This is a genomic window from Rodentibacter haemolyticus, assembly GCF_015356115.1.
Classification (GTDB): Bacteria; Pseudomonadota; Gammaproteobacteria; order Enterobacterales; family Pasteurellaceae; genus Rodentibacter; species Rodentibacter haemolyticus.
In genome coordinates this window covers 2,360,935-2,418,605 of the sequence record NZ_CP063056.1, presented here as the reverse complement: position 1 = coordinate 2,418,605, position 57,671 = coordinate 2,360,935, and the positions used below count along the sequence as shown (strand labels likewise).

Annotated in this window: 46 protein-coding genes, 1 other RNA gene and 1 pseudogene (2 of these 48 only partly in view); 26 read left to right on the top strand and 22 right to left on the bottom strand. The window is 40.6% G+C overall.

What is annotated here, in order from left to right; genetic code table 11:
• The 6 genes from glmM to atoD all read right to left on the bottom strand — a co-directional run.
• A protein-coding gene (gene glmM, locus IHV77_RS11470; RefSeq protein WP_194812073.1) for a phosphoglucosamine mutase crosses the window boundary here: on the bottom strand, positions 1-391 show its beginning. The gene continues 944 nt to the left of window position 1, outside the view; 391 of the gene's 1,335 nt are visible here — the first part of the coding sequence; it begins with the start codon at positions 389-391; its stop codon lies beyond the left edge, outside the window.
• A 27-nt stretch (positions 392-418) separates the two neighbouring features.
• Positions 419-1,246, bottom strand: a complete 828-nt coding sequence (gene folP, locus IHV77_RS11465) for a dihydropteroate synthase (RefSeq protein WP_194812072.1) — start codon at positions 1,244-1,246, stop codon at positions 419-421.
• A 322-nt stretch (positions 1,247-1,568) separates the two neighbouring features.
• A complete protein-coding gene (locus IHV77_RS11460; RefSeq protein WP_194812071.1) occupies positions 1,569-2,750 on the bottom strand; it encodes an acetyl-CoA C-acetyltransferase in 1,182 nt (393 codons plus the stop codon).
• A gap of 19 nt (positions 2,751-2,769) precedes the next feature.
• Positions 2,770-4,113 carry a TIGR00366 family protein gene (locus IHV77_RS11455; RefSeq protein ID WP_194812070.1) on the bottom strand — a complete coding sequence of 448 codons (1,344 nt, stop codon included), beginning with the start codon at positions 4,111-4,113 and terminating at the stop codon, positions 2,770-2,772.
• Positions 4,106-4,783 carry a 3-oxoacid CoA-transferase subunit B gene (locus IHV77_RS11450; protein ID WP_194812069.1) on the bottom strand — a complete coding sequence of 226 codons (678 nt, stop codon included), beginning with the start codon at positions 4,781-4,783 and terminating at the stop codon, positions 4,106-4,108. Before IHV77_RS11450 ends, IHV77_RS11455 begins: the two co-directional genes overlap by 8 nt.
• A 2-nt stretch (positions 4,784-4,785) precedes the next feature.
• The gene (gene atoD, locus IHV77_RS11445) at positions 4,786-5,442 is read right to left on the bottom strand and encodes an acetate CoA-transferase subunit alpha (protein ID WP_194812068.1); all 657 of its coding nucleotides are present in this window, start codon (positions 5,440-5,442) and stop codon (positions 4,786-4,788) included.
• A 188-nt stretch (positions 5,443-5,630) separates the two neighbouring features.
• On the opposite strand from atoD, the gene IHV77_RS11440 reads away from it, so the two are divergent.
• Positions 5,631-6,548, top strand: a complete 918-nt coding sequence (locus IHV77_RS11440) for a LysR family transcriptional regulator (protein WP_194812067.1) — start codon at positions 5,631-5,633, stop codon at positions 6,546-6,548.
• Positions 6,549-6,736: 188 nt separating this feature from the next.
• Here the strand turns inward: IHV77_RS11440 and ftsH are convergent, their stop codons facing one another.
• Complete coding sequence (gene ftsH / locus IHV77_RS11435; RefSeq protein WP_194813294.1) at positions 6,737-8,623, bottom strand: ATP-dependent zinc metalloprotease FtsH; 1,887 nt, start codon at positions 8,621-8,623, stop codon at positions 6,737-6,739.
• A gap of 89 nt (positions 8,624-8,712) precedes the next feature.
• The gene (rlmE, locus tag IHV77_RS11430) at positions 8,713-9,342 is read right to left on the bottom strand and encodes a 23S rRNA (uridine(2552)-2'-O)-methyltransferase RlmE (protein WP_194812066.1); all 630 of its coding nucleotides are present in this window, start codon (positions 9,340-9,342) and stop codon (positions 8,713-8,715) included.
• A gap of 153 nt (positions 9,343-9,495) precedes the next feature.
• Between rlmE and yhbY the strand changes: the two genes are divergently transcribed.
• Positions 9,496-9,795, top strand: coding sequence for a ribosome assembly RNA-binding protein YhbY (yhbY, locus tag IHV77_RS11425; RefSeq protein ID WP_194812065.1), 300 nt, complete (start codon positions 9,496-9,498; stop codon positions 9,793-9,795).
• Positions 9,796-10,115: 320 nt separating this feature from the next.
• On the opposite strand, the gene IHV77_RS11420 is transcribed toward yhbY, so the two are convergent.
• The 4 genes and pseudogenes from IHV77_RS11420 to greA all read right to left on the bottom strand — a co-directional run bounded on the left by IHV77_RS11420 (position 10,116) and on the right by greA (position 20,082).
• Entirely contained in the window at positions 10,116-12,986 is a 2,871-nt protein-coding gene (locus tag IHV77_RS11420) for an SNF2-related protein (RefSeq protein ID WP_194812064.1), read from the bottom strand.
• Between the two features lie 3 nt (positions 12,987-12,989).
• Positions 12,990-16,282, bottom strand: a pseudogene (locus IHV77_RS11415) (DEAD/DEAH box helicase family protein).
• A 152-nt stretch (positions 16,283-16,434) separates the two neighbouring features.
• Positions 16,435-19,098 carry a site-specific DNA-methyltransferase gene (locus IHV77_RS11410; RefSeq protein WP_228550061.1) on the bottom strand — a complete coding sequence of 888 codons (2,664 nt, stop codon included), beginning with the start codon at positions 19,096-19,098 and terminating at the stop codon, positions 16,435-16,437.
• Between the two features lie 507 nt (positions 19,099-19,605).
• Positions 19,606-20,082: a transcription elongation factor GreA gene (gene greA / locus IHV77_RS11405; RefSeq protein ID WP_194812063.1), complete on the bottom strand. Its 477-nt coding sequence runs from the start codon at positions 20,080-20,082 to the stop codon at positions 19,606-19,608.
• Positions 20,083-20,246: 164 nt separating this feature from the next.
• On the opposite strand from greA, the gene dacB reads away from it, so the two are divergent.
• On the top strand, positions 20,247-21,686 hold the full coding sequence (gene dacB, locus IHV77_RS11400) for a serine-type D-Ala-D-Ala carboxypeptidase (RefSeq protein ID WP_194812062.1): 1,440 nt from the start codon (positions 20,247-20,249) through the stop codon (positions 21,684-21,686).
• Positions 21,687-21,764: 78 nt separating this feature from the next.
• Here dacB and rnpB read toward each other — a convergent pair.
• Positions 21,765-22,141: RNase P RNA component class A (rnpB, locus tag IHV77_RS11395), an RNA gene on the bottom strand.
• Between the two features lie 269 nt (positions 22,142-22,410).
• Here rnpB and IHV77_RS11390 point away from each other — a divergent pair.
• The 5 genes from IHV77_RS11390 (at position 22,411) to IHV77_RS11370 (ending at position 26,632) form a co-directional block, all read left to right on the top strand.
• The gene (locus IHV77_RS11390; protein WP_194813292.1) at positions 22,411-23,346 is read left to right on the top strand and encodes a KpsF/GutQ family sugar isomerase; all 936 of its coding nucleotides are present in this window, start codon (positions 22,411-22,413) and stop codon (positions 23,344-23,346) included.
• Positions 23,347-23,355: 9 nt separating this feature from the next.
• The gene (locus tag IHV77_RS11385) at positions 23,356-23,898 is read left to right on the top strand and encodes a KdsC family phosphatase (protein WP_194812061.1); all 543 of its coding nucleotides are present in this window, start codon (positions 23,356-23,358) and stop codon (positions 23,896-23,898) included.
• 9 nt (positions 23,899-23,907) lie between these two features.
• Entirely contained in the window at positions 23,908-24,264 is a 357-nt protein-coding gene (locus tag IHV77_RS11380) for a GtrA family protein (RefSeq protein WP_194812060.1), read from the top strand.
• 126 nt (positions 24,265-24,390) lie between these two features.
• The gene (locus tag IHV77_RS11375; RefSeq protein WP_194813291.1) at positions 24,391-25,341 is read left to right on the top strand and encodes a glycosyltransferase family 2 protein; all 951 of its coding nucleotides are present in this window, start codon (positions 24,391-24,393) and stop codon (positions 25,339-25,341) included.
• A complete protein-coding gene (locus IHV77_RS11370; protein ID WP_194812059.1) occupies positions 25,334-26,632 on the top strand; it encodes a hypothetical protein in 1,299 nt (432 codons plus the stop codon). Before IHV77_RS11375 ends, IHV77_RS11370 begins: the two co-directional genes overlap by 8 nt.
• Positions 26,633-26,779: 147 nt before the next feature.
• Here the strand turns inward: IHV77_RS11370 and apbC are convergent, their stop codons facing one another.
• Positions 26,780-27,892 (bottom strand): iron-sulfur cluster carrier protein ApbC, encoded by a 1,113-nt coding sequence (apbC, locus tag IHV77_RS11365; protein WP_194812058.1) that lies wholly within the window; start codon positions 27,890-27,892, stop codon positions 26,780-26,782.
• 158 nt (positions 27,893-28,050) lie between these two features.
• Between apbC and metG the strand changes: the two genes are divergently transcribed.
• Both metG and tehB read left to right on the top strand, forming a co-directional pair.
• Complete coding sequence (gene metG, locus IHV77_RS11360; RefSeq protein ID WP_194812057.1) at positions 28,051-30,099, top strand: methionine--tRNA ligase; 2,049 nt, start codon at positions 28,051-28,053, stop codon at positions 30,097-30,099.
• A gap of 116 nt (positions 30,100-30,215) precedes the next feature.
• Positions 30,216-31,076: an SAM-dependent methyltransferase TehB gene (gene tehB, locus IHV77_RS11355; protein ID WP_194812056.1), complete on the top strand. Its 861-nt coding sequence runs from the start codon at positions 30,216-30,218 to the stop codon at positions 31,074-31,076.
• Positions 31,077-31,158: 82 nt separating this feature from the next.
• Here the strand turns inward: tehB and dapD are convergent, their stop codons facing one another.
• The gene (dapD, locus tag IHV77_RS11350; RefSeq protein ID WP_194812055.1) at positions 31,159-31,986 is read right to left on the bottom strand and encodes a 2,3,4,5-tetrahydropyridine-2,6-dicarboxylate N-succinyltransferase; all 828 of its coding nucleotides are present in this window, start codon (positions 31,984-31,986) and stop codon (positions 31,159-31,161) included.
• Between the two features lie 379 nt (positions 31,987-32,365).
• Between dapD and purR the strand changes: the two genes are divergently transcribed.
• The 3 genes from purR to metE all read left to right on the top strand — a co-directional run bounded on the left by purR (position 32,366) and on the right by metE (position 38,686).
• A complete protein-coding gene (purR, locus tag IHV77_RS11345; protein WP_194812054.1) occupies positions 32,366-33,388 on the top strand; it encodes an HTH-type transcriptional repressor PurR in 1,023 nt (340 codons plus the stop codon).
• Between the two features lie 177 nt (positions 33,389-33,565).
• Positions 33,566-36,205 carry a phosphoenolpyruvate carboxylase gene (ppc, locus tag IHV77_RS11340; RefSeq protein ID WP_194812053.1) on the top strand — a complete coding sequence of 880 codons (2,640 nt, stop codon included), beginning with the start codon at positions 33,566-33,568 and terminating at the stop codon, positions 36,203-36,205.
• 210 nt (positions 36,206-36,415) lie between these two features.
• On the top strand, positions 36,416-38,686 hold the full coding sequence (gene metE, locus IHV77_RS11335; protein ID WP_194812052.1) for a 5-methyltetrahydropteroyltriglutamate--homocysteine S-methyltransferase: 2,271 nt from the start codon (positions 36,416-36,418) through the stop codon (positions 38,684-38,686).
• Positions 38,687-38,776: 90 nt separating this feature from the next.
• Here the strand turns inward: metE and rnm are convergent, their stop codons facing one another.
• From rnm to pepN, 4 genes are all read right to left on the bottom strand, one after another.
• Positions 38,777-39,601, bottom strand: a complete 825-nt coding sequence (gene rnm, locus IHV77_RS11330; protein WP_194812051.1) for an RNase RNM — start codon at positions 39,599-39,601, stop codon at positions 38,777-38,779.
• Positions 39,601-40,620, bottom strand: a complete 1,020-nt coding sequence (gene pyrD, locus IHV77_RS11325; RefSeq protein ID WP_194812050.1) for a quinone-dependent dihydroorotate dehydrogenase — start codon at positions 40,618-40,620, stop codon at positions 39,601-39,603. Before pyrD ends, rnm begins: the two co-directional genes overlap by 1 nt.
• A 220-nt stretch (positions 40,621-40,840) precedes the next feature.
• Positions 40,841-41,902, bottom strand: a complete 1,062-nt coding sequence (locus IHV77_RS11320) for an acyl-CoA dehydrogenase family protein (RefSeq protein WP_194812049.1) — start codon at positions 41,900-41,902, stop codon at positions 40,841-40,843.
• 277 nt (positions 41,903-42,179) lie between these two features.
• Entirely contained in the window at positions 42,180-44,789 is a 2,610-nt protein-coding gene (gene pepN / locus IHV77_RS11315; protein ID WP_194812048.1) for an aminopeptidase N, read from the bottom strand.
• A 160-nt stretch (positions 44,790-44,949) separates the two neighbouring features.
• Between pepN and purE the strand changes: the two genes are divergently transcribed.
• From purE to IHV77_RS11255, 12 genes are all read left to right on the top strand, one after another.
• Positions 44,950-45,447, top strand: coding sequence for a 5-(carboxyamino)imidazole ribonucleotide mutase (gene purE / locus IHV77_RS11310; RefSeq protein WP_194812047.1), 498 nt, complete (start codon positions 44,950-44,952; stop codon positions 45,445-45,447).
• A gap of 247 nt (positions 45,448-45,694) precedes the next feature.
• Positions 45,695-46,783, top strand: a complete 1,089-nt coding sequence (gene purK / locus IHV77_RS11305; RefSeq protein WP_194812046.1) for a 5-(carboxyamino)imidazole ribonucleotide synthase — start codon at positions 45,695-45,697, stop codon at positions 46,781-46,783.
• 139 nt (positions 46,784-46,922) lie between these two features.
• A complete protein-coding gene (locus tag IHV77_RS11300) occupies positions 46,923-48,113 on the top strand; it encodes an amino acid aminotransferase (protein WP_194812045.1) in 1,191 nt (396 codons plus the stop codon).
• Positions 48,114-48,325: 212 nt separating this feature from the next.
• A complete protein-coding gene (locus IHV77_RS11295; RefSeq protein WP_194812044.1) occupies positions 48,326-49,228 on the top strand; it encodes an urea transporter in 903 nt (300 codons plus the stop codon).
• 21 nt (positions 49,229-49,249) lie between these two features.
• Positions 49,250-49,552: an urease subunit gamma gene (ureA, locus tag IHV77_RS11290; protein ID WP_194812043.1), complete on the top strand. Its 303-nt coding sequence runs from the start codon at positions 49,250-49,252 to the stop codon at positions 49,550-49,552.
• A 74-nt stretch (positions 49,553-49,626) separates the two neighbouring features.
• Positions 49,627-49,932 (top strand): urease subunit beta, encoded by a 306-nt coding sequence (gene ureB, locus IHV77_RS11285; protein WP_194812042.1) that lies wholly within the window; start codon positions 49,627-49,629, stop codon positions 49,930-49,932.
• Positions 49,933-49,941: 9 nt separating this feature from the next.
• The gene (gene ureC, locus IHV77_RS11280) at positions 49,942-51,660 is read left to right on the top strand and encodes an urease subunit alpha (protein WP_194812041.1); all 1,719 of its coding nucleotides are present in this window, start codon (positions 49,942-49,944) and stop codon (positions 51,658-51,660) included.
• 103 nt (positions 51,661-51,763) lie between these two features.
• Complete coding sequence (locus IHV77_RS11275) at positions 51,764-52,246, top strand: pyridoxamine 5'-phosphate oxidase family protein (protein ID WP_194812040.1); 483 nt, start codon at positions 51,764-51,766, stop codon at positions 52,244-52,246.
• Between the two features lie 60 nt (positions 52,247-52,306).
• Complete coding sequence (gene ureE / locus IHV77_RS11270) at positions 52,307-52,852, top strand: urease accessory protein UreE (protein ID WP_194812039.1); 546 nt, start codon at positions 52,307-52,309, stop codon at positions 52,850-52,852.
• Positions 52,837-53,532 (top strand): urease accessory protein UreF, encoded by a 696-nt coding sequence (locus IHV77_RS11265; protein ID WP_194812038.1) that lies wholly within the window; start codon positions 52,837-52,839, stop codon positions 53,530-53,532. Before ureE ends, IHV77_RS11265 begins: the two co-directional genes overlap by 16 nt.
• A gap of 255 nt (positions 53,533-53,787) precedes the next feature.
• Positions 53,788-54,423: an urease accessory protein UreG gene (ureG, locus tag IHV77_RS11260; protein ID WP_194812037.1), complete on the top strand. Its 636-nt coding sequence runs from the start codon at positions 53,788-53,790 to the stop codon at positions 54,421-54,423.
• Entirely contained in the window at positions 54,423-55,244 is an 822-nt protein-coding gene (locus IHV77_RS11255; protein ID WP_194812036.1) for an urease accessory protein UreD, read from the top strand. The genes ureG and IHV77_RS11255 overlap by 1 nt, the downstream gene beginning before the upstream one ends.
• Before the next feature lie 29 nt (positions 55,245-55,273).
• On the opposite strand, the gene cdd is transcribed toward IHV77_RS11255, so the two are convergent.
• Positions 55,274-56,152: a cytidine deaminase gene (gene cdd, locus IHV77_RS11250; protein WP_194812035.1), complete on the bottom strand. Its 879-nt coding sequence runs from the start codon at positions 56,150-56,152 to the stop codon at positions 55,274-55,276.
• 275 nt (positions 56,153-56,427) lie between these two features.
• Between cdd and IHV77_RS11245 the strand changes: the two genes are divergently transcribed.
• On the top strand, positions 56,428-56,910 hold the full coding sequence (locus IHV77_RS11245; protein ID WP_194812034.1) for a Dps family protein: 483 nt from the start codon (positions 56,428-56,430) through the stop codon (positions 56,908-56,910).
• 45 nt (positions 56,911-56,955) lie between these two features.
• Here the strand turns inward: IHV77_RS11245 and grxB are convergent, their stop codons facing one another.
• Both grxB and recD read right to left on the bottom strand, forming a co-directional pair.
• A complete protein-coding gene (grxB, locus tag IHV77_RS11240) occupies positions 56,956-57,603 on the bottom strand; it encodes a glutaredoxin 2 (protein WP_194812033.1) in 648 nt (215 codons plus the stop codon).
• 1 nt (position 57,604) lies between these two features.
• Positions 57,605-57,671 carry the end of an exodeoxyribonuclease V subunit alpha gene (recD, locus tag IHV77_RS11235; RefSeq protein WP_194812032.1) on the bottom strand. It continues 1,874 nt past the right edge of the window, so only the last 67 of its 1,941 coding nucleotides appear in the window; its start codon lies off the right edge, out of view; its stop codon occupies positions 57,605-57,607.

Genomic DNA, 57,671 nt, shown 5'->3' with positions numbered 1-57,671 from the left:
ACTCAATGGCTTCCTCAATCTTATCGGGCAATTTTGTCCCCTGTGCAGAGAAAAATTTAATCCCGTTATCGTAATAAGGATTATGAGATGCGGAAATCACAATTCCCGCTTCAGCCCGAAAGGTACGGGTTAAATAAGCAATTGCCGGGGTCGGCATCGGGCCGGTAAATGCAGCAGATAATCCGGCTGCGGCTAAACCAGCCTCTAATGCGGATTCTAACATATAACCGGAAATGCGGGTATCTTTACCGATTAGCACGGTTTTTGAACCTTGAGAAGCTAATACTTTACCTGCCGCCCAACCTAACTTTAGTGCAAAATCAGGAGTGATCGGATAAGTTCCCACTTTTCCACGTACACCGTCCGTGCCAAAATATTTACGATTTGCCATAATAAAATTCCTTTAATTTTCGATTAATTAAGCGTTTTGCATTGCCTGCCAAATTTTAAGAACATCAGATGTTGCCGCCACATCATGTACACGCAGAATTTTTGCCCCGTTTTGAGCGGCAATTAATGCCCCGGCTGCACTACCTACAGCTCTTTCTTCAACAGGTTTATCCAACACCGCCCCAATCATTGATTTACGCGACATTCCGACAAGTACCGGATAGCCTTCTCCACAAAAAACGTTTAATTGCTGTAATAACTTGTAGTTGTGTTGAACTGTTTTACCAAAACCAAACCCCATATCCCAAATTAAGTTTTCTTTTTTCACACCAGCCGTAATACATTCTTTCGTTCGTTTATGTAAAAAATCAAACACCTCTTGGACTACATTTTCGTAATGTGGATTTGTTTGCATTGTACGTGGCTGCCCTTGCATATGCATAATACAAACCGGTAACGCTAATTCCACCGCAACTTGTAACGCACTCGGTTCTTGTAAGGCACGAATATCATTGATTAAATTCATTCCAACCTTCGCCGCTTCCCGCATAACCACAGCTTTTGAAGAATCAACGGAAATCCAACAATCAAAACGTTGACGCACTGCCTCCACTAAGGGAACAACACGCTGAAGTTCTTCCTGTTCCGATACATCATCTGCCATCGGGCGTGTGGATTCACCGCCGATATCAATAATTGTCGCACCTTCATTTAGCATTTTTTCTACTTGAAACAATGCCTTATCAAGATTAAAAAATTGTCCGCTATCAGAAAAAGAATCCGGTGTAAAATTTAAAATTCCCATAATTTGGGGCATTGCTAAATCAAGACATTTGTTATTTGCGTAAAGTTTCATAAAGTGCGGTTAATTTTTAAGGTGAATTTAAACCGGCAAATTATAACGGAATCCGATAAAGAAAAGAATAAATAAGTCAGTAAATCGGTAAGTCGCTGATGATTACCATCTACTTAAAATGAGAAATCAGGAATTAGAGTGAAATAAACGGGATTAACCGAGGGAAAGATTTGACATAAATTTGAATTTTTTCCGATTAACGTGAAAAATTTAACGTCTTTACTGATCACAAAAAGTCTCGTTTTTCTTACTAAGAAAGCCTCTGTAAAGGTGATCAAATTTCGAATTTGATCACCTATGTTAAATAATAAAAATATATCGGTTATATCTGCTCAATAACGATCGCAACACCTTGCCCACCACCAATACAAAGTGTTGCAAGCCCAAATTGCCGTTGGCGGGCAATCATATTGTATAGAAGTGAGACTAAAATTCGAGCACCACTTGCTCCGATAGGATGTCCCAGTGCAATTGCGCCACCATTTAAATTTGTTTTATCCATATCTAATTTGAGCTCTCGAGCAACCGCAAGACATTGTGCAGCAAAAGCCTCATTAGCTTCGATTAAGCCAATATCCGTAAGATTTAGGCCCGCTTTAGTAAGTGCTTTTTGTGTAGCAGGAATTGGACCTAATCCCATTAAAGCCGGCTCAACTCCCGCACTGGCATAACTGCGAATACGGGCAAGAGGCGTAATGCCGAGATCTTTTGCTTTGCCTTCACTCATCAATAATAGAGCTGCTGCACCATCATTGATACCGGAAGCGTTCCCTGCGGTTACCGTTCCTTCTTTTTTAAATGCGGGGCGCAATTTAGCCAACCCTTCTAAGGAAGTATTTGATTTAGGATATTCATCCAGCGTGATTATCGTATCACCTTTACGTGAAGATACGGTTACCGGTGTAATTTCCGCTTCAAAACGTCCCTCACTTTGCGCCTTTGTGGCTAACATTTGTGAGCGGAGTGCAAATTCATCTTGTGCTTGGCGACTAATACCATATTTTTCTGCGATATTCTCAGCTGTAATTCCCATATGATAGCCGTTCGTTGCACAGGTTAAACCGTCTTCTATCATGGTATCCCGCACATTAAAATTACCCATTTTTATTCCGGAGCGAATACGGGGATCAAGGATATAAGGGGCTTGGCTCATATTTTCCATTCCACCTGCCAAAACAATATCGGACTCACCCGCACGAATCGATTGCGCACCGAGCATTACCGCTTTTAAACCGGAACCACATACTTTATTAAGCGTAAAAGCGGGGATTTCTTGTGGAATGTTTGCTTTAAGTGCAGCTTGTCGAGCCGGATTTTGTCCAGTCCCTGCTTGCAGTACATTCCCCATCATAATTTCATTTACTAAAGCATTATCAACATCAGCACGTTTCATCACATCAGATAAAACTATTGCGCCTAAATCGACCGCACTTATACTAGATAATGCACCTTGAAAGCTACCAATTGGTGTTCGGGCAGCACTAACGATAACAACATTTTCCATAATTTGCTCCTTTATATGATTAGAAAAAATATAGACCGATGATAAAAATAGGGGCGGTGAAGATAAGTGCGGTCATACAATATCCCATAATATCTCTTACACCTAACCCGGCGATCCCCAAAGCCGGTAATGCCCAAAAAGGTTGCGCCATATTCATCCATTGCTCTCCATAAGCAATTGCCATCGTAGATTTGCCTAAATCCGCACCTAAGGCTTGAGCCGCAGGGATAACATAAGGCCCTTGAATAACCCAGTGACCTCCACCGGAAGGAACTGCAAAATTAATAAAGGCGGAGCTAAAGAATGTCCAAAGAGGAAAACTCTCTTTATTTGCAATATTGATGAAAAATTCTGTAATTAACCCTCCCAAACCGGAATGTTCCATCATAAGTTGAACACCCGCATAAAATGGAAATTGAATGAGAATTCCTGCTGTACTACGTGTTGCATTAAGGATTGCCCGCATATATGCCATTGGTGAGCCATGCAGTACGATGCCGGTTAATAAGAAAATGAAATTGACATTGTTGATCGTGAGATTAAACCCTTTTTCGCAGAAATGCATTCCGAGGTAAGAAAAACCCAATATACCTATGCTATAAGCAATCAAACGGCTTTCTTCCATTTTTTCGGCGATTGTTGCATTTTCGTCTAGTTTTTTACTAAAACTTGGGTCAGCTGCAAGCAGACTCGGATCGACCGTTTTAATTTTCCCATCTTTTGGCATCATCATTAACGTAATGAATGGCAATAAGAGAACTAATGTCACTGTAATGAATAAGTTATAGACGGAGAATAGGGTTGTAGAGGCAGGAATAATGCCCTGAGGATTATTTTCTGAAACCATTAAATGAGCAACAGGATTGCCCGGCGTTGCGGCTAACAATGGCATAGACCCGGAAAAACCACCTCCCCAAGTCATAAAACCGATATAGGCACAAGCAATTAATAAAGCGTAATCTGTGCCTTTGATGCGTCTTGCAACTTCCTTTGCAAACATAGCTCCAACAACTAAACCAAATCCCCAATTTATGATACAGGCTAATCCCCCCATAAATGTGACCAACATAACGCCTTGAGCCGGAGTATTGGCTATAGATGCCGTTTTACCAAGGAATGTTTTAATTTGCGGAGAAGTTGCGAGGGCATTTCCCGTAACTACAATTAATGCCATTTGCATACCAAAACCAAGGAGATTCCAAAAGCCATCTCCCCACATATTGACTAATTGCATCGGTTGGCTATCTGTTAATCCCAAAGCACAAATAAAGGTAACAAATGTGAGTAATACAGCAAAAATTAAAGGATCAGGAAGATATTTACTGACAACTGCCGTCATCAAACGGGAAACTCGACTAATCATTTTCTGTTATCCCTTTTGTACTAATTGCCATTTCTTTAAAATCAGGCGCAATAATAAATTCAGCTTCAGTACGCGCTTTAATCGTTTCAAGGGAAACACCCGGCGCATGTTCTTGCAAAACAAGTTTGTTATCAACAAAACTGAATACAGCCAGTTCAGTAACGATCATTTTTACCTTTTTTCTTGCCGTTAAAGGTAATGTACATTTTTTTAGAATCTTAGAATTTCCTGACTTGGCGCAATGTTCCATACCGATAATAACTTTTTTCGCACCCGTCACTAAATCCATTGCGCCTCCCATACCCGGTACCATTTTTCCCGGTACCATCCAGTTAGCCAGATTTGCATCTTGATCCACTTCAAGCCCCCCAAGTACGCAAACATCTACATGTCCGCCACGAATCAACGCAAAGGAAAAAGCACTATCAAAGAATGCGCCATCGGGCTGAATACCACAGGGTTGTCCGCCAGCATTCACAACATTTTTTTGGGGATTCTCAGGATTTATAGCGGTGAGTCCTAAAAAGCCATTTTCTGATTGCAAAGTGATATGTACATTATCAGGTACATAATTTGCTACCAAGGTTGGTAAACCAATCCCGAGATTAACCACATTTCCATCATTAAATTCCATTGCAATGCGACGAGCGATAAGTTCTTTTGCGTTCATTTTTATTCTCCTTTGGCTGTAACCAGATAATCGACTAAAGTAGCAGGTGTCATAATTTGATTCGGATCGAGTGTTCCTACCGGCAAAATTTGTTCGACTTCAGCAATAACCGTTTTTGCCGCAAGTGCCATCAAAGGATTAAAATTCCTCTCTGCACCTTGATAAATTAAATTACCGCTTTCATCGGCAAGATAGGCTTTCAAAATTGCTAAATCTGCCTGCAACGGCATTTCTAATAAGTAGTCCACGCCATTAATTTGGACTTTTTGTTTTCCTTCCTCAACGGCAGTACCAACACCTGTTGGAGTAAGCACACCGCCTAACCCGGCACCAAAAGTTCGGATACGTTCAGCAAAAGTCCCTTGTGGAACCAACTCAACTTCAATTTCTCCTGAAATCATTTTTTTTCCTGTTTCAGGATTTGTACCAATATGTGATGCAATTACCTTTTTTACACGATTATTGGTAATTAAAGGTCCAACTCCTGTGTCGATTGTGGCAGTATCACTGCAAATAAGAGTAATATCCTTAATGTGAGAATCTAAAATCGCCTGAACTAATAGTGCCGGTGTGCCAACCCCCATAAAGCCACCGGACATAATAGTCATACCATCAAATAGATGATGTTTAATTTCAGAAAGCGTAATATGTTTAGACATAATGACATCTCCAAATATTGATAAAAAGAATTTATAGAAACCTACTCATTTTGAGATAGGTAACGAGGTAAATCTAGCAATAAACCGAAAAGAAAGGAAATATCAAATTTTTAGTATGGTATAAATATAATTTATAGTCTGCTAAAATAAAGATTACGTAAAAGTGCGGTCAAAAATAGGAGAGTTTTATGGATATCAAACATCTGCGTTATTTCATTTCAATTGTTGACAACGGCTTCAATCTAAGCCGTGCCTCACAACATCTCTACATTTCACAGCCTGCCCTAAGTATTATGATAAATGAATTTGAACAACGGGAAGGGATTGCCTTATTTAAGCGTTCACAAGGAAAAATTGCAGGGCTGACTTACATAGGTGAAAACTATTATCGTGATGCCAAAGATATTTTGAAAAGATATCATGATATGCATACGAATCTACATCATATTAGTAAAGAAATTAATGGGCATATTCGTATAGGTATTCCGCCATTAATCTTATCTATGCTATTTTCTGAGGTAATACCAAGTTTAATCTTAGATAATCCTAATATTCGGTTTAGTGTTCAAGAAACAGGGGCTTTTGTTTTAAAAAGTGAATTATTGCTGGATAAAATTGATTTTGCAGTCCTGCTTTATCCTGAGAAAATTCCTAGAACATTGATTGATTCTTTTGAAATCCATGCTTCGGAACTATCAGTCTTTTTTTCACCACGACACCGTTTAGCACAAAAAGAAATATTAACTTGGCAAGATCTTAATCATGAAAAGATGGTGTTATTTGATCAATCTTTTATGATTCATCATTTATTAAAAGAAGCCTTTGAACGTTATAACATTTATCCTCAAATTATTACGCAGTCCAGCTCGTGGGATTATTTATTAAGTGCTGTAAAATCAAATTCCGAATTACTTACGATTTTGCCCCTACCTATTGCCGAACAATTCCCTTCAACAGAGTTTATTTGCCGCCGTATTGAGGAGCCAATAAAATGGAAAGTAACGCTTTGTCGTCTGAAAAAAAGTAATTATAGCCAAATAGAAGATCATATTTTAGATATGTTATTAAGAAAATTCGAGGGCGCGAAATATGCTATAAAATCATAGTTCAAATAGTCATAAAGTAGCAATGGCTTCTTGTAAACTGACGATTGTTTTATCCCCCCCTGAAAAAAGATGAAAAACCAATACATTATTTGTTATCGGTTTGATGACAAAAATATTTGATTAAATTCACCTTAAAACATAAAAAAACCTTCCCGACGAGGAAGGCTTTTATTCTATGGCTCAAAATCTTACGATTTTTCAACCGCGCTTTCCGGCTTATTCTCCGTATTATTTGAATAAGCGGCTTGCGACATTCTCGGTTCCTCCCAACCTGAAGGCGGGGTAACCGGTTCTCGGTTCATTAATTGTTTAATTTGTACTTCTTCGATTGTTTCATATTTCACTAACGCATCTTTCATTGCGTGTAAAATATCCATATTGTCGACAAGTATCTGTCTTGCACGCTCATAGTTTCGTGTAACGATCGCACGAATCTCTTCATCTATGACATGTGCGGTTTCATCCGACATATGTTTTGCTTTCGCCATGGAACGACCTAAGAACACTTCCCCTTCATCTTCAGAATAGAGAATTGGACCGAGTTTGTCGGAGAATCCCCATTGAGTCACCATATTGCGCGCAATATTGGTTGCCACTTTAATATCATTTGATGCGCCGGTAGAAATATTTTCTTCACCGTAAATCAAATCTTCGGCCAAACGCCCCGCATAAAGGGTTGAAAGTTTACTTTCCAATTGTTTTTGACTGATACTAACTTGATCACCTTCCGGCAGGAAGAAAGTGACACCCAATGCACGACCACGAGGAATAATCGTCACTTTATGTACAGGATCATGTTCAGGAACTAAATACCCTACAATTGCATGACCTGCCTCATGATAAGCGGTAGATTCTTTTTGTTTCTCCGTCATAATCATTGTGCGACGTTCAGGCCCCATATTGATTTTGTCTTTCGCTTTTTCAAACTCAAGCATCGAAACGGTACGTTTATTATTGCGGGCAGCAAATAATGCCGCTTCATTAACTAAGTTTGCTAAATCCGCTCCGGAATAACCCGGTGTTCCGCGCGCCAAGGTCATGGCATCGACATCATCAGCCAATGGCACTTTACGCATATGTACCCGTAAAATTTGCTCACGCCCCTTCACATCAGGAAGTCCGACCACAACTTGGCGGTCAAAACGCCCCGGACGCGTTAAAGCCGGGTCTAATACGTCCGGACGGTTAGTCGCAGCAATGACAATCACGCCGTCATTCCCGCCGAAGCCATCCATTTCAACAAGCATTTGGTTAAGCGTTTGTTCACGTTCGTCATGACCACCACCTAAACCGGCTCCACGTTGGCGACCTACCGCATCAATTTCATCAATAAAAATCAAACAAGGTGCATTTTTCTTCGCTTGTTCAAACATATCACGAACACGAGAAGCCCCAACCCCGACAAACATTTCCACAAAGTCAGAACCCGAAATGGTGAAAAATGGTACTTTCGCCTCGCCCGCTATCGCTTTTGCTAACAAGGTTTTACCGGTACCCGGAGGCCCTACCATCAAAATACCTTTAGGAATTTTACCGCCTAAGTTTTGGAATTTGCTTGGATCACGCAAGAAATCAACGATTTCACCCACTTCTTCTTTCGCTTCATCACAACCTGCGACATCGGCAAAAGTTACTTTGATTTGATCTTGACTTAACATTTTGGCTCGGCTTTTCCCGAAGCTCATGGCTTTACCGCCACCGCCTTGCATTTGACGCATAAAGAAGATCCACACGCCCACAAGGAATAACATTGGGAACCAAGAAATTAAAATTTGTGAAATAAAGCTACGTTTTTCAAACGGTGTACCTTCTACTTTCACTTTTTTACTCAATAAATCATCAAGTAATTTCTTGTCTTCCAATGGCGGCATCACGGTCATATATTTTGAGCCGTCATTTTTTGTTACCGTAATTTCATTGGTATCAAAACGCGCCTCCTTCACTTGACCATTGCTTACATCATAAACAAAGGTCGTGTAATCGGTTGAGTTTTCCACCGAAGAAGAATTGAAACTCTGATAAGCCGTCATCATAACAACCGCTACCACAATCCAGAGTACCAAATTTTTGACCATATCGTTCAAAGTCTAACCTGCCTTTTCTAAGTTAATAAAATTGTCACAAGATACTATATATTGTCAATGATGAAAAGCTATCAAAGCAATTAGCCTTTATAGCCTGTCGCAACAATATAAACCTCACGTGAACGCCCACGTGAAGCCTCCGGTTTACGCACTTTTACGACATTAAAAAGAGAACGGATCTCTTTTAAATATTCATCAAAGCCTTCACCTTGGAATACCTTCACCACAAAACCGCCTTTCGTTGCCAACACTTGTTTGCACATATCTAAGGCGAGCTCCACCAAATACATTGCACGTGGAATATCCACCGAAGGCATACCGCTGAAATTCGGCGCCATATCGGACATCACCACATCTACTTTATCTTCGCCTACACGTGCTAAAAGTGCATTTAGCACATTTTCATCACGAAAATCACCTTGTAAAAAATCAACACCGACAATCGGATCCATTTCTAAAATATCGCAAGCAATGACACGCCCCCTACCACCAATTTGGCTTACCACATACTGCGACCACCCCCCCGGTGCTGCACCAAGATCAACGATTGTCATACCGGGTTTGAATAATCTATCCGTTTGTTGAATTTCATCCAGTTTAAAATAAGCACGAGAACGCAATTTTTGCTTATGTGCTTTTTGCACGAACGGATCTTTAAAATGTTCGTTTAACCAACGAGAAGAACTCGCCGAACGTTTTTTCTTTCCCATAATTTCTATCTTTTGTATTATTTTTGTAGGCGTTTCGCCTATATTTGGGTACAATCTGCCGAATTCAAGACTTGTAGAGTCTAAAACACTAAAAACTTTGTTTTTTCTGACCGCTCTTTTTTATTATTCGTATTTATTTTTATAGGATTCCTTATGACAACCTTATCAACCAAACAAAAACAATTTTTAAAAGGTCTTGCACATCATCTAAACCCAGTGGTTATGCTTGGCGGTAACGGCTTAACCGAAGGGGTTCTAGCCGAAATTGAAAACGCCCTTGATCATCACGAACTGATCAAAGTAAAAATCGCAGGTGCCGATCGTGAAACAAAACAATTAATTATTGATGCCATTGTACGCGAAACCAATGCGGCTCAAGTTCAAACCATCGGTCATGTTTTGGTGCTTTATCGCCCAACAGAAGAAGCAAAAATTCAACTTCCCCGTAAGTAATCTGAAAAGTGCGGTTAAAATTCAAAGAGATTTTACGCTATTATGTGGCCGTTGCACAACGGTGTTGAAATCGGCTAAAAGCCATATTCAAATTTTATGCCTTTCCTCGCGGAAGGTATTTCTTTTCCTTTAAATTTTACCGAGGACACTGCTATTTTCACACTATATTTACTTTTTTCGACATAATAAATTTGCTCAACCATTATTTTGGGGTAGGCTATCCATTTTAACCTTCTAAACTCTATCGCAGTCTATGTTGCTGGTAGTAATTCATTTATTCTTCTAGTTACTTAAAGTAGTTTTGTGAAATTTATGCCCATTTATCGAATCTGCCAGAAAATCTCAAACACCAAACTTTCCTGCATTGTTTGATGAATTTTTCCCTTCAACTCTTTCAACAGTTGTAATTCCTGTTCGGCAATTTCATCTTGTACATCGTCTAATTCGTTACGGGCTTTGCGAAGCTGTTTGCGGAGTTTTGCTACATCTTCTTGTAACTGAATTTGTAATTCAATATCATCTGTTAACACCAATTCCTTTTCTTTGCTACGCATTGCCTCTTTAAGTTTGCTAATTAAATCTTCAGCAGCTTGCATTTGATCTTTTGCCCAAGTATTAATCCGCACACTTTCAGATTTTAACAATGCATCATTTTCCGCCTTAATGCGGGCTCTTTCCTTATCAACCTGCTCTTTCACTAAATCCGCAAAAACAAGCGGTGGTTTTCTAATAGAATTTTGCAAATCGGCTGAAAGTGAAAAGAGCTTTTGTGCAAATTCTTTATCTAACAAATTACCTTGCTCATCACATACGGTAAAAACTAACGACTCTTGACTTTCTGCATTTGACTCCACATTGATTTTATCCAAACGCAGCCAGCCAGATTTACCTTGATACTGTTCTAACAAACTGATTTTTTCAGGGAAATTGGTGTAATCAAAAACCAAAGTGGCATTTGGCGTATAAGTATTTAATGCTTCATTGATACACCATTGCCCAAGCGGTTGATTTAAGCGATATTCATAACCTTGTAACGTTGTGGTATGTGCTTTGCGTGGCAATAAATACCGCCCAATTGATACTCCACCAAGCGGTGCGTTTTCGAGTAAAAAATACCAATCTTTTTGATTAAATTGAGCTTTGCCATTTAGTGCAAATTGTGTTACGCCCCAAACCCACTGCTCCATTGCGTTTAAACGGTCTTCAGTCATCACTTTGAGCCGTTCTAGCACTGACTGGTCAAAACTTGTTACCAATACATCTTTAGTTTCTTGCACTCTCCCTTCAATTTCATCGGCAAATTGTGCTTGCAACTGATCAAATGCGGCCTGAATTTCGTTTTCCGTGCGGCAAGTCGCATAAATATTCGCAATTTGATTTTCAATATCCACGCCAGATTCAATCCGCCCCAAAACTTCATCAGAAGCACCTAACACACCTTGAAACAACTTAAATTTCTCCGTGAGTAGTTCCAAAACACGTTGATCGGCAAGATTGCGTTTGTTTAAGAAATTAATCACCACGACATCAAATTTTTGTCCATAACGATGGCAACGTCCGATCCGCTGCTCTACTCGCTGCGGATTCCACGGTAAATCATAGTTAATCAATAGTGAACAAAATTGCAGGTTTACCCCTTCGCTGGCGGCTTCGGTGGCAATCATAATTTGTGCCTTTTCTTTGAAATGCTCAATCAATGCCGAACGTTTATCCACGTCTGCCGAGCCAGTGATTTTTGCCGTATCTTGATAGCGTGCGAGCCAATCTTGATAAATCGTCACAGAATTCGGATCGTTGTTGGTGCCGCTAAACAAAACCACATTATCGGCATAGCCGTTTTGCGTTAAAAAATCAAACAGATATTTCTGCGTACGCACCGATTCAGTGAAAATAATCGCTTTTGGGCTTGCCCCAAATTTTTCCATTTCGGCAAAACCGGTTTGAAGTGCGGTCAATAAAGCGAGAATTTTGCTGTCTTGCTGCAAACCTTCCGCCAAACGGATAAAGCCCCTAATTTCGGCAATTTCAGCCGACAAAGCAGCTTGATTTAATTCATCACCAACAGAAATTTCTGTTTCTTCCGCTTCCAATTCATCGGCTTCCACATCGTCTGCGGTTAATTCTTCACCCTCCAATAATGCTTCAATTTCGCTCAATAGCTCGTCTTGATTTTGCTCTAGCTGCTGTAAATGTTGAAGCCTTGTCAAAATCGCTTTTAACGTACCAAGAACTGCTTGCGGGCTAGAAGCCAAGAGTTTTCGCAAAATCAAGGCAGTTAAATGTTTATGCCGTTTTGGCAAGGCATAACTACTTTCTTTGCGTAAAAATTCAGAGATTTGCTCATAAAGGGCAAACTCTGCTGTGGTGGGCATAAATTCTTGCGTGATGGTTTTGCGTTTAGTATAACGCACATATTCCAACACATTTTTCCGCAGCGTACGCTTAATAAAGGTTGCCATTCGGCTTTTCAATTCAGGCAAATTACCACGGCGGACAAATTCCCGTTGGAAAAATTTACGATCACCGAAAATATGTTCATCAAGCAGCGTGGATAAACCATAAAGCTCCATTAACGAATTTTGCAGTGGCGTGGCGGTTAGCAATAATTTCCGCTTGCCACTAAAGGCTTTACGTATTGCCTGCCCCATTTTATTGTCGGTTTTATAGGCATTACGCATTTTGTGAGCCTCATCAATCACGACAAAATGCCAATCAAACTGCTTGAAAATCGCCCACTCTTTGGCGGCGTATTGGTGAGATACAATCAACACCTTTCGCCCGCTCTGCTCTTTGCAAAAATTCAGTAATTTCGCACCGCTTGTCCCTTTCATAGCTTGGTTTACCACGGTTTTATCCACCACTAAAGTCGGTAAATCAAACTTTTCATACAGCTCATTCGCCCATTGTTTACGCAAAATCGCAGGGCAAACAATCAGTAAATCCCGCTTCCGCTCCGCCCACATTTGGCACAACACAAGCCCTGCTTCAATGGTTTTCCCCAAACCCACTTCATCGGCAAGCAAAACACCTTCTTGCAGTGGATTTTTCAAAGCAAACAACGCCGCATCAATTTGGTGTGGATTGAGATCCACCTTGGCATCAAACAACGATTGAGAAAGGCGGTTATCATCTGTGCGGCGGCAAATCAATTCATTGGCAAAATAACGTGCGTGATAGGGGGTGATGTTCATTTTTTATTTCATCCGTTCAAACAATTGTTCCAAATAATCTTCATTTTCCATAAAAAGAATATTCCTTTCGGCTAATTCTTCCATCGTTTTATTCATATTGGTCCACTCTTTATATTTTGTGGTTGGTAAAATAAAACTATTTAAAATCAAATTCGGGTCGTTGATTTTTTCTTGCAAAATTTTGACTTCTTGAGATAAACCGAATTTTGGATCAGTTAGATCCATTATTTTAACCCCTTTAGGGTCGATAAAATTCAGCCATTGTTTACCGCTTTGATGATCCACCACCCACAGCAAAAAATCAGGATAAAAATTACCCGCCAAGGCAAAGCCCAAACCTTTCTCTTTACGATCGGAATTTCGCATTAAATAAAGAGAACGCCCTCTTAAGTAAGCGGTCAGTTTTCCAGTATTTTCTGCATTTTGTAAATCCAGCACAAACTGCCGCTCGCTTGGAGCATTGATTGGTAAAGGCGAAAGTTTAATCGGGAAATCTTGTGTGCTTTTTTCTAAATGCAACAGAGGCGTAAATAAATGCGGTTTAAAGCAGATCATTGTTAAGCCATTGAATGGTAATTGCTTGTGTTGCTCAAAGGCTTCATCAATTTTGTGCTGTCGAATTAAATCGGATAAAACTTCCAATTTTTTCACCGCACTTTCACGGTTATATACTGCTGGATCTTCTTGCAATTCAAATTGATACTTATCCAACATTGATCCATTTTCTTCCGTAACATAAGCGGTTTCAAAAAATTGATTTTCGTAAGCGGCTTTTAAGCGGTTGTAAAACTGCTCCGTATAGATTTTTAGCAACTCAATTAAAATTTCTTGCTGCTTTGCAATATCGGCAAAAGATTGAACCGCAACAAAAGATTGTGGCGCATACAGGCAATACCAATCTTTATTTGCCGTTACAAAATCTTTCAATCCCTCAAGGCTGACCTGCAAATTCGACCAAGTGCGACTCATTTTGTATTCTTGAATGGCAAGTAAATGCTATCCCAATCAAAAAAAGCAACCGCTTGCGGATTCAGTTTTACTTCAAGGCGTTCATCATTCGGGGATTTGCGAATACCCGTTGTGCTTAACGCCTCCAACTTCGGGTAAAGATCCATCACGGCTAAAATCGGCTTAATTTTGCCCTGATATTTGCTCGGAATCCGATAAAGCTCCGCCCGCTCTTGGCGTTTAAAGCCCATTTTTTGATTATCTTTGTAACCTTCTTTTAAACGTAACGTTTTAAGCTGCACGTTTTTCGGTAAGGTTTTTGCCACCGCAAATTCCACTTGCAAGGTTTCTTCCGTATTCACGCCCTCTTCTTGCAAATATTCACGGAATTTCTGCATATAATCGGCTTTAATACCGAATACATTTAAGGTTTCCAGCTTATCCAGCCCTAAGCCTTTTGGTGGTTTAACCGTGCGTTTTAAGGAAAAATCCTCCCCTTTTAGCCGCACGCCACGCCCGAATAGCTGAATAATTTGCGAACCTTCGCCCTTGCCCATATTGAGCAAGCCCATTGTCGAAACCCGCCAGCTCGACCATCCTTCGGTAAATTTGCGTGAGCCAATCAACAAGTTAATCGAGCTTTCTTTTTGATTGATAGTGCGGAATAAGCTGTTTGAAAATTCATCTTGGCTAAAATGCAAATTGGGATATTTTTCCAGTTCTTTCATCAAGGCTGAACTATCGCCAATATTAATCACGCCAAATACTGGCGAATTTCCGACACTCAACGCCACTTCGCCCGCCTCTTTTTTAATATTGCTTAATTGCAAGGTTTGATTACTTTCCGCATTAAAGATTTTTTGCAAAATATCCAAATAAAGCCCGTCAATATTGCCTTTCCATTCGTTTAAATAATGGAAACGATGCTTAAAAATTGCATTGCCTTTGTTATCTAATAACGTGGTTTTATCCTCGACAAATTCCTCAAGCCAAATGCCAATTTGTGTGCGATTTTTCGGATTTAAGAAAAAGGAAAAGAGCTTAATCACTTGCAAAATATCACTATCATCGGTATTTACCGTATTGCCGACAAAAATCCATAATGGTTTTTCTAAATTGTAAGCGGTCAGTTTTAGTTGATTTTTTGCAAAAAGATATTGTTGTTGATAAAACGACAATAAACAAGCGGTAAAATATTTGCGTAAATTTTCCGTATTGTCATAATCTTCCGCTTTCATATTGAGAATTAAGCTCTCTTTACCGTAGCCATCTTGATAGAAAAATTTATAGGAATAATCAAATAACACACATTTGGCATAACTTTCAAAGACCGACATTTGCCGTGCCTGTTTTAATTCCTCAAAACTTAACGGAATAGATTTAACCTGTTTTGTCGGCAATTTTTCGGGCAATAATTTATTCTTTTTCTTTTGCAGTTCATATTGCATATCGGCAACGGTTTTGCGATCTTTTGCCGCCTGTCCAAAGGTGGCGGAATACTCAAACGCAAAGCCCTCCACTCCCACCAATTTTTGGCGGCGTACCAACCATTCATTGCCCGATGATCCCCGATGCCCTTCGTCCACCAGCACCAATTTATTCATTGAGGAAAAACTTTCCACCGCAACAGTGCTTTCTCCGTCTTTATCGGCAAGTTTGCTGATTTCAATCACTTGAATATCGCTAAATAAATCGCTTGTCTGAATGCCTTTATTTTTATCAAACATTACCGCCGAAAAATTGAACTGATAAAATTCGTCTAAATGCTGACGGGATAGCCCTTCATTAGGTGTAATTACAAAAACGGTTAAATCTTTTTTATTTTTCGCATAATGATAATATTGCAGAATATTAACGTGCATTAACAAGGTTTTACCGCTGCCTGCCGCATTCCAAAAAGCGATTTTATTTAAATCCTCTTTTTGATAGGGCTGAAATTCAGGGGCGTCTTTATCTAGACTTAAATGTAGGCTTAATTGTTCGTTGAGTTCGTTTAATAATTGCTCTTGATGGTTAAAATAATAATCCAGATAAATTTCACTAAATAATAGTGAAAGATATTGGAAATATTTTAAATTTAAAATATGCCCTTCGGTTTTATTGCGTTGTGCAGTAATTTTTTGCCAATGTTGCACGATATTTAAATCATAACGGCGTAAATCATCCGCAGGGATTTTATCAGTATGAAACAACTGCCATTGCAAAGCGTGGAAAAAATTGGTTTGCCCATCTTTGCCAATACCTTCATTATCGCCTAGCCGTTGTTTAAATTGAGCAAGATCTTGTTGGTTAAAGAGGGATAATACCCATTGGTTTAAAATTAAATCTTGGTGGAAAGTGCGTTTCATCATATTTTCCGTTATTTAATATTATTTGTATTATGAATATTGTAGGGACGCACTGCGTGCGTCCGTAATATTTTCTGTTTTTGGTTATTTTATGTTTTTTCGGACGCACGCAGTGCGTCCCTACCTTTATTAAATACATTGATTTAATTATTTTACTCAAACATCCTTTCCAAAAACTCGCTTTCAATCGACCGCACTTTTAAGGTTTTTACCATATCGTCATTATCGGCAAATACCGTTGGGATATTGTGATCGCCATTGATATAAATTAAATCAAATTCACTATCGCCGGCTTTAATTGCACGGCTTTCTAAATAACGGTTTAATTCGTCATAACCGATTTTTTCGCAATCCCGCCATAAAATTAAGATTTTTTCGCCATTCGACATTTTACCGACAACACTTACAATGCCTTTCTCTCGGTTGTCATCAATTTGTTCTACCCGTAAACCGATTAAATAGTTAAAGGTTTCCACTAAATCAATACGCTGTGCTTGATAGCTACCTGCGGAATGGCTAGCAATATTGAGTTTGTAATCAAACGGCTTTTGGAAATCTTGGGTATTTAACAGACTGCCACGGCTTTCTACATCGAGCATATAATGCAATAAATAATCGTCTTGTACGTTATTAGGGAAATAATCAAATGAACTTTGCCCAACCTTTTTCAGCTCAAGGTTATTTAGCGTGTCTTCATAGCTTTCTAATTTCAACACTTTGACAATTTGAGAAACGCCGCCAAAGCTGCCTGAATTATCCGCTTGTGGTTTGCCGTCTTTCCAATTTTTGGCGAAAATCACTTTTTGCACACGAGGTTTTAATACCGTGTCAAAATATTCGCCTTGTTCCACAAGGATATATTTGCGTTTGCCTTTGTCTTCTCGGTTGAGATTGATGACAGCGTGGGCGGTTGTGCCAGAGCCTGCGAAGTAATCGAGAATTACACTATTCTTAACTGAGTTTAGAACTTTCAAACTATCTTTTACTGCATAAATAGATTTTGGATATGAAAAAGAATTCACATTACCCATAATATCTTTTAATAAATTTGTTCCTTGTGCTGTTGATGAATATTCTTTTTTATCCCATATAGTTAAAGGCAGTACACCTTGTTCATTCATTCTTGATTTGATATATATTGTGTAATTTCCTTTTACATCTTTTCTAACACAAGCATCACTCTGCATTTTTAAAAATCGTTCAATACCCCATTTCCATCTTCTTTTTACATTTCTATCATCAATTGGATATACTATAACTTCATTATCTTTAGTATTTTCCAAAATACTATAATTTCCATTTTCTTTATTAAATTCCATTTTAGGAATTCTAAATGATAAATCAGACATATTTATGAAAATTGGATAATACATTGATGGAGCATCTTCCCTTACACCTCCGTGTTTTCTAAAATTAACCCATTCAAAATATCCTAAACTATCGTATTCTTTATAACGAGCAGTTTGTTCCTCTGTTCTACTTAATCTTCCAATTTGAACACTAGAATTTAATGAATGATATAATGCATATTCATGGCTAATTGAAAGTCCTGTAGTTGTAGATCTTCCTGAAGGATTATTTTTAATTGAAATACTACCTAAAAAATTATTATTAAATATCCCATCAAGTAATTGTTTAGATCTATGATATTCAAAATCATCAATTGTAAAACAATGTAATCCATCATTTTTCAAAAACCTTTTAGAAATAGAAACTCTATTTTCAATTAAACTTAACCAACTTGAATGTTTATATCCATTTTTATAAATAATTTCAGAAGCTGAAGTATTATAAGGCGGATCAATATAAATACATTTTACCTGTTCTTTATATCGTTCCTGCAATAAATTTAAGGCTTGGAAATTATCGGAATGAATCAGCAAACCATCGGTTTGTTCATCTAAGTTTTCAATTTCTTTTAATACTTTGGCTTGAAATGCGGCATCAAAAAGCGAGGTATCCACCACCAAGTGCGGTTGGTTTTCGCAAAGTTCTTTTTGATTTAAACCGCTTGCATCGAAATTAAATAAGATTTTCCATTTTTCCAGCTGTTTTGGATTTTGTAGGGCTTGTTCGATTAAGTCTTCCGATAAATGATCTAGCGTAATTAAATAATGGCAGCCTGCGACAAATTTCTTTTTCAGCCATAATTTTTTTTGAAAATCCTCTAATTGGGCTAAAAAAGCAATAATTTCTTGCCCAATGGTTTTTAAGGTTTTGATTAAATTTAAGTTTTGTTCAATGGTTGAAAATGTCGTTTCTTGCTGAATATCATCTAAATTCATTACTTCGTTTTTAATATAGAAATCCAGCTCTTGATTTAAAAATTTGCCTAAGTTTTTATGAATAAAATAATCGGTGCTATTTTTGGTGGTGTAATCTTGCAGATATTTTTTAACGAATGTACGTTGTGGATCTTTTTCCGTTGGAATTAAATCAAAAAGTTGCGAGAAATCTTGATGTTGAAAGGCAAATTTTTGTAAAAAACCGACCGCTTGATCGATATAATCCGCCTGTTTCTCTTTTTTATTTACCGCTTTATATTCAAAGCGGATAATCAATTCATCATCCAATTCTTCAATCGGTAAAATATCCGCTTGAATTTCATCTCCGTTTTCATCTAATTCAATTTTAATTTGCGGTTCGGCAAGGGCAAATAAACGGGTTTGATCACCGTCTTTGCGGTTATCTTTGGCGACATCGGCTTCAATTAAGCGGAATTGCACCTTTTTTCCGCTCGGCAAATAAAAAGCGTAATTGCTAAAATTTTCGCCCGATTTGGTGTAATACTGGTCTTTATTCGCCCAGTGCAACATCACTTCTTCACCCGCATAGGGGATAGCGTAGGTATCGCCCTTATAACGGCGTTGGCTAATAAAATCGCCGTTGTCGTAGTAGCGGGAAAAGAAGGTGTATAAATGGTTATAGACGGCAGTTTCTTGGTTGAAATCGGCAATCGCAGTTCGGATTTTATTCGGAAGTGTTTTTTCTAAAAATTGCTGAATTTCAGCGGAACGGGAATTGAGTATGCGGTAGATCCCAAAATCGAGATCCGGTTGGTTTATTTGAAAAATTTCCTTGAGTTTAGTGATAAGTTGTGCAAGTGCTGTGCTGTGCTGTGCTGTGCTGTGCTGTGCTGTGCTGTGCTGTGCTGTGCATTATGATGTTCCTTTGAAAATAAATGTCAAACAAATTTTACTAAAATCCGCACTACTTATAAATAGACAAAATCCTTGTGATAATCAAATGCACAAGGATATTCGTAAAATTTAGTTAAGCTGTCTCTGTACGAGTGCTACATAATAGCGGAATTTTTTTAATAATTAAACATAATTGACTTCAATAATTTCAAACTCAACTGCACCGCCCGGAGTTGTAATATTTACCGTATCGTCTAATTCTTTCCCAATCAAACCGCGTGCAATCGGTGAATTAACGGAAATCAAACCGGATTTAATATCCGCTTCATCATCTCCCACGATCTGATAGGTCACTTCTTCTTCCGTATCGACATTTACTAAAACCACCGTCGCACCAAAAATAACTTTTCCATTATTCGGCATTTTAGTGACATCAATAATCTGGCTATTTGCTAATTTTCCTTCAATTTCCTGAATACGCCCTTCACAGAAGCCTTGCTGCTCGCGAGCCGCATGATATTCCGCATTTTCTTTTAGATCGCCATGCTCGCGTGCTTCGGCAATCGCCTTAATAATTTCCGGACGGCGTACATTTTTTAAAAAATCTAATTCTTCTCTTAACTGTTCTGCACCGCGAACCGTCATTGGGATTTGTTTCATAGAATGTTTTCCTCAAAATTTAGTCAAAAGAAAACCACGGCAAAATCCAAGATTTTGCCGCAGTCAAATAAAATAGATTGAAATGAGAAAAATGATTTACTCTCACTTAGTCGATGGCTATTATTGTTCGTCTGAAAAAAAATAGCAACCGATAACCTGAAAATATGACAAAATTATCTTCAATTTCAACCGCACTTCGTACCCTTTTTCTTTCACTTAGTCTTTCAATTCCTGCTGTTGCAGAAGTAGATATCGTTCCTTTGACCCGCTTACTACCGGAAGGTGCAAGCGCGGGTGTTATTGCCAAAAACTTAAATCAAAATAACATCATTGCCGATTATCGTGGCGATATATTTATGCTTCCGGCAAGTACGCAAAAAGTATTCACTGCCGTTGCGGCAAAATTAGTTTTGGGAGATGAATTTAAATTTGAAACCGCCCTTTTAACGAACGGCAAAATTCAAAATAATGTATTAGACGGTAATTTGATTATACGCTTCACCGGTGATCCGAATCTCACCAGCGGTCAACTTTATGGTTTATTAGCTGAACTAAAAAAGCAAGGCATTAACAAAATTAACGGCAATTTGGTATTAGATACTTCCGTTTTCTCCAGCCATGATCGCGGTTTGGGTTGGATTTGGAATGATTTAACAATGTGCTTCAATTCCCCTCCCTCAGCCGCCAATATCGACAACAACTGTTTTTATGCGGAACTGGATGCAAATCAAACACCGGGAGAAATGGTAAAAATTAATGTACCGGCACAATTCCCTATTCAAGTGTTCGGGCAAGTTTATGTTGCAGACGCAAAAGAAGCGCCATATTGCCAGTTGGATGTCGTAGTGCACGATAACAATCGCTACCAAGTAAAAGGCTGCCTTGCACGCCAATCCAAACCTTTCGGTTTAAGTTTTGCGGTGCAAGATCCTGATGCCTATGCCGCTGCTATCGTACAACGTCAATTAAAACGCCTAGGCATTGAATTTGACGGAAAAGTTTTGCAACCACAAAAACCACAGCAAGGGCAACTAATCGCACAACATTTTTCTAAACCTTTACCTGATTTATTGAAAAAAATGATGAAAAAATCCGATAACCAAATTGCCGATGCTTTATTCCGCGCTATCGCCTACCATTATTATAAACGCCCGGCATCCTTCCAACTTGGCACTTTGGCGGTAAAATCCGTATTGCAAAAACAAGGCATTAAATTCGGTAACAGCATTTTAGCAGATGGCTCCGGGCTTTCACGCCATAACTTAGTCGCACCGAAAACAATGCTTTCCGTCTTAGAATATATTGCAAAAAACGAAGACAAATTACGCTTAATGGAAACCTTCCCTATCGCCGGTGTAGACGGCACGATTAGCGGACGCGGCGGTTTAATCAATCCCCCCTTGGTAAAAAATGTCATCGCCAAAACAGGCTCACTAAAAGGCGTTTATAACTTAGCCGGCTTTATGACCAATGCACGAGGTGAAAAAGTCGCTTTTGTTCAATTTATTAACGGCTACTCTACCGGTGATCTCGAAAGTAAAACCAAACGTGCACCGTTAGTGCAGTTTGAAAGCGGTTTGTATAATGAAATCTACAAAGATTAATGAGGAAAAATCACAATAAAAACGACCGCACTTTAATTCATTCTCAAAACGATAAAGTGCGGTCATTTCCAAAAAAGTGTTGTGAGTCGGTCGATAAGCCGAGTTCTGTCGTGGACAATCATTCCTCTAGGCGACGGATTACTCCGCCGCTCAAGCAACCTACCCGAACTCTGAACGGGCCATTCATTGAGTTCCTATTTGGTCTTGCTACGAGTGGAGTTTACCCTGCTGCCAATCGTTACCGACGGCACGGTGCGCTCTTACCGCACCCTTTCACCCTTACCGTTTACACGGCGGTCTGCTCTCTGTTGCACTGGTCGTAGGCTCACGCCTCCCGGACGTTATCCGGCACTCTGCCCTGTGTAGCTCGGACTTTCCTCTCGTTTACTTGTCCCACTAGGTCGTATTACTACGGTTAAGGGCTTCAATAAACCAGCGATTGTCTAACCGACTCGGCGCGTAGTATAGGGATTAATGAAAGTGCGGTCAAATTTTCATTCGTATTTTTCTTTTCTTTCGTTAAAATAAACGCAATTTCACGGTATTGTAGCTCTTACACAAATCATCGTAGGGTGTCGTTAGGCGAAGCCATAACGCACCAACAAATGAAATGGTGCCTTACGCAAAGCTCAACGCCCCCTCCCCAATAAATATTGGGTATAAAATTCGCTTTGTGCAACAGCGACATAATACCGAAATTTCAACCGCACTTTAGGTATAAATGATGAATTATTTACAAATCGCCCGCGATACCCTTTCTGTTGAAAGCCGCGCCTTAACACAATTAAGCCAGCGTTTAGATGAAGACTTCAACAAAGTAGTAGAACTCATTCTAGCTTGCCAAGGCCGTGTTGTTATCGGCGGCATCGGCAAATCAGGCTTAATCGGAAAGAAAATAGTCGCCACCTTGGCTTCCACCGGTACGCCAAGTTTCTTTTTACATCCCACAGAGGCCTTTCACGGTGATCTGGGTATGCTAAAGCCGATAGATATTGTGATGTTGATTTCCTACAGTGGTGAAACTGATGATGTCAACAAACTTATCCCAAGTCTTAAAAATTTCGGCAACAAAATCATTGCCGTTACCAGCAATAAAAACTCAACCCTCGCCCGCCACGCAGATTACGTGCTGGATATTACCGTTGAACGTGAAGTTTGTCCAAACAATCTTGCCCCAACCACATCAGCCCTTGTTACGCTCGCACTTGGCGATGCCCTAGCGGTTGCGTTAATCACCGCACGAAACTTCCAACCGGCAGACTTCGCTAAATTCCACCCGGGTGGCAGCCTTGGTCGCCGTTTATTGTGCAGAGTAAAAGATCAAATGCAAACCCGCTTACCAATCATTCAACCGACAACAGGCTTTACGGATTGTTTAAGTGTAATGAATGAAGGAAGAATGGGCGTTGCATTAGTGATGGAAAACCAACAACTCAAAGGCATTATCACCGATGGTGATATTCGCCGTGCCTTAGCCGCCAATGGCGCAGAAACATTAAATAAAACGGCACAAGATTTTATGACCAAATCACCAAAAACCATTCACCAAAATGAATTTTTGGCGAAAGCGGAAGACTTTATGAAATCCCAAAAAATCCATTCCCTTGTGGTCGTGAATGATGAAAATCACATTGTGGGTTTAGTGGAATTTTCAAGCTAAGGAGCAATAATGCAACAAAAACTCAAAAATATTAAATTCGTCATCACCGATGTGGACGGTGTACTGACAGACGGCTTGCTCCACTATAATGCCAATGGTGAAGCGATCAAAAGTTTTCATGTTCGCGATGGGTTAGGTATAAAAATGCTAATGGACGCCGGTATTCAAGTCGCCGTTCTCTCCGGCAGAGATTCCGATATCTTACGCCGCCGAATTGCGGATCTTGGCATTAAATTGTTTTTTCTCGGGAAACTCGAAAAAGAAACCGCCTGTTTTGACTTAATAAAACAGGCCGGCGTTACCGCAGACCAAACCGCTTATATCGGCGATGACAGTGTAGATCTCCCCGCATTTGCCGTATGCGGACTTTCTTTCGCCGTAGCAGATGCGCCCCTTTATGTAAAAAATGCGGCAGACTATGTGCTTTCTTTAGGCGGTGGAAGAGGTGCATTCCGTGAAATGTCCGATATGATTCTAACCGCACAAGAAAAATCCGCCGTATTTAACAGCGCACAGGGATTTTTAAAATCAGTGAAGAATATGGGGCAATAACGCTAAAATATGTTTTCACGATATGTTCTCGTTGGAATCTGTAATACGCTGCTCACAACAATTATCATATTTGGACTAACGGCAAGTCAGTTTAATGTGTATATTGCGAATGCGATTGGTTATGCGGCAGGGATTTTATGTAGTTTTCTACTTAACTCAATATTTACATTCTCCCGCCCGGCAAATGCAGCAAATTTTTCCCGATTTTTAGCCGTATCATTGATTTGCTATATTCTCAATATGAAGATGATCTACATTGTATTAATGATTTTCCCCTCAAGGCTCTATTTATCCCAATTACTGGGAATGATCATTTATACTATTACCGGGTTTTACTTAAATAAACATTGGGCATTAAAGAAATAAACCACTCATAAAAATTGCTGAGAATAAAAATGGACAAACAAACAAACAAACAAACAAACAAACAAACAAACAAACAAACAAACAAACAAACAAACAAACAAACAAACAAACAAACAAAGTTTAGCGATAATTATTCCTTGTTACAATGAATCTGAAGTTTTTCCTACCAGCTTAGAACAACTCCGTAAGATTTTAATTGAACTCATCGACACGAAACAAATTGCGCCCAATAGTTATTTACTCTTTGTTGATGACGGCAGTACCGATAACACTTGGGAATGTATTCAAAGTGCGGTCAAAAATTTCCCCGATTTCGTTTATGGATTAAAGCTTTCCCGTAATTGCGGGCATCAATCCGCATTGCTTGCCGGCATTCAGCAAGTAGATACCGATATATCCATTAGCATTGACGCCGATTTACAAGATGATATCCAAGCTATTCCACAAATGGTGCAGGCTTATCAGCAAGGTGCAGAAATTGTATACGGTGTCCGAGCCGAACGTCATACCGATACATTATTCAAAAGGTTTTCAGCCAAAATATTTTACAAATTAATGACCTTAATGGGCGTAGAACAAATAGAAAATCACGCTGATTTTCGTCTGCTCGGCAAACAAGCCAGAGCCGCGCTTCTACAATATTCCGAACATAATCTTTATTTGCGCGGCATTATCCCAAAACTCGGTTTTCCCAGCACCCAAGTGTATTACAAACGCATTTCACGTCAGCAAGGCGAATCCAAATATCCGCTGAAGAAAATGCTATCCCTTGCATTAGAAGGCATCACATCTTTCACCATAACCCCCTTACGCCTGATTTCAATATTAGGGCTTCTTATCTGCCTTGTAACCATATTTGTCACCTGTTACGTATTATGGGCAAAATTTAGCGGTAATGTTATCAGCGGTTGGACATCCGTTATCCTTGCTATTTTCTTTTTTGGCGGCGTTCAATTACTTAGTCTTGGCGTGATTGGTGAATATATCGGCAAGATTTATCTGGAAAGCAAAAAACGGCCGAAATATTTTATTGAACATTCAAACTTAGAAGAAAAATATGGAGATAAAAATGCATAACATCCTAAAAAATAACTTAAATTTATGGGGGATTTATACTCTCATCACTTTATTAGTGTTACTCAGTACAGGGCAACTCTCTCATATTTATGTAGAACATGACGATTGGCACTATATGACTACTTGGCTGAGTTATCTTGATACCACAGACACCCCGTTTAATCGTATGTTGATGGAAGGACGTTGGATAAATTATCTTTGGTCATTTGTCGCTCAAAAACTTTCTATTGAACAAAATTATTTTCTCTTTTTAGGATTATATAATTTATTTTGTTGGGGAATCGCCTGCCTTTTAACTTCTTCACGCTACCAACTGCTTATCGCCTTTGCACTATTTTTTATGCCCCAATTCGGGCAATTATCTTTATGGCCAGCAACACTTACTCCGATGCTTATCATTGGGATTATTATTGTCCTTATGGCGCATTATAAAATCAAAGAGTATTACTTCATCATTCCCTTTATCACATTGATGTTAAGCTATCCTCCACTTTTAGCATTTTTATTACCCATACTCGCTTATCAGTATCAAAGCCCTAAAAGTGCGGTCAAATTTGTCGCTATTTTTTGTATAAGTTACCTACTTGGCGTGTTACTTATGTATACACTAAACGGTTACTACCACAACTATTTTGGCATTAAAATTGCAGAAAGTCGTTCTCCTAATCCATTAAATTCAGGTGTTGCCTTAGAAGAAAATCTCTCTCGATTATGGAAATTTTATACAGAAAGTTTTTGGCGAAACCTCGTCCCACTCGTTTTCGCATTCTTTTTGAGTTTTTGGTTAAACTCAAAACATATTCTAAAAATAGGATTAATCGCATTATTTTTATTTATTCAGGAAAGCTCACTTATCCTCTATACCGGCGTAGATATTCCGGAACGTTCGCAAATGTGGACTTGGATTAGCTTTATTCTCATAGCGCTACCCCTATTACAACAAAGTAAATGGAAATTATGGATAGGCATTGCCTACTTAGGTTATCTTGTTTTATCAGGTGCCTATTTTTGGAGCACTCACTACATTTCTTTCCAAAAATATGCAAATTTTGAGTATTATTTATCAGGAATGACTCAGCTACACCACCGCCGTCAAATTCTTTTATGCGGACAATTTCAACGTATTGAAGGACAGCGTTACAAGGCATTACAACCAATCAGTCTCATTTTAAGCATCTACAAACGGACTGAAGTTCAACTGATTCCCGTAAGAGGAAATATATGCAAACAAACGGATCAAGTAGGATTTTACCGCTCCGGCGATTATTTAATTTATCAATTAGATTATTAGTTTTATAAGGTTTTGAAGGCTCACTACTTTTAAAAAACAAAGAAAATAAAACACAGCATCTCAAGTTGCAGTGAAAGTGCGGTTAAATTTCCCAACGTTTTTTCTATTAAAAAAGGCTGTAAACACAGCCTTTCTTCTTTTAACTTATCATTTCACTTCTCTAAACAAAATCTCGCTTGGAATCACAGAACCTTGCCAGTAAAGCTCGGTGGAAACTTTTTCTGCGAGTTGCAAGAAGGCTTGGGCGATTTCACTTTCCGGTGCGGCAATAATGGTTGGATTACCGCTATCCAGATCTTCTCGAATGCGAATGTGTAATGGCAAATGTGCCAGCACTTTTACATTATATTTTTCCGCCATTTTTTCTGCGCCGCCGGTTCCGAAAATCGCTTCGTGATGACCACAGTTGCTACAAATGTGCATTGACATATTTTCTACAATACCAAGCACCGGTACGGAAACTCGTTCAAACATAGAGATGCCTTTTACCGCATCAAGCAAGGCAATATCTTGCGGCGTTGTTACCACAATAGCGCCTGTTACCGGAATTTGTTGGGACAAGGTAAGTTGAATGTCACCGGTTCCCGGAGGCATATCAATGACCAAATAATCCAAACTATCCCACAATGTTTCATTAAGCAATTGACTTAACGCACTGCTCGCCATTGGGCCCCGCCAGATAGTCGCATTTTCTTCATCCATTAAAAAACCGATGGAATTGGCTGATAATCCGTGCGCTTTGATTGGGGTAATATGTTGATTATCCGGTGATGTCGGGCGCTGATGTGGCGCACCCAACATATGCGGAATAGAAGGGCCGTAAATATCGGCATCCAAAATCCCTACCCGTGCCCCCTGTGCTTGAAGTGCCAGAGCAAGGTTCACCGAGACACTGGATTTGCCCACGCCGCCTTTACCGGAAGTAACGGCGATAATATTTTTCACCCCTTTTACTGCCGGTTGATTATTCGCCCGTTTTAATGTGGCGATTTGATAATTCACCGCCCATTTGATTGATTTACAATCCGCCGCTTTCAATAAGTTATCGGATATCATTTGTTTAAGTAGTTCAACACCGCTATTCCAAGCGAAAGGTAACTGCAATTCAATACGCAAGGTTTCACCACCTTTTTCCACTTTTTTTAAGGTGTTGAGCGCAATCAAATCTTTTTGCAGGCTCGGATGTTGAAATTGTTGAATGACTTGTTGAATTTGATTTTGTTGTTCAGAGCTAAGGTTGTCGGAAAAATAGGTTGCCATAAGACCTTCCAATTTAAAATATTAAGTAGAGTAAATTTGTCGGGCATATTTAAACACGGAAAGTGCGGTCTGTTAAGTTAAAGTTTTTCAAACTGGAAAAAATCCCCTTTATCAGGTAAGATACGGGCAATTTTTTGTGTGATAAAAAGAGAATAACGATGTCGAACCAAGCCCGTAAAATTTTAGTAACTTGCGCTCTCCCTTATGCCAATGGCGCAATCCATTTAGGTCATATGTTAGAACACATTCAAGCGGATATTTGGGTGCGTTTTCAACGTATGCGCGGTAATAAAGTTTATTTTGTCTGTGCCGATGATGCGCACGGTACACCGATTATGTTAAACGCCGATAAATTAGGCATTACACCGGAAGAACTCATTGCCCGGGCAAAAGCCGATCACGTACGCGATTTCGCCGGATTCAATATCAGCTTTGATAACTATCATTCCACTCACAGCGAGGAAAACAAACGAATCACCGCTGAAATTTATAATAAATTAAAAACGAACGGTTTCATTAAAAGCAAAGTGATTTCTCAACTCTATGATCCGGAAAAAAATATGTTTTTACCGGATCGCTTCGTAAAAGGGACTTGTCCGAAATGTAAAGCCGAAGATCAATATGGCGATAACTGCGAAGTATGTGCTTCCACTTATAGCCCGATGGACTTGATCAATCCGCGTTCTGCCGTTTCCGGCGCTACACCGATCATTAAAGAGTCCGAGCACTTTTTCTTTGATTTGCCTGCGTTCGAAAATATGTTGCAAGAATGGACGCGTTCCGGTTCGCTACAACCGGAAATCGCGAACAAAATGCAAGAGTGGTTTGAAAGTGGTTTACAACAGTGGGATATTTCTCGTGATGCGCCATATTTCGGTTTTGAAATTCCGGATGCAAAAGACAAATTTTTCTATGTATGGTTGGATGCACCGATTGGTTATATGGCATCATTCAAAAATCTCTGCGATCGTGAAGGCATCGATTTTAATGAGTTTTGGGCTGAAGGCAGCGAGACGGAACTTTACCACTTTATCGGTAAAGATATTGTGTATTTCCACAGCCTGTTCTGGCCTGCGATGTTGGAAGGCAGCGGCTATCGCAAACCGACCAATGTATTTGCTCACGGTTATGTAACGGTGGACGGTGCGAAAATGTCAAAATCACGCGGAACATTCATTCAAGCCGATACCTATTTAAACCACATTGATCCTGAATGTTTGCGTTATTACTATGCGGCAAAAATCAACAATCGTATTGAAGATCTTGATTTCAACTTAGACGATTTTATCCAACGGGTGAACACGGATATTGTGAACAAACTCGTAAATTTGGCTTCCCGCAATGCAGGCTTTATCGCAAAACGCTTTGACGGCAAATTAGCGGATAAATTGGAAGATGAAGCTTTATTTGCTGAATTTACCTCTCAAGCGACACAAATTGCGAATTATTATGAAACTCGCGAATTTAATAAAGCAATCCGCGAAATTATGGCATTAACCGATAAAGCCAATAAATATATTGATGATAAAGCACCTTGGGTGATCGCAAAAGAAGAAGGAAAAGAGGAACAATTACAAGCGGTCTGTTCAATGGGAATCGAATTATTCCGAGTGTTAATGACATACCTCAAACCAGTTCTCCCTAAACTGGCTGAACGGGCTGAAGCCTTCTTACAAACCGAATTGCGTTGGAATAATATCGATCAACCTTTATTAGGTCACACCCTCTCACCATTTAAGGCTCTGTTTTCCCGTTTAGAGAAAAAACAGATTGATGCGGTGGTGGAAGAAACCAAAGCCTTATTCGCCAAAACGAGTGAAACGGCAGAAAAAACAGCGACAAAATCGACCGCACTTTCTCACATCGAACCTATCGCAGATACCATCACCATTGATGATTTTGCAAAACTCGATATGCGCGTAGCAAAAGTATTAAAATGCGAAGCGGTTCCTGAATCAAATAAACTTCTTCGTTTTGAATTGGATCTCGGTGATCACCACCGCCAAGTTTTCTCCGGCATTAAAGCGGCTTACGATAAGCCTGAAGAATTAGAGGGGCGTTTTGTGATTATGGTAGCAAACCTTGCGCCACGTAAAATGAAATTTGGTGTATCTGAAGGAATGATCCTTTCAGCCGGTACGGGCGGAAACGATTTATTCTTGCTTTCAGCCGATAGCGGTGTTACAGCCGGTATGCAGGTGAAATGATCAAGCGGATTGATATTTACAAAAAGCGGCTTCGGTCGCTTTTTTATTTTTTAGTTGAAAGAATGTAATTTATAACCTACTATATCACTCAACTATTTATCAATTTGGAGAACACTATGAAAAATGAATTGATCTGCTACAAACAAATGCCGATTTGGACAAAAGACAAACTACCTCAAATGTTTCAAGAGAAACACAATACAAAAGTCGGCACTTGGGGCAAGCTGAGCATTCTCAAAGGCAAACTTAAATTTTACGAATTAACGGAAGAAGGGGATGTAGTTGCCGAGCATATATTCACACCGGAAAGCGAAATTCCTTTTGTCGAACCACAGGCCTGGCACCGCGTAGAAGCCTTAACGGACGATTTAGAATGCACGCTTGGCTTTTATTGCAAAAAAGAAGATTACTTCAGTAAAAAATACAATATGACCGCAACACATTCAGAAGTAAAAGCGGCGGTTGAATCCATTAAACCTTGCAAAACGCTTGATCTCGGCTGTGGGCAAGGGCGAAATTCACTCTTTTTAAGTTTATTGGGCTTTGATGTAACCTCTTGGGATCATAACGAAAACAGCCTTACTTTCTTGAATGAAACCAAGACGAAAGAAAATCTCTCAATTTTGACCGCACTTTACGACATCAACACAGCCAACATTCAAGAAAACTACGACTTTATTCTCTCCACTGTGGTGTTTATGTTCTTAGATCCTGAACGTGTGTCAGCCATTATCAAAAATATGCAAGAACATACCAATACCGGCGGCTATAACTTAATCGTAGCGGCAATGTCCACAGATGATGTTCCCTGCCCTCTTCCGTTTTCCTTCACTTTTAAAGAAAACGAATTAAAAGCCTATTATCAAGACTGGGAGTTTATAAAATACAACGAAGAAATGGGGGAATTACACAAAACCGATGAAAACGGTAACCGCATTAAAATGAAATTTGTGACAATGTTAGCAAAAAAGAAATAATCCACTGATTTATAAAAGAAATAACCGCACTTTGTGATTTAAAGTGCGGTTATTTTATTTCGATATGATGTGGCTGTTTTAATTATTCTTCAATCGAACGCAACAATTCGTTGATCCCTACTTTGCCTAAAGTTTTCGCATCAACTTTTTTCACGATAACTGCACAGTAAAGGCTATATTTACCGCATTTTGACGGAAGGCTACCGGAAACGACAACAGAACCTGCCGGTACACGGCCATAATGAATCTCACCGGTTTCGCGATCATAAATTTTAGTGGACTGGCCGATAAATACCCCCATAGAGATCACACAACCGTCCTCAACGATCACACCTTCAACCACTTCGGAACGCGCACCGATAAAGCAATTATCACCAATGATGGTCGGATTGGCTTGTAACGGTTCTAATACGCCGCCAATGCCGACACCGCCTGACAAGTGAACATTTTTACCAATTTGCGCACAGGATCCCACTGTTGCCCAAGTATCTACCATCGTACCCTCGCCCACATACGCGCCGATGTTCACATAAGACGGCATTAACACGCAGTTTTTGGAAATGTATGCGCCTTTACGAACGGTCGCTGACGGAACAACTCGGAAACCTTCTTGCTGGAAACGTGCTTCCGTGTAATCCGCAAATTTTAGTGCCACTTTGTCGTAATATTTTGTTTCTGCACCGTCAATGATTTCATTGTCATTGATACGGAATGAAAGCAACACCGCTTTTTTTAGCCACTGATGTGTTACCCATTCATCATCAATTTTTTCTGCTACACGATATTTGCCGCTATCCAAACCCTCGATAACTTCTTCAATCGCAGCTCGGGTTTCCGCATCGACGGTTTTTGGCGTAATATCTGCGCGTTTTTCAAAGGCAGCTTCAATAATTGCTTGCAAGTTTGACATGGTACTTCCTATGTTAGTTAAGTGAATAAAACGGCGTTAGTTTTACCATATTTTTAGTGCTCAGGCAAAAAACGCCTAAAAAAATCACCGCACTTTGTTTTAAAACGGCGTAAACAAAATGCGGTGATTGAGAAAGCTACCTTACTGACTAAAAGATAGAAAGTGTTAAACCCACAATAAAAGCCATACTCAATACCACAGCAATCATTGCATAACCAAAATCGCTCATCTTTACTCCTTATAATTGACGTTAAAAACATCATCATTCTAGCAAGAAAAATAAAAAAAACGACCTTTTTTTAAAAAATATTTATTCAATATTTAACTATTTAGATGCAATCTTTATAATAGGAAAAATTTATCCAGAGAAAACCGAATTATGGCAACAATTAAAGATGTGGCAAAAATGGCGGGGGTATCCACTACCACCGTTTCCCATGTAATTAATAAAACCCGATTTGTGGCAAAAGAAACGGAAGAAGCCGTTCAATATGCCATAAAAACCTTAAAATATTCTCCAAGTGCGGTCGCCAGAAGTTTAAAAGTAAATACCACAAAGTCTATCGGCATGATCGTTACCACCAGTGAAGCGCCTTATTTTGCAGAGATCATTCATGCGGTTGAAGAACATTGCTATCGCCAAGGCTATTCCCTCTTTTTATGCAACACGCAAAATAATCCCGAAAAAATCAAAAATCACTTAGATATGTTAGCCCAAAAACGGGTGGACGGCTTGTTGGTAATGTGTTCCGAATATACTCAAACCTCCCTTGATTTACTTTCTAATTTCTCCACCGTTCCAATGGTTGTGATGGATTGGGGCCCGAATAGCAATACGGATATTATTGAAGATAACAGTTTCGCCGGCGGCTATCTTGCGACAAAACATTTGATTGATTGCGGTCATAAAAAAATAGGTATTATTGCGGGTGAACTCAGTAAAACAACGGCAAAAAATCGCTATGAGGGCTTTGAGAAAGCAATGTCGGATGCCAATCTCACAATTAATAAGAACTGGGTGATGGAAGGCTACTTTGAACCGGAAGACGGCTATGAATGTATGAATAAAATCCTTATCCAAACCGAGTTGCCAACAGCCGTATTCTGTTGTAACGATGTAATGGCGCTCGGTGCAATTTCTGCCATTACTGAAAAAGGTTTGCGCGTGCCGGACGATATTTCCGTGATTGGTTATGACAACATCCATTCCTCACGTTTTTATGCTCCGCCACTCACAACCATTCACCAATCGAAATCCAGATTAGGTGCCCAAGCGGTAAACTTGCTCTTTGAACGTATTGCGCAAAAAGACAAGGAAGATGAAGATCCTCACAAAACCCATAGCCGTATTGATATTTATCCTGAATTAGTATTAAGAAAATCCGTTAAAACCATTTTATAAAACCTCCCAAAAATTAACCGCACTTTTAAACGGAATATAGAAAGTGCGGTTAATTTTTAAAGAAAATTCATCTTTCTTGTTTTTTATCAACCTTTTCTATCATAGGGTTTGACCGTCCACCTATTTTTAGTTATATCTACGATCAGTTTTATTTAGTCTTACTTTTTAGGAGTTTGTATGACACAAGAATACGCGACTCTACGTAATAATATCAATATGTTAGGGCGTTTTCTCGGAGAAACCATTAGCGATGCTCAAGGTTCGGATATTCTCGAATTAATCGAAAATATTCGCAAGTTATCACGTGATTCACGCGCAGGTGACGATAAAGCCCGCCAAGAATTGCTCACCACCCTTGCCAATATTTCAACCGACAACATTATTCCGGTAGCACGGGCATTCAGCCAATTTTTGAATCTCACCAATATTGCCGAACAATATCAAACGATTTCTCGAGAACATTCTACAAAAGCGCCTTCCGAACGTTCTTTACATACATTATTTACCCGTTTGAAAGCAGAAAATGCCTCAAAAGAAACCGTTTATGCCACCATTAAAAAATTGTTGATTGAACTTGTTCTAACGGCACACCCAACGGAAACCACCCGCCGTTCCCTCATTCATAAACACGTTGAGATCAATAAATGCTTAAGCAAATTAGAACACAATGATCTCACCCCGAAAGAACGCGGTGTTATCGAACGTTTACTGCTCCGTTTAATTGCCGAGGCTTGGCACACTAACGAAATCCGCACTGTTCGCCCAACACCTTTTGACGAAGCGAAATGGGGATTTGCGATGTTGGAAAACAGTCTCTGGCAAGCGGTTCCGGAATTTTTGCGCCAACTGAACGAAAATGCCCGTGAATTTTTAGGCTATGATTTACCGGTTGGTTTAAAACCGGTGCGCATTTCTTCTTGGATGGGCGGAGATCGGGACGGTAACCCATTCGTGACTGCACAAATCACACGTAAAATACTCAACTTCGCACGTTGGAAAGCGGCGGATTTATTTTTAAAAGACATCGGTGAACTTGTTGATGAACTCTCTATGGTGAAATGTACGGAAGAATTTCGTGCTAAATACGGTAATCATTTAGAGCCTTATCGTGTCGTGGTGAAGGGGTTACGCACAAAACTTAATGCCACCCTCGCCTACTTTGATGATTTACTGGCAAACCGCGTACCCCGTGTTTCAGAAAATGACATTATTTTAAAAGACGAGCAACTTTGGGAGCCGCTTTACGATTGCTATCAATCCCTAATGGCGTGTGGAATGCGCATTATTGCGAACGGTTCACTCTTAGATATTTTGCATCGTATTCGCTGTTTTGGTGTCACCTTGTCACAAATGGATATTCGCCAAGAAAGTACCCGTCACACCGATGCCATTGCTGAAATCACACGCTATATCGGATTAGGCGATTATTCCCAATGGACGGAAGATGACAAACAGGCTTTCTTAATTCGTGAATTAAGCTCACGTCGCCCGCTTATTCCGCAAAATTGGACACCTTCCGCTGAAACGCAAGAAATTCTTGATACCTGCAAAGTAATTGCCCAGCAAAAACAAGGCGTGATTGCCTGCTATATCATTTCGATGGCACGTACCGCCTCTGATGTACTCGCCGTGCATTTATTATTAAAAGAAGCCGGTGTACCTTACCATATTCCTGTTGTACCTCTTTTTGAAACCTTAGATGACTTAGATGCAGCAGAAGAAGTCATGACCCAATTATTCAATGTGGGTTGGTATCGTGGTGTGATTAATAATCGCCAAATGGTGATGATCGGCTATTCGGATTCTGCTAAAGATGCCGGTATGATGGCGGCATCATGGGCGCAATATCGTGCGCAAGAAGCGTTGGTCAATTTAACGGAAAAACTTGGCATTGAATTAACCTTGTTCCACGGTCGTGGCGGCACAATCGGTAGAGGTGGTGCACCGGCTCACGCAGCACTACTTTCTCAACCGCCACGTTCATTGAAAAACGGCTTACGTGTAACGGAGCAAGGCGAAATGATCCGCTTTAAACTCGGCTTACCTGCCGTTGCGGTGGAAACCTTTGATCTCTATGCCAGCGCAATCTTGGAAGCCAATCTCTTACCGCCACCGGAACCCAAACCCGAATGGCGTGCCGTGATGGATGAACTTTCCGCCGTTTCCTGCGAAATTTATCGCGGCGTAGTGCGCGGAGACAAGGATTTCGTGCCTTATTTCCGCAGCGCAACCCCGGAACAGGAACTTTCAAAATTACCGCTCGGCTCACGCCCTGCAAAACGTAACCCGAATGGTGGCGTAGAAAGCCTTCGAGCAATTCCTTGGATCTTTGCTTGGATGCAAAACCGCTTAATGCTTCCAGCCTGGCTAGGTGCCGGCGCATCCGTTCGTCAAGTGATTGAAAACGGCAAAGGCGATATTATCCAAGAAATGTGTCAAACTTGGCCGTTCTTTTCCACCCGAATCGGTATGTTGGAGATGGTATTCAGTAAATCAGACGTATGGCTTTCTCAACAATACGATCAGCGTTTAGTGAAAAAAGAGCTTTGGTATTTAGGTGAAAACCTACGCAGCCAACTGCAAGCGGATATTCAAACCGTGCTTTCACTTTCTCATCGTAATGAGTTAATGTCCGATTTACCTTGGATCGCCGAATCCATTGCACTACGCAATATCTACACCGATCCGCTCAATCTACTGCAAGTGGAGCTACTCCACCGCTTCCGTGAAAACCCGGATCACCCGAATCCGGATATAGAGCAAGCCTTGATGATAAGTATCACCGGCATTGCCGCGGGAATGCGTAATACAGGCTAAAATACAGCCATAATAAAAGCGTTGATCTTTTTAAGACCAACGCTTTTTTATTAATTCCATTTCTTCCCCCTCCTAAAACTGAAACAAATTCATTTTAAATATTAAAATTATGAATTTGAATAATTATCAAAATTTATAGATGATATACTCGATGAATTTAGACGGCTAAACGTCTAAATAATCCTATTCAAAATACAGAGGAGATGAAACATGGCAACATTCCACCTTTTAGGTTTTCCACGTATCGGTGCAAAGCGCGAGCTAAAATTTGCTCAAGAACGTTATTGGCGTGGCGAGTTGGCAGAACAAGATTTGCTGGATTTAGCAAAAGCATTGCGTGAAAAAAACTGGAAACATCAAGCGGAAGCCAATGCGGATTATGTGGCTGTGGGTGATTTTACTTTCTACGATCACATCTTGGATTTACAAGTAGCGACAGGGGCAATTCCAAGTCGTTTTGGATTTGATAGCCAAAATTTAACATTAGATCAATATTTCCAACTGGCACGCGGCAACCAATCCCAATTTGCGATTGAAATGACCAAATGGTTTGATACCAACTATCACTACTTAGTGCCGGAATTCCAAATCAACACTGAATTTAAAGCAAACCCAACTCATTATGTGCAACAAATTCGTGAAGCGAAAGCATTAGGCTTAAACGTGAAACCGACGATTGTCGGTCCATTAACTTTCCTTTGGTTGGGAAAAGAAAAAGGGCAAGCCTTTAATCGCTTTGATTTATTGACGAAATTAATTCCTGTTTATGTCGATATTCTAAAGGCAATTGCTGCGGAAGGCGTTGAATGGATCCAAATTGATGAACCTGCCCTTGCACTAGATTTACCAACAGAATGGATTGAGGCTTACCACTGCGTCTATACCGAATTAAGCAAAGTCAATGCGAAAATTTTGCTTGCGACCTATTTCGGTTCTGTGGCAGAACACACAGACTTATTAAAAACCTTACCTGTTGACGGTTTACATTTGGATCTTGTACGTGCTCCTGAGCAAATTACCGAATTCCAAGATTATACCAAAGTGCTTTCTGTCGGCGTTATTGACGGTCGCAATATTTGGCGTGCGAATTTAAACCAAGTGCTTGATGTACTTGAACCGTTAAAAGCAGCATTGGACGAGCGTTTATGGATTGCACCGAGCTGCTCATTGCTCCATACCCCTTATGATTTATCAATAGAAACACAACTTCAAACCAATAAACCCGAACTTTATAACTGGTTAGCATTCACCTTACAAAAAGTGGAAGAATTGCGCCTGATTAAGACCGCACTTGAACAAGGTCGCCCTGCCATCCAAGCAGAATTGGCTGCCAATCTGAAAGCGGTAGAAAGTCGCGCAAATAGCACGGATATTCATCGCCCTGAAGTTGCAACACGATTAGCGAATTTACCCGCAAATGCCGATCAACGTAAATCGCCGTTTGCAGAACGTATTGCAAAACAAAATGCGTGGTTAAATCTACCACTTTTCCCAACAACCAATATCGGTTCATTCCCGCAAACCAAAGAAATTCGCTTGGCACGCGCTGCATTTAAGAAAGGCGATTTAAGTATCGAAGACTACGAAAATGCAATGAAAAAAGAGATCGAATTTGTGGTTCGCGAACAAGAAAAACTTGATCTTGACGTATTGGTACACGGCGAAGCCGAGCGTAACGATATGGTGGAATATTTCGGTGAGCTATTAGAAGGATTTGCATTCACAAAATTCGGTTGGGTACAAAGTTACGGTTCACGCTGCGTGAAACCACCTATCATTTATGGTGATGTAGTACGACCCGACCCAATGACGGTTCGTTGGTCGCAATATGCCCAAAGCCTCACCCCAAAACCGATGAAAGGAATGCTTACAGGCCCTGTTACCATTCTTCAATGGTCATTCGTGCGGAATGATATTCCACGCTCAACCGTGTGTAAACAAATCGGAGTTGCACTTTCTGACGAAGTATTAGATCTTGAAGCGGCAGGTATTAAAATCATTCAAATTGATGAACCGGCTATCCGTGAGGGCTTACCTTTAAAACGTGAGGATTGGGATAATTACTTACAATGGGCAGGCGAGGCATTCCGTTTAAGCTATATGGGTGTACAAGACGATACGCAAATTCACACACATATGTGTTATTCGGAATTTAACGACATTCTACCGGCGATTGCAGCCTTAGATGCCGATGTGATTACCATTGAAACCTCTCGTTCGGATATGGAATTACTCACTGCCTTTGCCGATTTCAATTACCCGAACGACATTGGCCCTGGTGTGTATGACATTCATAGCCCACGTGTGCCAAAAGCAGAAGAAATCGAACATTTACTTCACAAAGCACTAAAAGTTGTACCGAAAGAACGCTTATGGGTAAACCCTGATTGCGGTTTAAAAACCCGTGGTTGGTCAGAAACTATCGAGCAATTAAAAGTAATGATTGAAGTAACGAAAAAACTACGTACGGAATTTCAATAAATCTTAGTCAATTTAAAAGGGGAAATAAAATTCCCCTTTTTTCCATTCAAAACAGGCGCATCTTTTCGTTTTACCGAAAATAAGATCCTCCTAAAACAACGCCCAAACCGCTTTTACATCGTCCGGTAACGTCAAGTTTTTTCCTAATTCAACCCAACCGCAGGGAAAATGAAAATCTGATCCGACAGAGCCGACAAATTCAAATTCTCTCGCCCAACGGGCAAGCAATTGACGCTGATCTTTCGTTTGTCCGCAATCGGCGACTTCCATTCCGTCACCACCCCAATTTTTAAAATCCGTCATCAATTTACGTACCCATTTTCCTGTCATATTGTAACGTAACGGGTGGGCAATCACGGCAATACCTCCGGCACTATGAATGGTATTAATAGCGGTGGGAATATCCGTCCATTCGGCTTTTACAAATGCTGATTTCCCTTGCCCTAAATAGCGTTTAAATGCTTGCCCGTCGTTGGAAACTTTACCGGTTTGCACCAAATAGCGTGCATAATGGGCACGGGTTACTTCACCGTTCGCCAATGCCTTTGCCCCTGCATAAGCATTCGGTACACCGGCTTTCTCTAATTTTTTGCCGATTTCGACCGCTCTTTTCTCACGCAAGGCTTTTTGTTTGACTAAAAGTGCGGTCATTTCCGGGTGGGTTTTATCGAAATTCAATCCCACAATATGAATGCCACGCCCTTCCCAATCGGTCGAGATTTCCACGCCGGCAATCAATTCAATCCCTAACTCATCTGCGGTGATTTTTGCTTCATCAATGCCGACAACCGTATCGTGATCGCATAATGCCAACACATTCACACCCTGCTTCGCTGCACGTTGCACCACTTCTCTTGGGCTGAGAATGCCGTCTGAAGCAGTGCTGTGGCAATGTAAATCGTATATTTTTGTCATTATTTGATCTGTTGTACTAATTCTTTGACTAATTTTGGTCCGTGATAAATCAAGCCCGAATAAACCTGCAATAATTCCGCGCCTGCCGCTATTTTTTCTTGTGCATTTTGCACACCGTCAATACCGCCGCTGCCAATAATCGGAATTTGCCCATTCAATTCTTCATATAAACGTTTGATGATTGCCGTACTTTTGTGCTGCAACGGCTTACCGCTCAATCCGCCCTGCTGCTCCGCATTTTTTAAACCGACAACCGTATCACGAGAAATAGTGGTGTTAGTCGCAATCACTCCGTCCATTTTATGACGAACTAAACTATCGGCAATTTGCACTAATTCCGCCTCCGATAAGTCCGGCGCAATTTTCACCGCAATCGGCACATATTTATTATATTGATCTGCCAAAATCGCCTGACGAGCCTTAATGCTTTGCAATAGATCATCAAAATAATCGCCATATTGCAAACGGCGTAAATCCGGCGTATTCGGTGATGAAATATTCACCGTAATATAACCGGCATAGTTATACGCTTTATTCAAACAGAAAATATAATCGTCTTTGCCCTGTTCTAACGGCGTTTGCTTGTTTTTACCGATATTAATGCCGATCACACCGCGATAACGCGCTTTCTTTACATTTTCGACCAAATAATCAATGCCGTTATTATTAAAACCGTTTCGATTAATAATTCCTTCCGCCTCAATTAAACGGAATTGACGAGGTTTCGCATTGCCGTCCTGCGCCAAAGGCGTTACCGTTCCCACTTCCACAAAACCAAAACCAAGTGCACCAAAACCATCAATGGCATCACCGTTTTTATCTGCACCCGCCGCCAAACCGATCGGATTCGGAAAACGCACGCCCATCACAGTTTTTTCCACACCTTTAGGGGGAGAAAGTAGCGATCTCAAAAGCGGCTGAAACAAAGGATGACCGGCAAATTTTAAACATTGAATGGTGAAATTATGCGCATTTTCCGCATCCATTTGGAAAATACATTGACGGAATAATTTATACATACTCGTTTATCTCTCAGGATAGTTGACTGTAAAAAAGCGCGGTCAAAATAAACCGCACTTTGAAGATAAGATATGGCTATTCTACGGGGAAAGGCGCTGATGTGCAATTAAAGAGGAAACCTTTATCTCACTTCAAAACTTGTTCTTCAATGCGAGATAAAAGTAAATTTACCAAAGAAAAAATTTTCTATTGAATAACCGCACTTTTCTATCCCTTATTTTAGCTTTGCGATAAAACAAGGCGTAATTGCACCGCACTTGGTGTGACAATCGGTAGAAATGCCCCTTCCCGCCAACGGCGGATAAAGCTGAATCCCGTATTCTCAAGATAAGCTCTACCACCTCCGGCCTGCAATTCCAATAATAAACTTTGCGCAACGAGTTCCACGACATCAATGCGAATTTGAAATATCGCTTTAGGATTTTGACGAAACGCCCCTGTCGCTAAACCATTGAATAGACGTTGTTGTAAATCGGCAAGTGCGACTTTTTGTGTTTCCCATTCCGTTTTCAACACCGCACGGTTTGAACCAAGTGTTTTTTCCACTTCGCTTAAGCTACGTTGTGCCAAGCCGAATGCCATTCCGCATTGCAGCCCTAAAAACTCAGGACGAATTTTAGCAAGGTAAGTTTCCGCATTATCAGAAAGTATCCAATCGGGAGCTAATTCCACGTTTTCAAAACGCAATGCTGCCGTATTACTGCCCTGTAATGCAACTAATGATAGATTTTCCGATCTGGTTAAACCCAAGGCTTCGGAAGGAACGGCAATCACAATTGGTTTTTTATCGACATCGACATATTCGGCGGCAAAAACAACCACAAAGCGTTCGGCACGTAAATTGGTTAACCAAGGTAAATAGCCGTTTAAATAGCGTTTTCCTTCTTGTTCGGTAATAGAAACCTGTAATTCTTCCACTCCCGAAAGAAATTTAGTCGCATTAGATAAACCGGTACTGCCTGCAATTTCACCTGAAATTAAAGCGGCTAACCATTTTTCTTTGGCGGCTTGATTTTCACTTGCTAAAAGATTTTCAATGAGCGTACGATGTCCCCAAGCAACAAAAGCAGCCGTCAATGAATGCTCCGCTACGGCTTGAATAAGTCTGATGGTCTGTTCAATCGTACCGCCATCACCACCAAATTCGGTTGGCACGCCGCTTTTAAAAATATTATCTTGGGCTAATTGATGTAATAACACATCGGCATATAGATCCGATTGATCAAGACTGTCGGCATGCTCGTCCAACCATTGAATAAGCTGAGTTGAGAGTAAAGGCATAGTATTTCTCCTGTGTGTTTAAATTTATTTTCTCAGTTTGTTTTCTTCATCATAGCCATCCTTTTCCCCTATCTCAAAATACAAAAAATCACTTTTATATGCATATAAGTTATAAGGTGGGAAACTAATGAATTCAAAATATCGAATAAGTAATAGTATTTATTAAAACAATGGGAGACATTCTGCCAATGACTCTAGGCGAAATAAAAAATGGGGCGTAATGCCCCAAAATCTTTGTAAAATTGACCGCACTTTTGTGTGATCTTTAATGATTTTCCTATCTCAGCGCCTTATCAATTTTCTCAAATAAATCCTTGGAAAGATTTTCAACCAAGCTCAAACGTTCTAATGCGCGTTTCATTAAGGTTTGGCGTTGAGCATCATAGCGGGCAAAACGAATCAAAGGTTCGATCAAGCGTGCGGCGACTTGCGGATTACTGTCGTTTAGGCGAATCAATACATCCGTTAAAAAACGATATCCCGAGCCACTGATTTCATGAAAAGCTTTGAGATTTTGATTTGCAAAACTTCCTACCAACGAGCGTAAACGGTTCGGATTGTTGAAATTAAAACTTGGGTGATCCATAAGCAGATTTACAATTTCTAATACGTTTTCATCAGGGCGTGTCGCCTGTAAAGCAAACCATTTGTCCATCACCAAGCCGTCTTGTTGCCATTTTTGCTCAAAATCGGCGAGTAAAATATCACGGCACGGCAATGCGGCTTTTGTTGCGGCAGTCAGAGCGGCAAGCGTATCCGTCATATTGTTCGCTGCGTTGTAATGTTTATGCACCATATTATTGCCAAGCGGTGTGTAAGCCAAATAGCTCAAACAAAGGTTACGCATTGCACGCAAGGCGATATCTTGCCGTGTGACGCGATAATCCTCCAAGCGGATGTGGTTATAGGTTTTAAGCAATTGATCTTGCAACGCACCCGCAATCGTACGCAACATAAATTCACGGGCTGCCACAATGCCGTCCGGATCGATAATTTTGAAATTTTCGGCAAATTCAATATCACGAGGTAAAGTGAGAATTAGCGTTGCAAGTTCAATATCGCTTTCATAGTTTTCCAAAACTTGTGAAAGTGCGGTCAAAATTTGCGGCGAAATTTCAAATTCTTCACCTTGCTGAAAATGACTAACGTTGTGCCGTAGTTCATTAGTAAATAATGTTTGTGCGCTATCCCAACGTACAAAGGCATTTTCGGCAAATTTTAATAAGGTAAGAAGTTGTTCGGCGGTGTAATCGTAATCTAATTTTACCGGTGCAGAAAAATCCGCCAATAATGCAGGAACAGGACGACCGTAAATACCGTGAAATTCAAATACTTGATCTTTTTCCGTGATGTTCAACACACCGCTTAACGGTTCGCCATTATGCTGTAACATTTGCTTTGTGCCGTCTTGTGCATACAACGCCATTTTGAGAGGAATATGTAAATTCACTTTTTCCATTTGATCCGCTGTCGGCGGCGTAGATTGTGATACGGTGAGGCGATAAGTGTGGGTTTGCTCGTCATAAGCGTCACTAATCAGCAGTTCCGGCGTACCGGATTGGCTATACCAACGGCGGAATTGCGTTAAATCAGCCTCATTTGCTCTCTCCATCGCAGAAACAAAATCCTCACAAGTTGCCGCTTTTCCATCATTTTCCGCAATATACAACGCCATTCCTTTTTGGAAACCTTGCTCACCCAATAAAGTGTGTAGCATACGGATCACTTCCGCCCCTTTTTCATACACGGTAACGGTATAAAAATTATTCATTTCAATCACTTTTTCCGGACGGATCGGGTGCGCCATCGGGCCTGCATCTTCAGCAAATTGAGTCGTACGTAAAAACTTCACATTATTGATACGATTCACTGCACGCGACCCGGTATCTGATGAAAATTCTTGATCACGAAATACGGTTAAGCCTTCTTTTAAACTTAATTGAAACCAATCCCGACAGGTTACGCGATTGCCCGTCCAGTTGTGAAAATATTCGTGCGCAATCACACTTTCAATAGCAAGATAATCATCATCGGTTGCCGTTTGTGGGTTAGCCAATACAAATTTAGAATTAAAAATATTCAATCCTTTATTTTCCATCGCCCCCATATTGAAGAAATCGACGGCAACGATCATATAAATATCCAAATCGTATTCGAGATTAAAACGATCTTCATCCCATTTCATCGCTTTTTTCAAACTTTCCATCGCCCAACCGGCACGATCCAAATTACCATGATCCACATAAAGTTCTAGGGCAACTTCTCTCCCGCTCTTGGTGATGAATTTATCTTGTAAAAGATCAAAATCCCCTGCAACCAATGCAAATAAGTAGCTTGGTTTCGGGAAAGGATCATGCCATTCAACCCAATGGCGCCCCTCTTCCAAATCCCCTTCGGCAATACGGTTGCCATTGGAAAGTAAATACGGGTATTTGGTTTTATCCGCCGTGATTTTGGTGGTGTAACGTGCCAAAACATCAGGGCGATCCAGCATATAAGTAATTTGGCGAAATCCTTCAGCTTCGCATTGCGTGCAAATGCCTTCGCCGGACTGATATAAACCTTGCAGTGAGGTGTTTTCTGCGGGAATTAAAATCGTCACAATTTCAAGCTCAAATTCAACCGCACTTTTAACACTTAAATCCAACGTTAAGCCTTCACTATCTTGTTGGTAGGCGGTGAAAGGTTCACCGTTAAATTTAATGGAAGAAAATTGAAAACTGTGACCGTCTAAACGTAAATGTGTCGCTTCGTCATTTAAACGCTTAAATTGTGTGGTTGTCGTCACCACGGTATGTTGAGGATCTAAGCGAACGTCCAGATAAATATCCGTTACGGTAAAATCAGGTTGTTTGTAATCTTTTCTATACTTTGCCTTGGCTAACATAACTCGCCCTTTGTTTCAGGAAAAAACTGCGCTTAGGATATGATTTTACGGTGAAACTTGCAATGATATTTTCCATTAAAACAATCGAGCAAACGTTTGCTTAACTTTGCCGAATTATGCTATTCTACGCAGCGTTTTTAGTTTTATGTGAGAGCAAAAAATGTCTGCAACACAAGCCAAAATTGCCATTGTTATGGGTTCAAAAAGCGATTGGGCAACCATGCAAGAAGCAACCCAAATTTTAGATGAACTCAACGTGCCTTATCACGTTGAAGTCGTTTCTGCCCATCGTACACCGGATAAACTCTTTACTTTTGCTGAAAATGCGCAGCAAAACGGTTACAAAGTGATTATTGCCGGTGCAGGCGGAGCAGCACATTTACCGGGTATGATTGCAGCAAAAACCCTTGTACCGGTGCTTGGTGTGCCAGTGAAAAGTTCTATGTTAAGCGGTGTGGATAGCCTCTATTCTATCGTGCAAATGCCGAAAGGTATTCCGGTCGGCACATTAGCCATCGGCCCTGCCGGTGCTGCCAATGCCGGATTACTTGCGGCGCAAATTCTGGCGGCTTGGGATTACGAATTGCTTTCACGTTTGCAAACTTTCCGTGAAAAACAAACCTATATGGTTTTGGATAATCCCGATCCGCGTGTATAAAACCTTTTCAAATCTGACCGCACTTAAAAAAGTGCGGTTGTTTTTCAGTATTACGTAACAGTTGAACAAATCCTTGTAGGGTGCCGTTAGGCGAAGCCATAACGCACCAATTGAGGGTTTAATGATGAAACGGTGCGTTACGCGAAGCTTAACGCACCCTACCCCCGATAAATATTGGATATAAAATTATCTTCGTAAAACTGATACATAATACCGTTGTTTTTTCGATTATTTTATGAGAAATCCCATGCAAAAATCTTCTCTCTACCCTACCGTTTATGTTCTCGGCAATGGTCAATTAGGCAGAATGCTTCGTTATGCCGGTGCGCCTTTAGATATTTATGTTGAACCTTTAGCCTTCAATGCACCTATATTCGATTTACCGGAAAATGCGGTGATTACCGCCGAAATCGAACGTTGGGAAAAAACGCCTTTAACGGAATTACTCGGTCATCACAAAAATTTCGTCAATCAGGATATTTTTGGTTTGTTGGCCGATCGCTTAACGCAAAAATCTTTGTTAGATGAACTGACACTTTCCACATCGCCTTGGTGTTTATTGGAAGATAAAAAGCAATGGCAACAGGTATTTCAAAATGTGGGTGAAAAAGTGGTCGTAAAACGCCGTACCGGTGGTTATGACGGGCGTGGTCAATGGATCATCGACAACGAAAATAAAGAGGATATTACCGATGATTTATTTGGTGAAGTGATCGCAGAAAAATTTATTCCCTTTGATTATGAAGTATCAATCGTCGGCGCACGTTTTAGAAACGGTGAAAAACGTTTTTACCCCGTTACGCATAATCTCCAACAAAACGGTATTTTGCGTTATAGCGTGGTAGATACCGATTTTCCACAACAATCCGTACTACAAAAACAAGCGGAGACAATGTTGAGTAAAATTATGGATAAACTCGGTTATGTAGGTGTGATGGCAATGGAATGTTTTGTCGTCGGCGATCAACTGCTGATTAATGAACTCGCGCCACGCGTACATAATAGCGGACATTGGACTCAACTCGGCTGCGCAATAAGCCAATTTGAGCTCCATTTGCGTGCCTTACTAAACCTGCCGACACCGGAGCTAAAAACCGTTGCGCCAAGCGTGATGGTGAATTTAATCGGTACGGAACACAATGAAAAATGGCTCAATACCCCTTTTGCACAACTTCATTGGTATGGCAAAGAAGTAAGGGAAGGACGTAAAGTCGGACATATTAATCTTTCTCCCCCTGATAAAGCCGTGTTAATTCAACAATTAGAAAAGCTGAGAGAGGAATTGCCGGCTGATTATCAATCTGGATTAAGTTGGACGATAGATAAATTAAAATAAATTCATTTTTAACCGCACTTTTTAACGTAATGTATAAAAGATTGAAGTGCGGTTTATTTTTATGGTGTTTTTACTTGCTAAACATAAATGCTTGCAGTATAAATTAGCCGACTTACACACATCAAAAAAGGAAAACGCTATGTTTGAAAATATTAAAGCCGCCCCTGCCGATCCGATTCTTGGCTTAGGCGAAGCATTCAAATCTGAAACCCGTGTGAATAAAATCAATCTCGGTATTGGAGTCTATAAAGATGCCCAAGGTGCAACGCCGATTATGCGGGCTGTAAAAGAAGCGGAAAAACGCTTGCTCGATAAAGAAAATACCAAAAATTACCTCACGATTGACGGCATTGCGGAATATAACCGTTTAACTCAAGAATTGTTATTCGGTTCAGGCAGTGAAATCGTGAAAAATCAACGTGCAAGAACCGTGCAAAGCCTTGGCGGAACCGGTGCATTACGTATTGCAGCGGAATTTATAAAACGCCAAACTAAGGCACAAAATGTGTGGATCAGTACGCCGACTTGGCCGAACCACAATGCAATCTTCAATGCGGTGGGAATGACTATTCGTGAATACCGTTACTATGATGCGAAAAACAAAGCGCTCGACTGGGATAACCTTATCGCCGATTTAAGCAATGCCGGTGAAGGCGATGTAGTGTTACTTCACGGTTGTTGCCATAACCCGACAGGGATTGACCCGACACCGGAACAATGGAAACAACTTGCCGAACTTTCTGCCAAAAACGGTTGGTTACCGTTATTCGATTTTGCTTATCAAGGTTTAGCAAACGGTTTAAATGAAGATGCTATCGGTTTACGTACTTTTGCAGCAAATCATAAAGAATTGTTAGTCGCAAGTTCATTCTCAAAAAACTTCGGCTTATATAATGAACGTGCGGGCGCATTTACTTTAGTTGCCGCCGATTCCGATATTGCAGCAACCGCCTTGACTCAAGTGAAATCCATTATCCGTACGCTCTACTCCAACCCGGCATCACACGGCGCGGCGACAGTCGTTCAGGTATTAAACGATCCGACACTTCGCCAATCTTGGGAAGATGAACTCACCGAAATGCGTGAACGCATCAAAAAAATGCGTCATTTATTTGTGCAGCTTCTTAAAGAATACGGTGCGAAGCAGGATTTCAGCTTCATCATTGAACAAAACGGCATGTTCTCCTTTAGCGGTTTAACCGGTGAACAGATTGATCGCTTAAAAGAAGAATTTGCGATTTATGCGGTGCGTTCAGGTCGTATTAATGTGGCGGGTATTACGGAAGATAACATTCGCCATCTCTGTGAAAGTATTGTGAAAGTGCTTTAAGCCTTAATTTATTTTCATCATTAAAAGCGCATTTAGTATGCGCTTTTATCTCATCAAAATGTAAAAAGATTATATATACTCTAATAAATAACTGAATATTTAAGATATGATCTCATTGCAAATATTAAATTTTAGAATTTACTTTTCTATATTTGGCATTGCCTTTAAATACTCTTAAACTACAAAAACATTATCTTTTAGGGGGTATTTCTATGCAGTTTATGAAAATCGTCCTCGTTGGAATCGGGCAAATTTTTTTACAAGAAAACGGTTTATCCGGGCTTATTATCTTTATTGCAATGTTTTTCAGCCATTGGACGCTCGCTATCGGCTGTTTACTGGGTTCAATCATCGGTACAATCATCGCCATCAAATTTCACTATCCGGAAAACGAAATCAAACAAGGTTTATATGGTTTCAATGCTAGTCTTGCCTTTATGTGCACCATGTTTACATTTGGATTAAACGGCATTTCTCCTCTGATTTTCTTCCTAGGCATTGTAAGTTCGGCTGTCGCAACGATTATTATGCGCGAATTTACTAAAAGAAATCGGGTTGCTTACACCTTTCCTTTCGTCCTTACTTGTTGGATTTTTTGTTGGGGAGCTGCACAAATTGGTTTATTTGGACTATCGCAGACTACGCCGAATTTAATCGATCACACCGCAACGTTAGATTCTATCAACCAACCCTTTTATGCTTGGGCTGAAGTAAACTTTGGCTCAAGTTTAGTAACCGGATTATTTTTATTTATCGCTATTGCGATTAACTCCCCCATTGCGGCAATTTGGGGAATGACCGCAACCATTATTAGTCCTTTTATTGCGGATTGTTTATTTAAAATCGAACCGAATCAACTTGCAAACGGTATTTATAGCTTCTCCGCTATACTGGTAGCCTGTGCTTTTGCCGGTAACCGATTACGAGACTTTGTGTATGTCATTATAGGAATTATCCTCGCTATTTTTATTCAATTTGTTATAGCACAAACAGGCTTAGCACCTTATACTATCGGTTTCATCGTATCGTCTTGGTTTGTTTTATGGTTTAAAAATAAAGTCGACCACAGCAAATTAAATTCTAAAAAAATCACTCACCTATTTAATCCCAAATAATACTAATGAAAGAAGGTAACTATGCACTTAACCTCAAGAGAACAAGAAAAATTGATGCTTTTCCTCGCCGGTGAATTAGCGGCAAAGCGTAAAGCTCGTGGTGTAAAACTTAATTATCCGGAAACTATCGCCTATATCGCCAGCCATTTGCAAGAAGCGGCACGAGACGGAATGACCGTAGCGGAAGTAATGCAATACGGCGCAACGCTTTTAACCGTTGATGATGTGATGGAAGGCATACCGGAAATGGTAGATGAAGTGCAAATTGAAGCGACTTTTCCCGATGGTACGAAATTGGTTACCGTACATCATCCGATTAGATAAACACTCCCTCCACCCTTTTCTCAAACCGAATGGGGAAAGGAAGAAAAGAAAACTTAACGATAAGGATTAAAATAATGATCCCTGGAGAATACAAATTAGCAAACGGCGATATTCACGCCAATACGGGTAGAAAAACCGTGAAAATTGATGTAGTAAACAAGGGTGATCGCCCGATTCAAGTGGGCTCACACTATCACTTCTTTGAAACCAATAACTCCCTTGAATTTGACCGCACTTTAGCGCGCGGTATGCGTTTAAACGTACCTTCCGGTAACGCAGTACGTTTTGAACCGGGCGAAGCCAAAACGGTGGAGCTGGTGGCATTTGGCGGAAATCAAATAATTTATGGTTTCCATAACAAAATTGATGGCAAATTATAGGGGGAAAAAATGGCACTGATCATTCCAAGATCCCAATATGTAGCGACTTACGGACCAACTGTCGGCGATAGCGTACGTTTGGGTGATACCGATTTATGGGCAACGATTGAACAAGATTTACTAACAAAAGGCGATGAATGCAAATTCGGTGGCGGTAAAAGCGTGCGTGACGGAATGGCACAATCCGGCACGGCAACCCGTGATAATCCGAATGTATTGGACTTTGCGATCACCAACGTAATGATCATTGATGCAAAATTAGGCATTATTAAAGCGGATATCGGCATTCGTGACGGCCGCATTGTCGGCATCGGTCAAGCGGGTAATCCTGACACGATGGACGGCGTAACAGCAAATATGATTATCGGTGCAAGCACCGAAGTGCATAACGGCACGAATTTAATCGCAACCGCAGGCGCAATCGATACTCATATTCACTTTATCTGTCCGCAACAGGCTCAGCATGCGATTGAAAACGGCACAACAACGCTTATCGGAGGCGGTACAGGTCCTGCTGACGGCACGCACGCCACCACCTGTACCCCCGGAGCTTGGAATTTACAGCGAATGTTCCAGGCGGCGGAAGCATTACCTGTGAATGTCGGCTTTTTCGGCAAAGGTAACTGCTCTACCCTCGAACCCTTAAGAGAACAAATTCGTGCCGGTGCATTAGGCTTAAAGATCCACGAAGACTGGGGCGCAACGCCTGCGGTGATTGATGCCGCCTTAAAAGTGGCGGACGAAATGGACGTGCAAGTGGCAATCCACACCGACACCCTCAACGAAAGCGGCTTCTTGGAAGACACCATGAAAGCGATTGACGGGCGCGTTATCCACACCTTCCACACAGAAGGCGCAGGCGGTGGGCACGCACCGGATATTATTAAAGCGGCAATGTATCCGAACGTGTTGCCGGCTTCCACCAACCCGACCCGCCCGTTCACCGTAAATACTATTGACGAACATTTGGATATGCTGATGGTTTGCCACCACTTGGATAAACGCGTGCCGGAAGATGTGGCATTTGCCGATAGCCGTATCCGCCCGGAAACCATTGCGGCGGAAGATATTTTGCATGATATGGGGGTGTTCTCAATTATGAGTTCCGACTCGCAAGCGATGGGACGTATCGGCGAAGTGGTTACCCGAACATGGCAAACTGCGGATAAAATGAAAGCGCAACGTGGCGAATTAGGTACGGCAGGAAACGATAATTTCCGCATTAAACGCTACATCGCCAAATACACCATTAACCCGGCTATCGCCCATGGTATTTCCGATCACATCGGTTCACTTGAGGTAGGCAAAATTGCCGATATCGTACTATGGAAACCAATGTTCTTTGGTGTAAAACCTGAAACCGTTATCAAAAAAGGGTTTATCAGTTACGCCAAAATGGGCGACCCGAACGCCTCAATTCCAACACCACAACCCGTTTTCTATCGTCCAATGTTCGGTCATCAAGGTTCGGCAACAGCCCAAACCGCCGTATTCTTCGTTTCTGAAGCGGCGAAACAAGCCGATATTCAAGCAGAATATGGTTTAAACAAAGAACTGATTGCCGTCAAAGGCTGCCGTAACATCGGGAAAAAGGATTTGGTGCATAACAATACAGCACCTGACATCACCGTCGATCCGGAACGTTACGAAGTGCGTGTAAACGGTGAATTAATCACTTGCGAGCCGGCAGAAAAAGTCCCATTGGCGCAGCGGTATTTTATGTTCTAGTTTGGTTATTTAGACCTACGAATCTAATAAATACAAATCACTGCAAGCGGCTAAATTTAAAATCACCAAAATTTAGCCGCCCAGTGGTAATGAGGAGATAAAGATGAATAATCCTAAGATCCGCCGCCGAGATCGTGCCATAACCGATTACAATCAAATGTTGGAAATTATGGCGCAATGTGATGTCTGCCGTTTAGGTTTGCGTGATGGTGAGAGTGTTTATATTGTGCCGCTAAACTTTGGTTTTCAGGCAAACGACAACCAACTAACACTTTATTTTCACGGTTTTGTAAAAGGTAAAAAGATAGATTTAATTCAACAAAATCCTAGTGCTGTCTTTGAAATGGATCGAAAACACAATATAGTAACAGCAAATATTGCTTGCCATTATTCCTTTTTATATCAAAGTATTATGGGAAAAGGTGAAATTTCCATAATTGACAATGAAGCAGAAAAAATCACGGCTCTACAATGCTTAATGGAAAATTACACTCAAAAAAACGACTGGCAATTTGAAAAGCATGAATTGCAAAAAATTGTAGTAATCAAATTGATTGTAACCGAATGGTCTTGCAAAGAGCACTAAAGCGCGGTCAATTTTCGGCAAGTTTTAAATCAATTTCAGGTCTTAGAATAACGAAAAAATATGAAAATCATCAATCCAATCCTTCCTATAATGGATACCATTTTAGGCAATTTAACCGACCTTCGCACAGCAGGGAAAATTACTCATCAAAAAATTGAACGAGTGGCATTACAGTGGTATGAAAGCGAACGTAACATTCTACGCAAAAGCACAGATACAGGGCGTGAAATCGCCTTCCGTCTGCTTAAAGAGGGGCAACGTTTAAAGCACGATGATGTGGTGTTTATCAGTGATGAACTTGCGATTGTGATCGAGATTTTACCGAGTGAAGTCATTGTTCTATCACCTAAAACCTTGCCGGAAATGGCACGGGCGTGCTATGAAATCGGCAATAAACATTCGCCGCTGTTTTTAGACGGTGATGAGGTTACCCTCCCTTTTGATAAGCCGATGTTTGAATGGCTACAAGCGGCAGGATTTGAGCCGAAAAAAGCCGAACGCCGTTTAAGTCAAGCATTACGAGCCAATTCGGCACAGGGACACGGGCATCATTCCCACGATCACGGTTATCATCATCACGGAGATGGCGTGTGGCACAAGCATTAACCAGACTTGGGGCTTTGCTTCATTTAGTCGATCCAACCTTGCCGATAGGGGGGTTTAACCATTCCAACGGGTTGGAGACTTTCGTTCAACAAGGTGTGGTAAGCCGTAAAGTCAGCCTTGAGGAGTATGTCCAAACGCAACTGTTGCAGAACTGGATTTATAATGACGGGGCTTATTTATCGCTTGCCTTTGATGCAATGGCAAACCAAGATTTAGCCCGTCTGTTGGAATTAGATCAAGAACTTGCCGCAACGAAAATCGCTCGCGAAAGCCGTGAAGGCAGTTATAAATTGGGTGTACGTTTGCTCAAGATTTTTATTCGTTATGAAAACAATCCGCTACTGGCGGAATTTCAGCTGGCTATCCACCAAAATCAAGCAAAAGGTTTCTTTCCCATCGTCTTTGCCATGGTGGCACAGGCAATGAAACTCGACAAATCGGAAACCCTTTATGCGTTTTACTATAATGCGGCGGTTGGCGTAGTCACCAACGGTGTGAAACTCGTGCCGTTAAGCCAAATGGACGGACAGGATATTCTTTTTGCCTTACGAGAGTCGATTGCAAGTGCGGTCGAAAATAGCCTTAATCCTGATCCGGAATGGTTAGGTGCGGCAACATTGGCAAACGATGTTCGTTCAATGCAACACGAAACCCTTTATAGTCGGTTGTATATGTCTTAGTTATATTATTAGGGCGTATGTAATACGCCCCTACAGCGGAATTCTCCATCGAATATAGTAGATTCAATTATTCGGGGATATAAAGCGGTGGTTACTAAACAATTAAAACCCTATTTAGGCGAACACATTTGGCAAAAAAATTATTATGAACATATCATTCGTAATGATAAATCTTATGATGAAATAGCAAGTTATATCATAAATAGTCCCTATAATTGGGAATTCGATAAACTTTTTATAATCAAGGAATAAACAATGCGTAACTACATCAAAATCGGGGTGGCTGGCCCTGTGGGAGCAGGGAAAACCGCTTTAATCGAGCGTTTAACCCGAGAAATAGCGAGCCGTTATAGTGTGGCGGTTATCACCAATGACATTTACACCCAAGAAGATGCGGAATTTTTAACCCAGAACAGTTTACTTCCCCCTGAACGAATTATGGGCGTTGAAACGGGCGGTTGTCCGCACACGGCAATTCGGGAAGATGCTTCGATGAATTTAGAAGCGGTGGATGAAATGGTTGCACGTTTCCCTGATGTGGAAATCGTGTTTATCGAATCCGGTGGGGATAACTTATCAGCAACGTTCAGCCCTGATTTGGCGGATGTCACTATTTTCGTGATTGATGTAGCACAAGGTGAGAAAATTCCACGTAAAGGCGGGCCGGGCATTACCCGTTCAGATTTGCTTGTGATCAACAAGACCGATCTTGCACCATTTGTTGGCGCGGATTTAAGCGTAATGGAGCGAGACGCACGCCGTATGCGTAACGGTCAGCCGTTTATTTTTACCAATTTGATGAAAAACGAAAATTTAGACGGTGTTATCGGCTGGATTGAAAAATACGCTTTGTTGAAAAATATTGATGATCCAACAAGTTTGGTGCGCTAATGAACAGCAAACTCAAACTTTCCACAAAACTTTCTTCCAATGGCACAACCCAACTTGCGGAATACTTTGCAACGCCACCCTTTAAAGTGATGACTTTGCCGAATTATTCCTCCCCTTGGTTGAACGGATTAAATGCGATGCAGATGTCCTCCTCTCCCGGTGTGTTAGCGGGCGATCTGTTGGATATTCAAATTTCTTTGGCAAAATCGACCACACTTTCGCTTAATACGCAAGCCTTTACCCGTGTACAAGCAATGAATGAAGGTGATAGTGCCGAGCAAATCACCCGCATTCAGCTTGCCGAACAAAGCCGTTTGTTTTATTTGCCTCACCCTTTAGTTCTACATAAAGATTCGGCATTCAAACAAAAAACCACAATAGAAATGCGAGAGAATAGCGAGCTGATTTACGGTGAAATTATTGCTATCGGGCGGGTGTTAAACGAAGAACGTTTTGCATTCCGTCAATTCTCTTCACATTTAAAAATTTATGCCTTACAAAAGGAGGGGGGAAAACGCCCGCTGGTGTCCGATTGTATCCAATGGCTACCCGCTCAAATGAATCTGACCGCCCTAAGCCAAATGGAAGACTATTCACATCAAGGCGCATTAACTTATCTAAACTTGAGTAAAAGTGCAGTCGAATTGAAGGGAATTTTACAAGATATTCACGCCCTGATTTCCGAAGAAAAAAATATGTTGGTTGGTGCGTCACTCTTAAATGAATCGGGGATAATGGTGCGTGTGCTGGGTTATCGTGCCGAACAGATCCAAGCACTCTTTCAAACCCTTGCAGAACACTTTCAAGCAACAAGCGAATAAAGACGGGAAGATTACTCTTCCCTCATTATTTACACTTTTACATATTCTAATGCCGGCAAGTTCAACGCACATAAAAGCTGTTTCGCCATTGCTTTATGACTTAATTTCGTTGGTCGTTCCGCCATCACTATACGCTGAATATCCACCGTTTTTTTGTTGTTCAAATAAACAAAATTCAACGCCGTTTGCAAGGCTGGCAAACTTGGGTTAAACGCCGCATTTTCGGCATATCGCCCGGTTATAATTTCACCATCGAGAAATTGAATCGCCACACCGTGCGGGCTTTCAGAATAAGGGCAATGCGCCTGATTTGCCGCTAAAATGGCTTGAGTTATCAATTCGTCCGTATCAGTGGTATTCAAAGAGTGAGATTCTTTCGCCAACAAATGCACGGCAATGCCTAAATCCTTCGGCCCAAAAGAATCCGGTAAATAATTGTGTAAAGGGTTATTCATACTATGCGGAAGATGAATTTTTAAATATTCTGCCCTATGCAGTTCATTCATAAATTGGCGGCAATGCCCACAAGGCGTGTAATTTACCACCACATCCGTTACGCACTTTTCGCCCCGTAGCCAAGCATGGCTAATCGCACTTTGCTCAGCATGAATGGTTTGTTGAATAGCCGTATCGGCAAACTCTTGATTTGCACCGAAATAAAAATCCCCCGACTCCCCAATAGCAATTGCGCCTACATTAAAATGAGACACCGCCGTATGGCTGTAACAAGCGGCAATCGGTAACAAATGCAGTGCTAATTTTAATGGTGTGATTTCAAAATCTTGGCAAAGTTCCGCCACCTGTCGGTGATTCAAGAAACCGGCATATTGTCCCTGTTTAAGTTTTTCTGTGATAGCTTGGTTTAATGCAACATCCTGTGGTAATGCCTGTTTAATTAACTCTAGCATAGCACCTCCTTGAAAAAACACTTTAAAATTTAACCGCACTTATTGTAGCCCAAAACAGCACCGACAAGATGATGATTTACAAAATCAATGAAAAGATCAGGGTGTAAAGGGAAATTAATTGTCAAATACTCTCATAAAAATAAATTCAATACATATTATCTATTAATCTTATCTGGTAAAGTCACTTTATTCCCTATATTTTCTGTGTATAATAAGCCCATCTAATGCAGAGCTGCTTAGAGAAAAATGAATTTACAATACAAGAGGAAAATACTATGTCAAAAACATCTATCGGACTAGATAAAGAACAATCTGCAGAATTAGCAAGCAAATTAAACGACCTACTTGCAACCTATCAAGTTTTCTACACCAATGTACGTGGTTATCACTGGAATATTAAAGGGGTAAATTTCTTTGAATTACACGCAAAATTTGAAGAAATCTACAATGATTTAGTCACCAAAGTGGATGAAGTTGCAGAACGTATCCTCACTTTAGGTTACACTCCAAACAATGGCTATAGCCAATACTTAAAAGTATCCCGTATTAAAGAAGACATTGCGGTAAGCAACGCACAAGACTGCTTATCAGGCACATTATCAGGCTTAAAAGTATTACTTGAGCAACAACGTGAAATTCTTGAAATTGCCGGTGAAGCGAATGATGAAGGCACTGCTTCTCAAATGAGCGACTACATCAAAGAACAAGAAAAACTTGTATGGATGTTCCAAGCGGCTTGCCAAACTTGCCACGCTTAATTTGGAATCCCCCCAAAAAACCTGTCAATCGGCAGGTTTTTTGTTTTAAATAGCTTTATTAAAATACAATGCCACGCCACTTTGTGCAGACATTTTTTCAAGATAAGCCAATATCTTCGGCGGAAATTTCAGATCACGCACACAGGTTAAATTACGTAGCATTGGGAAAACGATAATATCCTCTAAAGAAAGTCCGTTATTCAAAGCTGAAGCCGACTTAATCAGCGGAACAAGCGCTTCAAGATCTTGCTGCAAACGAACAAGATAAGTTGCCGTGTCATCTAAATTTTGTTGAAAATCACCGATAGATTCCGTTTTCTTTTTAACGAAATAATCAACCGCACTTTGTGTTTCAAATTCAGCCAACCCCATTTTCACAAAGCGTGGGATTAATAAATGATTGTAGTAACTTCCTACCGATTTAACCCAATCCTCAACGTCAGGACGAACCTGTTCGGAGAGTAATTTTTCGCCAAAATGCGCGTCCACATAACGAACAATATCTAAACTTTCCGGCATAGCCGTGCCGTCTTCTTTGATCAATATCGGTACAACTTTTTTACCGACTAAACCGATTGGTGTCGCTTCATCATCATTTGCCAACGCAACCAATTCAAAAGGCAGGTTTTTTAAGCCGAAAACCATTCTTGCCCGTACACAAAACGGGCAGTGATCATAAACATATAATTTCATACTAGTCTCCTGTTTGTATTACATTCTCTAATAATTTCCCTAGCCTACTCTGCCGCTTCATTCCTTGA

Bases quoted from the DNA above. Each gene is read 5' to 3' on its own strand.
- ppc (WP_194812053.1), top strand. From the start codon at position 33,566: ATGACACAAGAATACGCGACTCTACGTAATAATATCAATATGTTAGGG.
- metE (WP_194812052.1), top strand. From the start codon at position 36,416: ATGGCAACATTCCACCTTTTAGGTTTTCCACGTATCGGTGCAAAGCGC.
- IHV77_RS11455 (WP_194812070.1), bottom strand. From the start codon at position 4,113: ATGATTAGTCGAGTTTCCCGTTTGATGACGGCAGTTGTCAGTAAATAT.
- dapD (WP_194812055.1), bottom strand. From the start codon at position 31,986: ATGTCAAACTTGCAAGCAATTATTGAAGCTGCCTTTGAAAAACGCGCA.
- ureG (WP_194812037.1), top strand. From the start codon at position 53,788: ATGCGTAACTACATCAAAATCGGGGTGGCTGGCCCTGTGGGAGCAGGG.
- IHV77_RS11245 (WP_194812034.1), top strand. From the start codon at position 56,428: ATGTCAAAAACATCTATCGGACTAGATAAAGAACAATCTGCAGAATTA.
- IHV77_RS11320 (WP_194812049.1), bottom strand. From the start codon at position 41,902: ATGCCTTTACTCTCAACTCAGCTTATTCAATGGTTGGACGAGCATGCC.
- IHV77_RS11420 (WP_194812064.1), bottom strand. From the start codon at position 12,986: ATGAACATCACCCCCTATCACGCACGTTATTTTGCCAATGAATTGATT.
- IHV77_RS11385 (WP_194812061.1), top strand. From the start codon at position 23,356: ATGCAACAAAAACTCAAAAATATTAAATTCGTCATCACCGATGTGGAC.
- IHV77_RS11255 (WP_194812036.1), top strand. From the start codon at position 54,423: ATGAACAGCAAACTCAAACTTTCCACAAAACTTTCTTCCAATGGCACA.
- ureC (WP_194812041.1), top strand. From the start codon at position 49,942: ATGGCACTGATCATTCCAAGATCCCAATATGTAGCGACTTACGGACCA.
- folP (WP_194812072.1), bottom strand. From the start codon at position 1,246: ATGAAACTTTACGCAAATAACAAATGTCTTGATTTAGCAATGCCCCAA.
- tehB (WP_194812056.1), top strand. From the start codon at position 30,216: ATGAAAAATGAATTGATCTGCTACAAACAAATGCCGATTTGGACAAAA.
- IHV77_RS11295 (WP_194812044.1), top strand. From the start codon at position 48,326: ATGCAGTTTATGAAAATCGTCCTCGTTGGAATCGGGCAAATTTTTTTA.
- pepN (WP_194812048.1), bottom strand. From the start codon at position 44,789: ATGTTAGCCAAGGCAAAGTATAGAAAAGATTACAAACAACCTGATTTT.
- IHV77_RS11370 (WP_194812059.1), top strand. From the start codon at position 25,334: ATGCATAACATCCTAAAAAATAACTTAAATTTATGGGGGATTTATACT.
- IHV77_RS11460 (WP_194812071.1), bottom strand. From the start codon at position 2,750: ATGGAAAATGTTGTTATCGTTAGTGCTGCCCGAACACCAATTGGTAGC.
- ureE (WP_194812039.1), top strand. From the start codon at position 52,307: ATGAAAATCATCAATCCAATCCTTCCTATAATGGATACCATTTTAGGC.
- atoD (WP_194812068.1), bottom strand. From the start codon at position 5,442: ATGTCTAAACATATTACGCTTTCTGAAATTAAACATCATCTATTTGAT.
- ureA (WP_194812043.1), top strand. From the start codon at position 49,250: ATGCACTTAACCTCAAGAGAACAAGAAAAATTGATGCTTTTCCTCGCC.
- rlmE (WP_194812066.1), bottom strand. From the start codon at position 9,342: ATGGGAAAGAAAAAACGTTCGGCGAGTTCTTCTCGTTGGTTAAACGAA.
- IHV77_RS11450 (WP_194812069.1), bottom strand. From the start codon at position 4,783: ATGAACGCAAAAGAACTTATCGCTCGTCGCATTGCAATGGAATTTAAT.
- apbC (WP_194812058.1), bottom strand. From the start codon at position 27,892: ATGGCAACCTATTTTTCCGACAACCTTAGCTCTGAACAACAAAATCAA.
- metG (WP_194812057.1), top strand. From the start codon at position 28,051: ATGTCGAACCAAGCCCGTAAAATTTTAGTAACTTGCGCTCTCCCTTAT.
- rnm (WP_194812051.1), bottom strand. From the start codon at position 39,601: ATGACAAAAATATACGATTTACATTGCCACAGCACTGCTTCAGACGGC.
- pyrD (WP_194812050.1), bottom strand. From the start codon at position 40,620: ATGTATAAATTATTCCGTCAATGTATTTTCCAAATGGATGCGGAAAAT.
- purR (WP_194812054.1), top strand. From the start codon at position 32,366: ATGGCAACAATTAAAGATGTGGCAAAAATGGCGGGGGTATCCACTACC.
- IHV77_RS11275 (WP_194812040.1), top strand. From the start codon at position 51,764: ATGAATAATCCTAAGATCCGCCGCCGAGATCGTGCCATAACCGATTAC.
- IHV77_RS11390 (WP_194813292.1), top strand. From the start codon at position 22,411: ATGAATTATTTACAAATCGCCCGCGATACCCTTTCTGTTGAAAGCCGC.
- greA (WP_194812063.1), bottom strand. From the start codon at position 20,082: ATGAAACAAATCCCAATGACGGTTCGCGGTGCAGAACAGTTAAGAGAA.
- dacB (WP_194812062.1), top strand. From the start codon at position 20,247: ATGACAAAATTATCTTCAATTTCAACCGCACTTCGTACCCTTTTTCTT.
- cdd (WP_194812035.1), bottom strand. From the start codon at position 56,152: ATGCTAGAGTTAATTAAACAGGCATTACCACAGGATGTTGCATTAAAC.
- IHV77_RS11300 (WP_194812045.1), top strand. From the start codon at position 46,923: ATGTTTGAAAATATTAAAGCCGCCCCTGCCGATCCGATTCTTGGCTTA.
- IHV77_RS11440 (WP_194812067.1), top strand. From the start codon at position 5,631: ATGGATATCAAACATCTGCGTTATTTCATTTCAATTGTTGACAACGGC.
- purK (WP_194812046.1), top strand. From the start codon at position 45,695: ATGCAAAAATCTTCTCTCTACCCTACCGTTTATGTTCTCGGCAATGGT.
- grxB (WP_194812033.1), bottom strand. From the start codon at position 57,603: ATGAAATTATATGTTTATGATCACTGCCCGTTTTGTGTACGGGCAAGA.
- purE (WP_194812047.1), top strand. From the start codon at position 44,950: ATGTCTGCAACACAAGCCAAAATTGCCATTGTTATGGGTTCAAAAAGC.
- ureB (WP_194812042.1), top strand. From the start codon at position 49,627: ATGATCCCTGGAGAATACAAATTAGCAAACGGCGATATTCACGCCAAT.
- IHV77_RS11410 (WP_228550061.1), bottom strand. From the start codon at position 19,098: ATGTTGCACTGGGCGAATAAAGACCAGTATTACACCAAATCGGGCGAA.
- IHV77_RS11380 (WP_194812060.1), top strand. From the start codon at position 23,908: ATGTTTTCACGATATGTTCTCGTTGGAATCTGTAATACGCTGCTCACA.
- ftsH (WP_194813294.1), bottom strand. From the start codon at position 8,623: ATGGTCAAAAATTTGGTACTCTGGATTGTGGTAGCGGTTGTTATGATG.
- yhbY (WP_194812065.1), top strand. From the start codon at position 9,496: ATGACAACCTTATCAACCAAACAAAAACAATTTTTAAAAGGTCTTGCA.